This window comes from Mesorhizobium sangaii (assembly GCF_014207355.1).
GTDB classification, from domain to species: Bacteria; Pseudomonadota; Alphaproteobacteria; order Rhizobiales; family Rhizobiaceae; genus Mesorhizobium; species Mesorhizobium sangaii.
Genome location: NZ_JACHEF010000012.1, coordinates 1 through 57,671, shown reverse-complemented (window position 1 = coordinate 57,671; position 57,671 = coordinate 1). Strand labels below are relative to the sequence as shown.

At 59.5% G+C, this 57,671-nt stretch carries 45 protein-coding genes and 12 pseudogenes (1 of these 57 running past the window's edge); 37 read left to right on the top strand and 20 right to left on the bottom strand.

What is annotated here, in order from left to right; genetic code table 11:
* Positions 1-172 (bottom strand): annotated as a pseudogene (gene panB, locus HNQ71_RS32710) (3-methyl-2-oxobutanoate hydroxymethyltransferase); it reaches 666 nt to the left of the window's first position.
* 184 nt (positions 173-356) lie between these two features.
* On the opposite strand from panB, the gene HNQ71_RS32705 reads away from it, so the two are divergent.
* The 10 genes and pseudogenes from HNQ71_RS32705 (at position 357) to panD (ending at position 10,384) form a co-directional block, all read left to right on the top strand.
* On the top strand, positions 357-1,316 hold the full coding sequence (locus HNQ71_RS32705) for an NUDIX hydrolase (RefSeq protein ID WP_184878573.1): 960 nt from the start codon (positions 357-359) through the stop codon (positions 1,314-1,316).
* A gap of 64 nt (positions 1,317-1,380) precedes the next feature.
* Entirely contained in the window at positions 1,381-2,355 is a 975-nt protein-coding gene (gene nadA, locus HNQ71_RS32700) for a quinolinate synthase NadA (protein WP_184878504.1), read from the top strand.
* Complete coding sequence (locus HNQ71_RS32695; protein WP_184878501.1) at positions 2,352-3,893, top strand: L-aspartate oxidase; 1,542 nt, start codon at positions 2,352-2,354, stop codon at positions 3,891-3,893. The genes nadA and HNQ71_RS32695 overlap by 4 nt, the downstream gene beginning before the upstream one ends.
* Positions 3,893-4,747, top strand: a complete 855-nt coding sequence (nadC, locus tag HNQ71_RS32690) for a carboxylating nicotinate-nucleotide diphosphorylase (RefSeq protein WP_184878498.1) — start codon at positions 3,893-3,895, stop codon at positions 4,745-4,747. The genes HNQ71_RS32695 and nadC overlap by 1 nt, the downstream gene beginning before the upstream one ends.
* A gap of 96 nt (positions 4,748-4,843) precedes the next feature.
* Positions 4,844-5,848: a biotin synthase BioB gene (bioB, locus tag HNQ71_RS32685; RefSeq protein WP_210334137.1), complete on the top strand. Its 1,005-nt coding sequence runs from the start codon at positions 4,844-4,846 to the stop codon at positions 5,846-5,848.
* Positions 5,845-6,984, top strand: a complete 1,140-nt coding sequence (locus HNQ71_RS32680) for an 8-amino-7-oxononanoate synthase (RefSeq protein WP_184878495.1) — start codon at positions 5,845-5,847, stop codon at positions 6,982-6,984. The genes bioB and HNQ71_RS32680 overlap by 4 nt, the downstream gene beginning before the upstream one ends.
* Positions 6,981-7,616 carry a dethiobiotin synthase gene (gene bioD, locus HNQ71_RS32675; RefSeq protein WP_184878492.1) on the top strand — a complete coding sequence of 212 codons (636 nt, stop codon included), beginning with the start codon at positions 6,981-6,983 and terminating at the stop codon, positions 7,614-7,616. The genes HNQ71_RS32680 and bioD overlap by 4 nt, the downstream gene beginning before the upstream one ends.
* Complete coding sequence (locus HNQ71_RS32670; protein WP_184878489.1) at positions 7,617-8,882, top strand: adenosylmethionine--8-amino-7-oxononanoate transaminase; 1,266 nt, start codon at positions 7,617-7,619, stop codon at positions 8,880-8,882. It abuts the gene before it with no gap.
* Positions 8,879-9,861 (top strand): annotated as a pseudogene (locus tag HNQ71_RS32665) (beta-ketoacyl-ACP synthase III). Before HNQ71_RS32670 ends, HNQ71_RS32665 begins: the two are co-directional and overlap by 4 nt.
* Before the next feature lie 70 nt (positions 9,862-9,931).
* Entirely contained in the window at positions 9,932-10,384 is a 453-nt protein-coding gene (gene panD, locus HNQ71_RS32660; RefSeq protein ID WP_184878486.1) for an aspartate 1-decarboxylase, read from the top strand.
* A 182-nt stretch (positions 10,385-10,566) separates the two neighbouring features.
* On the opposite strand, the gene HNQ71_RS32655 is transcribed toward panD, so the two are convergent.
* A complete protein-coding gene (locus HNQ71_RS32655; protein ID WP_184878470.1) occupies positions 10,567-10,815 on the bottom strand; it encodes a hypothetical protein in 249 nt (82 codons plus the stop codon).
* Positions 10,816-11,319: 504 nt separating this feature from the next.
* Here HNQ71_RS32655 and HNQ71_RS32650 point away from each other — a divergent pair.
* A pseudogene (locus HNQ71_RS32650) lies at positions 11,320-11,864 on the top strand (response regulator).
* Positions 11,865-12,488: 624 nt separating this feature from the next.
* Here HNQ71_RS32650 and HNQ71_RS32645 read toward each other — a convergent pair.
* The 3 genes and pseudogenes from HNQ71_RS32645 to HNQ71_RS32635 form a co-directional block, all read right to left on the bottom strand.
* Entirely contained in the window at positions 12,489-12,755 is a 267-nt protein-coding gene (locus HNQ71_RS32645; protein ID WP_184878467.1) for a hypothetical protein, read from the bottom strand.
* 139 nt (positions 12,756-12,894) lie between these two features.
* Positions 12,895-14,219: pseudogene (gene hemN, locus HNQ71_RS32640) on the bottom strand (oxygen-independent coproporphyrinogen III oxidase).
* A 768-nt stretch (positions 14,220-14,987) separates the two neighbouring features.
* Positions 14,988-15,206, bottom strand: coding sequence for a hypothetical protein (locus HNQ71_RS32635; protein ID WP_184878464.1), 219 nt, complete (start codon positions 15,204-15,206; stop codon positions 14,988-14,990).
* A gap of 815 nt (positions 15,207-16,021) precedes the next feature.
* Between HNQ71_RS32635 and HNQ71_RS32630 the strand changes: the two genes are divergently transcribed.
* The 3 genes and pseudogenes from HNQ71_RS32630 to HNQ71_RS32620 form a co-directional block, all read left to right on the top strand.
* Positions 16,022-16,669: an FkbM family methyltransferase gene (locus HNQ71_RS32630; RefSeq protein WP_281391488.1), complete on the top strand. Its 648-nt coding sequence runs from the start codon at positions 16,022-16,024 to the stop codon at positions 16,667-16,669.
* A 664-nt stretch (positions 16,670-17,333) separates the two neighbouring features.
* Positions 17,334-18,443: a nodulation factor fucose acetyltransferase NolL gene (gene nolL, locus HNQ71_RS32625; RefSeq protein WP_184878457.1), complete on the top strand. Its 1,110-nt coding sequence runs from the start codon at positions 17,334-17,336 to the stop codon at positions 18,441-18,443.
* A 509-nt stretch (positions 18,444-18,952) separates the two neighbouring features.
* A pseudogene (locus tag HNQ71_RS32620) lies at positions 18,953-19,498 on the top strand (IS110 family RNA-guided transposase); the annotation flags it as partial.
* A gap of 277 nt (positions 19,499-19,775) precedes the next feature.
* Here HNQ71_RS32620 and HNQ71_RS35245 read toward each other — a convergent pair.
* Positions 19,776-20,067, bottom strand: a pseudogene (locus tag HNQ71_RS35245) (coproporphyrinogen III oxidase); the annotation flags it as partial.
* Between the two features lie 14 nt (positions 20,068-20,081).
* On the opposite strand from HNQ71_RS35245, the gene HNQ71_RS35990 reads away from it, so the two are divergent.
* Positions 20,082-20,588, top strand: coding sequence for a DDE-type integrase/transposase/recombinase (locus HNQ71_RS35990; protein ID WP_425492297.1), 507 nt, complete (start codon positions 20,082-20,084; stop codon positions 20,586-20,588).
* Between the two features lie 735 nt (positions 20,589-21,323).
* Positions 21,324-22,487 carry a porin gene (locus HNQ71_RS32610; protein WP_184878567.1) on the top strand — a complete coding sequence of 388 codons (1,164 nt, stop codon included), beginning with the start codon at positions 21,324-21,326 and terminating at the stop codon, positions 22,485-22,487.
* A gap of 741 nt (positions 22,488-23,228) precedes the next feature.
* Here the strand turns inward: HNQ71_RS32610 and HNQ71_RS32605 are convergent.
* Positions 23,229-23,663 carry a hypothetical protein gene (locus tag HNQ71_RS32605; RefSeq protein ID WP_184878452.1) on the bottom strand — a complete coding sequence of 145 codons (435 nt, stop codon included), beginning with the start codon at positions 23,661-23,663 and terminating at the stop codon, positions 23,229-23,231.
* A 98-nt stretch (positions 23,664-23,761) separates the two neighbouring features.
* On the opposite strand from HNQ71_RS32605, the gene HNQ71_RS32600 reads away from it, so the two are divergent.
* From HNQ71_RS32600 to HNQ71_RS32590, 3 genes are all read left to right on the top strand, one after another.
* The gene (locus HNQ71_RS32600) at positions 23,762-25,099 is read left to right on the top strand and encodes a serine hydroxymethyltransferase (RefSeq protein WP_184878449.1); all 1,338 of its coding nucleotides are present in this window, start codon (positions 23,762-23,764) and stop codon (positions 25,097-25,099) included.
* Positions 25,100-25,154: 55 nt separating this feature from the next.
* On the top strand, positions 25,155-26,330 hold the full coding sequence (gene metK, locus HNQ71_RS32595; RefSeq protein WP_184878446.1) for a methionine adenosyltransferase: 1,176 nt from the start codon (positions 25,155-25,157) through the stop codon (positions 26,328-26,330).
* A gap of 109 nt (positions 26,331-26,439) precedes the next feature.
* Positions 26,440-27,453, top strand: a complete 1,014-nt coding sequence (locus HNQ71_RS32590) for an adenosine kinase (RefSeq protein WP_184878443.1) — start codon at positions 26,440-26,442, stop codon at positions 27,451-27,453.
* 4 nt (positions 27,454-27,457) lie between these two features.
* Here the strand turns inward: HNQ71_RS32590 and HNQ71_RS35985 are convergent, their stop codons facing one another.
* Entirely contained in the window at positions 27,458-27,658 is a 201-nt protein-coding gene (locus HNQ71_RS35985; protein WP_184878440.1) for a hypothetical protein, read from the bottom strand.
* Between HNQ71_RS35985 and HNQ71_RS35980 the strand changes: the two are divergent.
* A pseudogene (locus HNQ71_RS35980) lies at positions 27,581-27,754 on the top strand (hypothetical protein); the annotation flags it as partial. The gene HNQ71_RS35985 and the pseudogene HNQ71_RS35980 sit on opposite strands and share 78 nt — an antisense overlap.
* Before the next feature lie 42 nt (positions 27,755-27,796).
* Here the strand turns inward: HNQ71_RS35980 and HNQ71_RS32575 are convergent.
* A pseudogene (locus HNQ71_RS32575) lies at positions 27,797-28,021 on the bottom strand (alcohol dehydrogenase catalytic domain-containing protein); the annotation flags it as partial.
* Here HNQ71_RS32575 and HNQ71_RS35750 point away from each other — a divergent pair.
* A pseudogene (locus tag HNQ71_RS35750) lies at positions 28,019-28,283 on the top strand (zinc-binding dehydrogenase); the annotation flags it as partial. The pseudogenes HNQ71_RS32575 and HNQ71_RS35750 overlap by 3 nt on opposite strands.
* Here the strand turns inward: HNQ71_RS35750 and HNQ71_RS32565 are convergent.
* The 8 genes and pseudogenes from HNQ71_RS32565 to HNQ71_RS32530 form a co-directional block, all read right to left on the bottom strand.
* Positions 28,256-29,091 (bottom strand): annotated as a pseudogene (locus HNQ71_RS32565) (ISNCY family transposase); the annotation flags it as partial. The pseudogenes HNQ71_RS35750 and HNQ71_RS32565 overlap by 28 nt on opposite strands.
* 279 nt (positions 29,092-29,370) lie before the next feature.
* Positions 29,371-30,963 (bottom strand): alpha,alpha-trehalose-phosphate synthase (UDP-forming), encoded by a 1,593-nt coding sequence (locus HNQ71_RS32560; RefSeq protein WP_184878438.1) that lies wholly within the window; start codon positions 30,961-30,963, stop codon positions 29,371-29,373.
* A 201-nt stretch (positions 30,964-31,164) separates the two neighbouring features.
* The gene (locus tag HNQ71_RS32555; RefSeq protein WP_184878418.1) at positions 31,165-32,994 is read right to left on the bottom strand and encodes a secretin N-terminal domain-containing protein; all 1,830 of its coding nucleotides are present in this window, start codon (positions 32,992-32,994) and stop codon (positions 31,165-31,167) included.
* A gap of 340 nt (positions 32,995-33,334) precedes the next feature.
* Complete coding sequence (locus HNQ71_RS32550; protein WP_184878415.1) at positions 33,335-33,865, bottom strand: hypothetical protein; 531 nt, start codon at positions 33,863-33,865, stop codon at positions 33,335-33,337.
* 36 nt (positions 33,866-33,901) lie between these two features.
* Entirely contained in the window at positions 33,902-35,017 is a 1,116-nt protein-coding gene (locus HNQ71_RS32545) for a hypothetical protein (protein WP_184878412.1), read from the bottom strand.
* A 48-nt stretch (positions 35,018-35,065) separates the two neighbouring features.
* Positions 35,066-36,082, bottom strand: a complete 1,017-nt coding sequence (gene sctE / locus HNQ71_RS32540; protein ID WP_184878409.1) for a type III secretion system translocon subunit SseC family protein — start codon at positions 36,080-36,082, stop codon at positions 35,066-35,068.
* Positions 36,075-36,569, bottom strand: coding sequence for a SycD/LcrH family type III secretion system chaperone (locus tag HNQ71_RS32535; protein ID WP_184878393.1), 495 nt, complete (start codon positions 36,567-36,569; stop codon positions 36,075-36,077). The genes sctE and HNQ71_RS32535 overlap by 8 nt, the downstream gene beginning before the upstream one ends.
* Positions 36,570-36,615: 46 nt before the next feature.
* Positions 36,616-37,401 carry a hypothetical protein gene (locus HNQ71_RS32530; protein ID WP_184878375.1) on the bottom strand — a complete coding sequence of 262 codons (786 nt, stop codon included), beginning with the start codon at positions 37,399-37,401 and terminating at the stop codon, positions 36,616-36,618.
* 941 nt (positions 37,402-38,342) lie between these two features.
* On the opposite strand from HNQ71_RS32530, the gene sctI reads away from it, so the two are divergent.
* From sctI to xopAG, 7 genes are all read left to right on the top strand, one after another.
* Positions 38,343-38,750, top strand: a complete 408-nt coding sequence (sctI, locus tag HNQ71_RS32525; RefSeq protein WP_184878372.1) for a type III secretion system inner rod subunit SctI — start codon at positions 38,343-38,345, stop codon at positions 38,748-38,750.
* 19 nt (positions 38,751-38,769) lie between these two features.
* On the top strand, positions 38,770-39,537 hold the full coding sequence (gene sctJ / locus HNQ71_RS32520) for a type III secretion system inner membrane ring lipoprotein SctJ (protein WP_184878368.1): 768 nt from the start codon (positions 38,770-38,772) through the stop codon (positions 39,535-39,537).
* Between the two features lie 12 nt (positions 39,538-39,549).
* Positions 39,550-40,257 (top strand): hypothetical protein, encoded by a 708-nt coding sequence (locus HNQ71_RS32515; RefSeq protein WP_184878353.1) that lies wholly within the window; start codon positions 39,550-39,552, stop codon positions 40,255-40,257.
* Positions 40,236-40,889, top strand: coding sequence for a FliH/SctL family protein (locus tag HNQ71_RS32510; protein ID WP_184878350.1), 654 nt, complete (start codon positions 40,236-40,238; stop codon positions 40,887-40,889). The genes HNQ71_RS32515 and HNQ71_RS32510 overlap by 22 nt, the downstream gene beginning before the upstream one ends.
* A gap of 3 nt (positions 40,890-40,892) precedes the next feature.
* Positions 40,893-42,263, top strand: a complete 1,371-nt coding sequence (sctN, locus tag HNQ71_RS32505; protein WP_184878347.1) for a type III secretion system ATPase SctN — start codon at positions 40,893-40,895, stop codon at positions 42,261-42,263.
* Positions 42,260-42,823: a type III secretion system stalk subunit SctO gene (gene sctO, locus HNQ71_RS32500; RefSeq protein ID WP_184878329.1), complete on the top strand. Its 564-nt coding sequence runs from the start codon at positions 42,260-42,262 to the stop codon at positions 42,821-42,823. The genes sctN and sctO overlap by 4 nt, the downstream gene beginning before the upstream one ends.
* Before the next feature lie 379 nt (positions 42,824-43,202).
* A complete protein-coding gene (xopAG, locus tag HNQ71_RS32495; RefSeq protein WP_210334136.1) occupies positions 43,203-44,747 on the top strand; it encodes a XopAG/AvrGf1 family type III secretion system effector in 1,545 nt (514 codons plus the stop codon).
* Positions 44,748-45,230: 483 nt separating this feature from the next.
* Here the strand turns inward: xopAG and HNQ71_RS35975 are convergent, their stop codons facing one another.
* Positions 45,231-45,422 (bottom strand): F-box protein, encoded by a 192-nt coding sequence (locus HNQ71_RS35975; protein WP_184878326.1) that lies wholly within the window; start codon positions 45,420-45,422, stop codon positions 45,231-45,233.
* Between the two features lie 667 nt (positions 45,423-46,089).
* Here HNQ71_RS35975 and HNQ71_RS35970 point away from each other — a divergent pair.
* Positions 46,090-46,383: pseudogene (locus HNQ71_RS35970) on the top strand (transposase); the annotation flags it as partial.
* A gap of 103 nt (positions 46,384-46,486) precedes the next feature.
* A pseudogene (locus HNQ71_RS35965) lies at positions 46,487-46,729 on the top strand (ATP-binding protein); the annotation flags it as partial.
* Here HNQ71_RS35965 and HNQ71_RS32480 read toward each other — a convergent pair.
* Together HNQ71_RS32480 and HNQ71_RS32475 are read right to left on the bottom strand one after the other, a co-directional pair.
* Positions 46,723-48,594 carry an F-box protein gene (locus HNQ71_RS32480; RefSeq protein ID WP_184878320.1) on the bottom strand — a complete coding sequence of 624 codons (1,872 nt, stop codon included), beginning with the start codon at positions 48,592-48,594 and terminating at the stop codon, positions 46,723-46,725. The pseudogene HNQ71_RS35965 and the gene HNQ71_RS32480 overlap by 7 nt on opposite strands.
* A 461-nt stretch (positions 48,595-49,055) precedes the next feature.
* Positions 49,056-49,879, bottom strand: a protein-coding gene (locus HNQ71_RS32475) for an IS5 family transposase (RefSeq protein ID WP_246462319.1) whose coding sequence is annotated in 2 segments (ribosomal slippage) — positions 49,056-49,280 and positions 49,283-49,879 — 822 coding nt in all. Because the reading frame shifts where the segments join, the coding sequence is not laid out codon by codon here.
* 193 nt (positions 49,880-50,072) lie between these two features.
* Between HNQ71_RS32475 and HNQ71_RS32470 the strand changes: the two genes are divergently transcribed.
* From HNQ71_RS32470 to HNQ71_RS32440, 7 genes are all read left to right on the top strand, one after another.
* The gene (locus HNQ71_RS32470) at positions 50,073-50,279 is read left to right on the top strand and encodes a hypothetical protein (protein WP_184878317.1); all 207 of its coding nucleotides are present in this window, start codon (positions 50,073-50,075) and stop codon (positions 50,277-50,279) included.
* A gap of 335 nt (positions 50,280-50,614) precedes the next feature.
* Positions 50,615-51,772, top strand: a complete 1,158-nt coding sequence (locus HNQ71_RS32465; RefSeq protein ID WP_184878315.1) for a LysR substrate-binding domain-containing protein — start codon at positions 50,615-50,617, stop codon at positions 51,770-51,772.
* 1,906 nt (positions 51,773-53,678) lie between these two features.
* A complete protein-coding gene (sctQ, locus tag HNQ71_RS32460; RefSeq protein WP_184878310.1) occupies positions 53,679-54,668 on the top strand; it encodes a type III secretion system cytoplasmic ring protein SctQ in 990 nt (329 codons plus the stop codon).
* A complete protein-coding gene (sctR, locus tag HNQ71_RS32455; protein WP_184878290.1) occupies positions 54,665-55,327 on the top strand; it encodes a type III secretion system export apparatus subunit SctR in 663 nt (220 codons plus the stop codon). Before sctQ ends, sctR begins: the two co-directional genes overlap by 4 nt.
* Positions 55,327-55,590 (top strand): type III secretion system export apparatus subunit SctS, encoded by a 264-nt coding sequence (sctS, locus tag HNQ71_RS32450; protein WP_184878273.1) that lies wholly within the window; start codon positions 55,327-55,329, stop codon positions 55,588-55,590. Before sctR ends, sctS begins: the two co-directional genes overlap by 1 nt.
* Positions 55,591-55,693: 103 nt before the next feature.
* Positions 55,694-56,491 carry a type III secretion system export apparatus subunit SctT gene (gene sctT, locus HNQ71_RS32445; RefSeq protein ID WP_184878257.1) on the top strand — a complete coding sequence of 266 codons (798 nt, stop codon included), beginning with the start codon at positions 55,694-55,696 and terminating at the stop codon, positions 56,489-56,491.
* Positions 56,488-57,267: an EscU/YscU/HrcU family type III secretion system export apparatus switch protein gene (locus tag HNQ71_RS32440; protein ID WP_184878239.1), complete on the top strand. Its 780-nt coding sequence runs from the start codon at positions 56,488-56,490 to the stop codon at positions 57,265-57,267. Before sctT ends, HNQ71_RS32440 begins: the two co-directional genes overlap by 4 nt.
* The last annotated feature ends 404 nt before the right edge of the window (positions 57,268-57,671 follow it).

Genomic DNA, 57,671 nt, shown 5'->3' with positions numbered 1-57,671 from the left:
GCCGTGGAGAACCATGCCGACGCTGTCGCCGACTAGCACTACATCGCAATGGGGATCGACCAGCCGGGCAATCGGGGTCGTGTAGGCAGTAAGGCAGACGAGCGGCGTTCCACCCTTTCGCGAATGGATATCCGGCGGGGGTGATCGCCTTGGTGTTAGCAACGGCACTCAATGAGGCCTCCTTCCCTTGCGTTACCAACCGCGAGTGTCGCCTTTGGCACATTTTTGTGCAGGTGCGAAGAGCTAAAATCGCGACGGTGCGTGATGTTGACGCGTCGACAGTTATCGTAGAAAACCGAATTAAATCGGTTCAGCTGCTTTTGATGGCAGGGCTCGGCCAAACCAGTTCAGAGATCATGGACCATCAGGCAAAGGGAAGCAGGAAGGGCAGAGCTGGAGGCGCCAACGCGGTCAAGGCGGACCTGATCGCCATTGTCATCGCCGTGACTAACAGTGACCCGTGCGTGCTCACCATCGCGCAGGCAAACGCACTGCCCTCGGGTCCGTTCGAGCAGGCTCACCGTTCGCTGCAATCGGGCCTTAGGGGATGGGTAGAACAACAGACCGGCCAGCCGCTCGGCTATATCGAACAGCTCTACACCTTCGCCGATCGCGATCGGATCGGCGCGGAGGAGCGCGTAATCTCGATTAGCTATCTCGCGCTCACGCGGGACGAAGATGCGGGCGGCTCGGCCAGGCGCTGCTGGGCGAGCTGGTACGACTATTTTCCGTGGGAGGATCATCGCTCCGGCACGCCGACGGTAGTGCTAGAACATCTGCGGCCGCGCCTGAGGGAATGGGCGGATGACGCTGACGACACCGCCACACGGCTCGATCGCCGGCGGCGCGCGGCTGTCGCTTTCGGCTTCGACGACCGATCATGGAACGAAGAGCTCGTACTGCAGCGCTATGAGCTTCTCTACGAGGCAGCACTGGTGGAGGAAGCGACGCGCGGCGGCTTTTCAGCCGAGCCTACTCCGGTGCCGGGCAGATCCATGATCGCCGATCACCGCCGTATCCTGGCAACGGCTATTGCGCGGCTGCGCTCCAAGATCAAATACCGGCCGGTCGTGTTCGAGCTGATGCCGCCGCTCTTCACACTTCTGCAGCTGCAGCGAACCGTGGAAGCACTCTCCGGCAGGCTCATCAACAAGCCGAACTTTCGCAGGCTCATCGAGCAGCAGGAGCTGGTTGAAAAAACCGGAGAGACGACCGCCGAAACCGGCGGCCGGCCGGCGCAGCTTTACCGCTTCCGCCACACCATTCTCGACGAGAGACCTGTGGCAGGGACAAAATTGCCGCTCGCGCGCGCTTGACATCGCTTATAGTCACAACGAATATATAGGTCTTATAATCATATGGACTATAACTGGAGGCTCGATGAGCGCCGTCCTGCCTTTGGGTGCGTCCCTGTACGACCGCGTTCGGCGCGTCATCCCCCCAATCGAATGGCCGACCTTTCTGGACGACATCGAGGCAATTCTGGCGCTGAAGCGGGAGCGCAACGCCGTCATCCTGGCGCACAACTACCAAACGCCGGAGATCTTCCACTGTGTCGCCGACATCGTCGGCGACAGCCTCGCGCTTGCCCGCCAGGCGATGTCGACTGAAGCGGATGTCATTGTGCTCGCCGGCGTGCATTTCATGGCCGAGACGGCGAAGCTGCTCAATCCGCAAAAGACGGTGCTCATCCCCGACCTGCGCGCAGGCTGTTCCCTGGCGGACTCCATTACCGCAGAGGACGTGCGCCTGATGCGTCAGCGCATTCCGAATGTGCCGATCGTCACCTATGTTAACACTTCTGCCGCCGTGAAGGCCGAGTCCGATATCTGCTGCACCTCCGGCAATGCGCGGGCAGTGGTGGAATCGCTCGGCGTGCCGCGTGTCATCATGCTGCCCGACGAATACCTGGCCAAGAACGTCGCCGCCGAGACGGATGTCGAGATACTGGCCTGGAAGGGCCATTGTGAGGTGCATGAGCGCTTCGCTGCCGCAGACGTTCGCGAATTGCGTCAAGCACATCCCGGCCTCGTGGTGCTTGCTCACCCCGAGTGCCCGCCTGAAGTGGTGGCAGAGGCCGACTTTTCCGGTTCGACCGCCGCTATGTCCGACTATGTCGAACGGCAAAAGCCGCCACGCGTCGTGCTGCTGACGGAATGTTCGATGAGCGACAATGTCGCGGTCAAGCACCCCGAAGTCGAGTTCATCCGCCCCTGCAATTTGTGCCCGCACATGAAGCGGATAACGCTCGCCAATATCCGCGCAGCGCTCGAAGAGAACCGCCATGTTGTAACCATCGAGCCCGAGATCGCTCAGCGCGCGCGGCTGGCGGTCGAGCGGATGCTCGCCGTATGAGCGCCGATGTCCGCAGCTTCTTCGGGCGGCCCATTATCATCGGCGGCGGCATTGCCGGGCTGATGACTGCGCTTCATCTGGCGCCCGAGCCGGTGCTTCTTCTGTCCAGGACGCTACTCGGAACTGACACATCGAGCACCTGGGCACAGGGCGGTCTGGCCGCGAGCCTCGGTGATGACGATGATCCGACGCTGCATCTTGCCGACACAATTGCGGTCGGGGCCGGGCTCTGCGACAAGAATATGGCAAGCCGCATCCTCCACGACGCGCCCAGTGCGATCGAGGGGCTTGCGCGCTTCGGGGTCCCCTTCGACCGTGCGCTCAAAGGGTCGCTGCGACTTGGATTGGAGGCCGCGCACAGCCGACGTCGCATCGTTCATGCGCACGGTGACGGCACCGGGCGTGAGATCATGCGGGCTCTGATCGCGGCCGTGCGTTCCGCTCCGTCGATTGTTGTCGTGGAGGGCGTGGAAGCGCGCCGGCTGGCGGTGAAGGACAATGCGATCCGAGGCGTTTGGGCGAGCTGTTCGATAGGACCGGTATTTTTCGGCTCACGACGGGTCGTCCTTGCCACCGGTGGGATCGGTGGATTGTTTCTCGACACCACCAATCCGCTGGGCAGTTGCGGACAGGGCCTGGCACTTGCGGCCCGCGCGGGGGCGGTGCTTACCGATCTAGAATTCATCCAGTTCCACCCGACCGCGCTTGACGGACCAGAACGTCCCATGACGCTGATCAGCGAGGCTGTCCGCGGCGAAGGTGCTGCTCTCGTCGACGAGACCGGCCGGCCCTTTCTCCAGGGCGTGCAAGGGGCGGAACTTGCGCCTCGCGATGTCCTGGCGCGCGCCGTGTGGAACCATCTTGCGAAAGGTCACCGCGTTTTTCTCGACGCGCGGGAGCGGCCTGGCTTAGAATTCGCGCGACAGTTCCCGGCCATCGCATCTGCCTGTCGTGGAGCCGGCATCAATCCCGCGCGCGACCTTATTCCCATTCGTCCGGCCCAACACTACCACATGGGCGGCGTTGCCGTAGACGGCTCCGGTAGGACCTCGGTTAAAGGCCTTTGGGCTTGCGGCGAAGTCGCTTCGACAGGACTGCATGGCGCCAATAGGCTCGCCAGCAACTCCTTGACCGAGGCCGTCGTCTGCGCACGCTGGGTCGCTGAAAGCGTGGCGGGAACCCCCGCTCGCAGAACAAGGTCGGCGATCACAAACGATTACCCCTCCCCCGATCCAAAGACCGTGCGTCCTCTCTTGTCGCGCGCGCTCGGCATCGTGCGGGACGGTGACGGTTTGAAAGCAACAGCAGGTGCCTTATTGCCGCTCGCCGAAGCCAAGGACGCGGCATCGGATCCAGCGGCTGTCGGGTTGATGATCACGGTCGCCGCCTTGTCGCGCGAAGAAAGCCGTGGCGCTCACTACCGCGTCGACTTTCCGCATCGTGCCGCCGTCGCCCGACGTTTCGAACTCACTCTTGCCGATGCCTTGGCGGCAGCGCGGGAACTCGCACGCTCCCCAAGCCTCGAAGGGGCAAAGTGATGAAGCTGTCACCACTTCCCACGATCATGCTGGAGCCGCTTGTACGGGCAGCTCTTCTCGAAGACCTTGGCAGAGCCGGCGACGTGACCACGGACGCCGTCGTACCGAAGGAACACCATGCGAAGACCGTGCTGGCGGCGCGCCAGTCAGGAGTTGTCGCCGGCCTCGATCTGGCGATGCTCGCCTTCCGCCTGATCGATCCTGACGTCGAAATCTCGGTGGAGCGGGCAGACGGCAATAATGTCACGCATGGCGAGGTCATTGCATCCGTGGTTGGCCCGGCCCGGGCCATTCTCACAGCCGAACGGACGGCACTCAATTTTCTTTGCCATCTGAGCGGCATTGCTACGGCAACGGCATCGATCGTCGCTGCGGTTCGCGGACATGGCGCCAAGATCGTCTGCACCCGCAAGACGACGCCCGGTTTGCGGGCAGTCGAAAAGTACGCCGTGCGCGCCGGTGGCGGATCCAATCACCGTTTCGGTCTCGACGACGCCATTCTGATCAAGGACAACCACATCGCCATCGCCGGCGGCGTTCGCCTCGCGCTCGAGCGGGCAAGAAGCGGGGCCGGTCATCTGGTCAAGATCGAAGTCGAGGTCGATACGATGGCCCAGTTGGAGGAGGTCCTTGGCTTCGCTCCCGATGCGGTCCTACTCGACAACATGTCCCTCGACGATCTCCGCTGCGCCGTCGCAATCGTTGGCGGTCGCGCAATCACCGAGGCTTCGGGCAGGATCACATCCGATACGGCGCGAGCGATTGCCGCGACCGGCGTTGATCTGATTTCCATCGGTCGACTGACCCACAGCGCGCCGATCCTGGATATCGGCCTCGACTATCGAGGCTCATGACCGCCTGAGGAACGAACGAGAGCGGGTCAAATGTCCTTTCGGATTGTCGTCAATTAGACAGCAATGACCCCGCAAAGCCAGAACCGGAGGAACAGTATGGACATCCACGCAACGACGTCGACGCAGACAACGCCACAGGCTCAATCCCCTGACGCCGGGACGTGGACCCTGGAGAAGGCACGGGCACTTCACGATGCACCTTTCAACAATCTCATCTTCCTCGCGCAAACCGTTCACCGCCAGAATTTCGATCCCAACAAGGTCCAGCTCAGCCGACTTCTCAGCATCAAGACAGGCGGATGCCCGGAAGATTGCGGCTATTGCAGCCAGTCGGCGCATCACGAAAGCGGGTTGAAGGCGTCGAAGCTGATGGAAGTCAGGCGCGTCATCGCCGAAGCAACCAAGGCGCGCGATGCCGGCGCCACCCGCTATTGCATGGGTGCAGCCTGGCGAAACCCCAAGGCGCGCGACATGGATGCGGTGGTGGCGATGGTCGAAGGCGTCAAGGCGCTGGGCATGGAGACTTGCATGACCCTCGGCATGCTTGATCTTGAGCAGGCCGTTCGCCTGAAACAGGCTGGTCTCGACTATTACAACCACAACATCGATACGTCGGAACGCCACTACAGCGAGGTCATCAGCACGCGCAGCTTCGCGGATCGACTCGAGACGCTCGAGCATGTTCGCCAATCCGGCATCAAGGTCTGCTGCGGCGGCATTGTCGGCATGGGCGAGGAGGCAACCGACCGGATCGACATGCTGGTGACCCTGGCCAACCTGCCGGAGCCTCCCGAAAGCGTTCCGATCAACATGCTGATCCCGATCGCCGGCACCCCGCTTGCCGAAGCCAGGCCGATCGAGCCGATCGAGTTCGTGCGCGTGATCGCGCTGGCACGCATCATGATGCCGAAATCGCATGTGCGCCTTTCCGCCGGCCGCACTGCCATGACCGACGAAATGCAGGCGCTGTGTTTTTTTGCCGGCGCCAATTCCATTTTCGTCGGCGACACGCTGCTGACGGCGGACAATCCTGGCGAGGACAAGGATACTATGCTGTTCCGGCGCCTCGGCATCGAGCCGATGGACCTCGACACGCAATGAACGGGGCACCGCTTGCCCGCTATGACGCGACCTTGCAGGGGCTGGCGCGCAAGGACCGGCTGCGAACGCTGTCGCCGCGCGGCGGGCTCGACTTCTCGTCGAACGACTATCTCGGGCTTGCCGCCTCCAGGAGACTGGGCGATGCGGTTGCAGCTGCCATTGCGCAGGGCACGCCGGTTGGTGCCACCGGGTCGCGGCTCTTGCGAGGCAACGCGCCGGAGCATGAGGCACTTGAGGCGGACGCGGCGGCGTTTTTCGGAGCTGAACGCGCGCTGTTCTTCGGTAGCGGCTACATCGCCAATTTCGCTCTCCTGACCGCGCTGCCGCAGAAGGGCGACCTTTTGGTCCTCGACGAACTCGCCCATGCCAGCATGCATGAGGGGGCCCGCGCTGGCCGCGCTGAGTTCAAGCTCGCCGCGCACAACGACGTCGATGCTGTCGAGGATGCGATCACGCGCTGGCGCGCCGAAGGCGGCAGGGGATGCGTCTGGATCGCGGTCGAAAGCCTCTACAGCATGGATGGCGACTGCGCGCCTTTGGAGAGCCTGGTCGCACTTGCCGATCGGCACGAGGCATTCATCGTCGTCGACGAGGCACATGCCACCGGCGTCTGGGGACCGGAGGGGCGCGGCCTTGCCGCCGCTTACGAGGGCCGCGACAACATCGTCGCGCTCCACACATGCGGCAAGGCGCTCGGCGCGTCCGGTGCACTCGTCACCGGGCCGGGACTCCTGTGCGACTATCTCGTCAACCGCTGCCGGCCATTCATCTACTCCACCGCGCCATCGCCGCTGATGGCAGTGGCAGTGCGCGAGGCGATTGCCATGCTGTCCGATGAGCCCCAACGCCGTGTTCGGTTGCACGAGCGTGTTGCCTTCGCGGGCCACCAATTGGCCGAGCGCTGCGGCGTGGCACCCAGCGGTTCCCAGATCCAGCCCTTCGTCATGGGCGATAACAGGCGCACCATGGCGGTGGCGGCAGCACTGCAGGCGCGTGGCTTCGATATACGCGGCATCCGTCCGCCGACCGTGCCCGAGGGCACGTCGCGGCTGCGCATTTCGCTGACGCTCAACGTCGACGAAGCCGACATTTCGGCCATGGTCGAGACGCTCGTCGAGGTGTTGGCCTCGGCATGACCAAGCGCATCGTCATCACTGGAACAGACACCGGAATTGGCAAGACCGTATTTTCGGCCGGGCTCGCCGGCCTGCTCGACGGCTTCTACTGGAAGCCGGTGCAATCGGGCCTCGACGGCGAGACCGACAGCGAGGTCGTTGAACGACTCTCCGGCCTGCCGCCAGGGCGCGTGCTTCCGGAAGCCCACCGCTTGAACAGCCCGCTGTCGCCGCATCGTTCGGCCGAAATCGATGGCATCCAGATCGAGGCTGTCGATCTTTCATTTCCGGTCCTACCGACACCGCTTGTCATCGAGGGCGCGGGCGGGCTGATGGTGCCGCTCAACCGGCGCACAAGGTTCATCGACATATTCGCTGAATGGCGGCTGCCGGTTATTCTGTGCGCCCGCACCACGCTCGGCACCATCAATCACACGCTGCTGTCGATCGAGGCCCTTCGGGCGCGCTCCATCCCGCTCGCGGGCATCGCCTTCATCGGCGATGAGATGGCCGATACGCAACGGACAATCGTGGAATTCGGCGGTGTGCCGCAGCTCGGCAGGCTGCCGCATATCGATCCGCTGACGGACAAAACGTTGAGAGACGCAATGATTGCCGGCTTCGCCTTCGCCTCGATCGCGGGAGGGCAATGAATGTCGCGGTCACCAGTCTGGCATCCCTTCACGCAGCACGCGCTTGAGACTGCTATCCCTGAAATTGTCCTGACCGAAGGCGCCTATCTCCACAAGGCCGACGGTACGCGCATCCTGGACGCCATTTCCTCCTGGTGGGTCGTCACGCATGGCCACCGCCATCCCCATATTATGAAGGCTATCGAGACGACCGCGTCGAGCCTCGACCAGATCATCTTTGCAGGCTTCACGCATGAGCCAGCCGAACGTCTGGCCAAGGCGCTTGTCGGTCTCGCTCCGTCCGGCCTCGACTGGGTGTTCTATTCCGACAGCGGCTCGACCTCTGTCGAAGTCGCGCTGAAGATGGCGCTCGGCTATTTCCGCAACATCGGCGCGCCGCGTTCGCGCATGGTCGTCATGGAGCACAGCTATCATGGCGACACCATCGGCACGATGAGCGTGGGGGCTCGCGGCGTGTTCAATACCGCCTACAAGCCCTTGCTGTTTGAGGTCGACACCATTCCCTTCCCGGCCGCCGGGCATGAGCAGGAAACGCTGGATCGGTTCGAGGCCGTTGCCCGCGACCGGCGGGCCGCCGCGCTGATCGTCGAGCCGCTCGTACTTGGCGCCGGCGGCATGCTGATGTACCCGGCCTGGGTTCTGGCCGAATTGAAGAAGATTGCCGAGGCCTCCGGCACGCTGCTGATCGCCGACGAAGTGATGACCGGCTGGGGCCGTACCGGAACCATGTTCGCCTGCGAGCAGGCGTCTATCTCTCCCGACATCCTGTGCACCTCGAAAGGCCTGACCGGCGGTGCTATCCCGCTGGCCGCCACGCTCGCCACCGATGCCATCTTCCAGGCCCATTATTCCGAGGACCGGAAGAAGACTTTTTTCCACTCGAGTTCCTACACCGCCAATCCGATGGCCTGCGCGGCAGCGCTCGCCAATGTCGAGATCTGGCGCGACGAGCCGGTGGCCGAGCGGATCGCGGCCTTGAGCGGGATGCAGGCCGCCGGGCTTCAGCGCTTTCGCGATAATTCCGTCTTCAGCGATAGCCGGGCGACCGGTACGATCGCGGCACTCGACCTGCACGCCGGCTCAGCCGGCTATCTCGCCGAGATCGGTCCGAAGCTGCGCGCATTCTTCCTCGAGCGCGGCCTGCTCGTGCGTCCGCTCGGCAACGTCCTCTATCTTCTGCCACCCTATTGCATCACCGGCGACGAGCTCGACGGGCTCTACAACGCCATCGAAGAGGCCGGCGAACGCTTCGGCTCAAAGCCATGAGCCGATCGTCGCGCATTCTCGGGTTTGGCCATCATGTGCCGGCGCGCAAGGTCGAGAACCCAGAGATCGAAACCCGTCTCGGGCTCGAACCCGGCTGGATCGAAAGGCGTACCGGAATCCGTTCGCGCTTCTGGGCAACGGACGATGACACGCTGTCTGGTCTTGCCACGCATGCCGGCGATATGGCGCTGGCAAAAGCCGGCATCGATCGGAGCGACATCGGTCTGCTGTTGCTTGCCACCTCGACGCCTGATCACCTCCTGCCGCCCAGCGCACCCCTCGTCGCGCACAAGCTGGGACTTGGACGAGCAGGTGCGATCGATCTGACCGGGGCCTGCGCCGGCTTCATCTATGCACTGATGTTCGCGGACGGCTTCACCCGCCTGCACGGCAAATCAGCGTTGGTTATCGCCGCCAACATCCTCAGCCGTCGCATCAATCCGGCCGAGCGCGCAAGCTCGGTCCTTTTCGCCGATGCCGCCGGCGCCCTGGTGATCGGTCCGTGCGAGGATCCCGACCGGGGCATTCTCGGTGCCTCGGTGGATTCGGACGGCTCGCGTTACGGGCTGATCCAGATTCCGGCGGGCGGTAGCAACATGCCGTTCCACGGCGGCCTCGACCTCGGGCAAACCCGGATGACGATGACCGACGGACGCGAAGTGTTCGCCAAGGCTGTCGAGATGATGACCAATTGCTCGATAAGCGCGCTTGCCGCTGCCGGAGTGCGATCACAGAATGTCGGCCGGTTCGTGCCGCATCAGGCGAATGCTCGTATCTTCGATGCGGTCGGCAGGAACCTCGGAATAGCGGATCAAGCAATCGTCAAGACGATTGCCGATACGGCAACTCTTCCGCCGCGACGATCCCGCTGTCCCTGTCGGTAACCCATCAGATGGAGCCGTTTCGGCCAGGCGAGAAAATCCTGCTGGCAGCCGCAGGTGCGGGCCTCAGCGGCGGCGCGCTCGTCGTCGGAGTTTAGCGGGGCGACCGACCCGCCAAGAGGACGGCAAGAACCTAACCGTGTATGATCGATAGGGACAAAAGAACCAATGCGAAAAATAGTCGCCGGCAAGCTGCACGGCATTTACGTCACCGAAGCGAACCTCAACTACCACGGTTCGATAACGCTCGACCCGGACCACTGCGAAGCAGCCGGGATCCTGCCGATGGAATTCGTGGAGGTATGGAACAAGAATTCCGGTGCGCGGATTTCGACCTATGTCATTCTGGGCGAGCGCGGCTCACGCTGCTGTATTCTAAACGGAGCGGCTGCCCGCACTTGCCAACCCGACGACCAGATCATTGTCTGCAGCTCCATCTACCTGGACGAAGCGCATATTACCTGTCTGAAGCCGCGGATCGTCACGTTCGACCAGGATAACCACATCCTCGACCGCCTGAGCTACTCCGTCGATCTCGACGCACATGGGCGTTACAGTTTCTCGATCCTTGACGAGGCGGATGAGGCTTTGGCCATTCCTGCCCTGGTCTCCGGGGCATGACTTGCGCCGCATATGTGAGAGCCTCTACGCCCCGTTGCAACTTGCTCAGTGCTGAAGAGAGGACCTAAACGTCACGGAGCTGCTGACACTCCAGCTTTCGTGAGATGGCGCAATGTCCCGCATCTCCATAATGCGCGAACAGCGACGTGACTCTAATGTGATTTTGCGTGTTTGAACCGGTCTCAGGTTACTTGCGGTGGCGGCTTGCAAATTCTTGCTGCTTTTTCCAGCGCTACGGCCGCGTCCTTGACGACCTGGCTTTTCATGATCTTTGCCGCCGTGTCGATCAAGCAGGCCACATAGTCATCTTCCGCATCGGCAGCGGTGCCAACCATCATCATAAATATGGCCAGCCGGACGGCCACAAGCAGCATTGAAATGGCCGTTCGGCGATGTGTTGCTCCTGCGGGCGCCAAAGGCTCACCAGCCATCTGACGTCTCCCCAAATCTGGTGCCGATATCAGTGTTCGTCAAATCGGTGGCTTGCTAGCGAGGCCGAGCCTGGCTCGTTGGCCATCGGCGAAATTCTCGGCGGGAGACTGTGTGCTGAACCGAAGAACTGTTAGCTTGCCGTCCTCAACAACATGAACCACCCATCCCCCATGGGCGCGTTTGACGCGCACGTCATTTGGTTCGCCAACCACCATCACTGCCCCTCATTTTCATCGCCCTGGACCGAGACTGGAAGTCGTTCCCCTGAACAGCGAAAAACACGGGACCTTACGTAACGTCAAGCACAGATTTTCCGGACATGCTGCGCTGCCGAAGGTTCAGGAAGTCGAACAGTCTAAGGACCCGCGCATTCCTGACAGGGGAACTGCTTTCCGGTTCACCTTGCGCATCATCGAAAAGGAAGAGGTGGCCACTGCCCGGGCAGTAATCTGGTGCATGTGGTCGATGACGACTTTGACGTGCGTAAGTCGCTTGGCTTCCTTATGGCTACTGCCGACTTGGCCGTGCGTCTGCAGGAGTCGGCGACGGCTTTTCTGACTGCGGCAGCCGATAGTCTGGAAGGCTGCATCGTATCCGACGCGCGCATGCCCGGTATAGACGGCATCGAGTTCCTTGGCCAGCTCCGGAGCCGTGGACATACGCTGCCGGTCGTCGTCATGATGGGTCATGCCGATGTGGCGCTCGCGGTACAGGCAATGAAGGAAGGCGCGGCCGATTTCATTGAAAAACCCGTTCAATGACCAGGTTCTGATCGACTCAATCAGCTCGGCATTGGACAACAACCAAAACGGGTGCTGCAACGCACCCGCAAGCTGCGGTATCCTTGGTCATCGGGCAAGTCTAACTGAGCGCGAGCGGCAGGTCCTGGACGCACTGGTGTCCGGCCTGTCGAACAAGACCAGCCTATGCCCTGGGAATCAGCCCGCGCACGGTCGAAATTCACCTCGCGAATGTCATGAACGAGACGGGAGCAAGCAGCCTGTCGCATCTGGTACGAATGGCTTTGATCGTGGAGTCCAAATATTAAGGCGAGTCACGGAGAGGGTTGGTCGCGTTTGCCAATGCCCGACCTGGCTCCCAATCGCGCCAATGGGTCGGGTGAATGTCGATCCGGGCGCCAGTCACAGCATTGGTCCAACCGTCCCGCACCTTCCTGCAAGCAAATACAAGCGCGTGTTCGCCATCCGCGTCAAAGACGGCCAGTTCGAGGTTGCGACCAAACGGAGCGCTTAGGATTGGCTTCCACATTTCCCCATGATCTGCAGAAAGCAGCAGCTCCGCCTTGATCTGAATCATGCGCGAATTGCTCATTGTAACGGGGCGTGACCGAAGCTCAGTCTCGCGGGTATGGATGCGCAGCGGCCGTCCTATCGGGATGGACCGGCTCCTCGATCGATGAAGCACTATGGGTGCCCGGTAGACGGCAAGTCGAGCGATGATTCATCGCCGATGGCGCCACGATCAAGACTGGCGAGCGGATTGGTTCACATTGAAGCCGCGCTGCACGAGATCGTGGCGCCATCGAATGGCCGCGCGAGGATCGTGGCACGGTGAACGCTATTCTGGAACCATCTCGATTTTGGCGGTCCTGGACGATACGAGCCGTACCCGGTGACCCGTCTCAATGCGTGAGACTTCGGGCTCGCGCGCCTCAACGCAAACTCGAGGACCTATTCATATGCAAACTCAACATGCCGTCGCGTGGCTGGACCACCGCGAAGCCAAGGTGTTCTTTTTCAATCGTGAAGGAGTCGAAAGCATGAGGCTCACGACCCAGCTGTCCCACCACCAACTCCACAAGGCGGGCACCGTCGATGACAGAGACCGCCGAACAGGACTCGCCTATCATGTGACCAGGGAAGGACGAGTTTTTGCCAGCCATATCGATCGTCCCCATCCGCAGTTGAAAGGTCAGCATTGTCAACGTCGAAACGGCGGACCACCCCACGCAAGCGCGGATCGTGGCGCGTGCGCGGACATTCTTCCGTGCCGCCGACCGCATGTTGCCATAGACGCGTCGAATTTCGCTTCGGCTCTCTCATCCCGATTCGCAGTGCTTACGGGGCCACCCGGGCCAGAAAAGCATCGAATGCGGCAGCAACAGCGCGAATCACAAATTGATGCTCCTGCCGCACGCGAATGAAACCCTTTTCGATGTCCACTATCCCATCCTCCAGCATCGCTAAGCCTTCAGCTGAATCGAGAAAACGGATCTCGATCAAATCCGTGTGCGGCACAGATTGCTGGCACATCGACCTCGAGATCGCACATCAGCCGCTCGATGATTGCGGCTCGCACGCGGTCTTCGTCAGCGAGACGCTAGCCCTTCGACGTCGCCAGACGGCCAACTGCGATGAGCCGGGTGTACGAATCGCGTGTAACCTCGTTTTGGACGTAGCCCTCGCCGACACGGCCGATAGCCGCCGAAACCGATCAGGGTTTTGCAGGTGTCGGCCGAGTAACCCAGCGAGTTGCGCCCCAGGCGACCGGTTTTCTGTGCCAACGCGAGCTCGTCCTCCGGCAAGGCGAAATGGTCGAGCCCGATCTCTCGGTAGTCTGCGGCAACCAGCGTTTCGGCCACGGCCGCAGCCTGTTCGGCGCGGGCAGCGCTGTCCGGCAGTGCTGTCTCCTCGATCTGGCGCTGATTCTTTATCACGGACGGAATGTGCGCGTAGCCGAACACCGCAAGCCGGTTGGGGCGCATGGCGATCGCCGCCGTCGCGGTCTCGACACAGGACTGCACCGTCTGACGCGGGAGACCGAAGATGAGGTCGAAGTTGTTGCGGCTTACTCCATGCCGGCGCAGCATTTCGACGGCAGCCGCCGTTTGCGCCTCACTCTGGACCCGGTTGATCGCTTTTTGAACAACGGGATCGAAGCTCTGCACGCCGAGGCTCGCGCGGTTCACACCCGCTGCTCCTAAGGCTTCGGCCATCTCGGCCGTGAACGTGCGTGGGTCGATCTCGACGGCAACCGTAGCCGTTTTCCTGAAAGCAAAGCGGCGGCGCAGGAACTCCATCAGAGCGAGGAACTCAGCTGGCCCGACGAGGGTCGGCGTTCCGCCAAAATGCACGTCGCTCACGGGCAGCGCCCGCGACGCTTGCTCCGAGACCAGACGGATCTCGTCATGCAGCACCGTTAGATAATCGAGGATCGGCGCATCCCGGCGGGTGATGGTGGTAGGGAAGCCGCAATACCAGCACGTCGATCGGCAGAACGGAACGTGGAGATAGAGTGAAACCGGATCGTCAGCCGGTAGGTCCCTGAGCCATTCCGCATAAGCTTCTGCACCGACCGCCGCGGAGAACTCCGGCACAGTCGGATAGATAGTGTACCAAGGCAGGTGGGCCACGCGATATTTTGTCAGGATCGAGGTCTGCAACAATTACCGTCTCATGCTGATAACTATCATCTTTGCTGCTGCGCTCTCCCGTGTCTTTGCGCTATGTCAGTCCGTTCCGCATTCGGCGCGAAACTTCGATACCACCGATCAATCTTGGCTGGATGGCGATGGTATGAACACCTGGCCGGTCAGCTTCAAGCGCCATCGCGTTCCCGCCGAGGTCACTTGCGCACACCAACGGTTTTCGCGGCAAGCTCGTCGCCTTCCGGCCAACCGACAACGACGGCGTCTTCGATGCCTACTTCCGCCACCAGAAAATCCAACATCGACCTCAACGCGTTCCACCTATGGCATGGGAAACTGTTCGCGATGTCTTCGCAAGGATCGCCAGCTTTCCGCCCCCCTTGCTTGCCGATAAATGGTCCGACGGGGGGCTGGGATTGGTCGACAGGCCGAAGGGCCGGCACCCGCTGCCCTGCCAGACATTTCCCCCGCAAGGGCGAGGCCGCCAGCTTCACTACCGCGTAATCACGATCGTGGGGCGCTGGATTTCCCAGCCCTCGCGCTCCAGCTCTGCCACGCTGGTGTTCCTCGCTGGGGCACCTCCCCGCGGATTCCGACCGAAGCCGCACCTCGCAGCCGGCGGGAAGCATTAAGGCCCGCCAAAGAAGCAAAGACGGACACTAACCAGAGTTTTGCGGCCGAGACCCACTGTAAGCGGAATCGAGCCGGTTCATCTTGCCTTCGACCACGTCGTCCAAGCTGCATAGTTGTGGGAGCCCGGATTCTCGCTGGTTGTTTGACGCATCATGCTTCATCAAAGGACTGAGCGATGCCTTTTCGCGAGACGCGACGATGTTCTTTCGTTGAAAACTCACTCACCAGCGGTGTTAAATGCGCTGAGTGTGGCTTGGGGAGAGTGAGCACGCTTTGCAGATCTTTGACAGGATTGATTCGCTGATAGACGCAGGTGATTGCCGGGCCGCGATCGAAGAGGCGCGCGCCTTGCTGCTTCAGCTTGAACAAAGGTCTGACGCGCTCACACACGCGATCGACGACTTTCTGCTCGATCTGATGACGCTGGCTTTCATAGTTGAATGTTACGGACGGAGCTTTGGACTTTTCGCGCGAACGCTTGCCCGTAGAAGACTGGCAAAGGTCAGGCTTTTGTCGAGAGGGGTCGACTCCGCTATGGGGAAATCACACCCCAGGCCTGATGGCTGAAGCGGCGGTCGCCCCGCGTTCCGCACAGTGGCGAAGGTAAACGGTGCCGCTCTTTGCCAAAGGGCGCGTCATCATGGTAGCGTTGGCCTGCCTTCTGATGCGTTGGTCTCGCTCACGCTATCCGAATGTGCCCGATCCTGGGATGTCCGACTTTCAATTGAGCCCGGGAGAAATCGTGCGCCTTCAGTCTATCCCAAAGCGTAAGCGGGTCGGCGTAAGGCGGGACCCGCCGAACGTAGTCCTCCCCCGGGCAATCACAGGTGCATGGTAATGGATGTATCCATCCCGTGCATGGGTACCATCATAACTATCGATTTTATCAATCAGAGAATAGCGGATATGAAAACAACCTCGGGGTCTACTGATAATGCGAGCTGCCATTCGCGGGATGTCGATCCTATAGCCCGACTGGCGCGGTCGTCGCAGGACCAGAAAACAATAGTGTTGGGCCGCGCTAGCCTGGAGTTCTGCTATACGCTCCTCGGGGGGGGGCGTCGCGCGTGTAATTGAGGCATCGAGGGTGAAGTTCAATGAATATACAGCGGTCCTTTAGAGAAAGCCTGCCAATTTCTATACGGCGCACGGCGCAAGAGCTCCTGGAGCGCGTGCGGGAACCGATGTCTTCGTTAGGAGTACATCGGCAGATTGTTTCACTCCTCCAAAAGCCCAATCCTGTCATTTTGGACATCGGCTGCAATGACGGAACGGATACGCGCCGTTTTCTCAGGCTTTGCCCAAAGGCTCAGCTCTACTGCTTTGAGCCAGACCCTCGAGCGGCTGCTCGCTTTAAGAAATACATGAATCTGTATCTGGACAAAGTGAGGCTGTTTGAGATCGCGATCAGCAACCGAAATGGTACGATTGATTTCCATCCAAGCAATGGAGAAGGAAGTGCCAAGGAATGGGACCAATCTGGTTCGATACGCCGACCCAAGAATCATCTTGTCGAACATGATTGGGTACGATTCGATCGCCCTGTTTCGGTTGAAACTCGAAGACTTGACGACTGGTGCAGCGAAGCGAACCTGAACGAGATCGACTTCATCTGGATGGATGTGCAGGGAGCCGAGTCAGATGTCATCGCTGGCGGCAGACAGACCTTGAGCAACACGCGCTTTATCTACACGGAATACAGCGACCACGAGCTCTATGAAGGGCAGCTATCCCTGCAGGCCATTCTCGGTCTTTTGCCTTCGTTCGAATTGGTGACCTGCTATGCCCGCGGAGCGGAGGGTGATGTATTGCTTAGGAATACGAGCCTCTAGAACAGACCGTTCTGCTTCTGTCCTGCTGCAGCCCCTCCATCCTTTATTAGAGATCCACAAGCCGCTGGATTGGGCTGTGAGGATCGTACCGTGAGCGGTTGCAGCATGCTCGATTGTACCGAGGCCTGGCTGCCCGTGCAGATTCGTCGCAACAGGTTTCCGTAAAGCGAGGCAAGGAATTGGCCCCGTGAAGGCCTCACATTTAAGCTTGAGGCCACCTGAACCACGGGATTGTGCCGGGTTGAATCCAGGAGATGAAATAAACTAAATGTCGCGAGGCTTCGCCGAGCTCAGTGAGTCGAACAGGATCATGGATGAGGAGCCGCAAGGCGTCTTTTCCCTAACGAGGCGCAATCGCGAGACGATGTTGCCACACGTGATCGCGATCGCCACTGCGCTGGAGGTTTGCGACCGGGTACGAGGTTTTCGTCCGCTCGGTTGCAGCCAGTCGGCCTCGATACCATCGCCCCGATCCGTGCAAAGTTCAATAATTTGCACCGAACCTAGCGCGCTGGCCCTGTCCATGCCTAACCATCATTGCCTGCGAAGGTCCCAACGGCTGCTGAACTGTCGCCCCAAAGCGAGCCCGTTAAGAACAGCGATGCCGGGGCGGAAGGGGAAAACCGCGAATAATGCATAGACACAATAGACATCTGGAGGCCTGATGCGTGATCAAGCAACAGCCGGGTATGATAAGCGTGATTTGCGCTTCGCAGGAGCAAACACCCGAGATCTAAGCTTCGACTTCGCCAAGGGCGTACTCATTATTTTGGTGATAATCGGGCACCTATTACAATCTGTAATCTATAGAGACACTGACTCCTTTTGGCTGTCTCCATATTTCATGGCAATCTACATGTTTCATATGCCCCTATTTATGGCGGTAAGTGGATACCTTTCTTCTGGAGCGATTCTACGCAAATCCTTCGGTCAAGCTGTCGGCGATAGAGCAATGCAATTACTGCTTCCAATGGTAGTTTGGTGCGCCTTAATCTGTGCGTTAAAGTCCACATTTGTTTCTCCACCAAGAAGTTTAAGTGATGAACTTTGGGATTTTTCGAGGGAATTCACAGGTACGTACTGGTTCATCTGGGCGGCATTCGCTTCTTTCCTTCTTATTAAATTTCTTATAACTTTCAGTCGCTTATCGATGTGGATTATATCCGCGTCTGCAGTTGTGGTGGCATTTTTGCCCATCACATTGTCGATAGTTCCGTTGGCAAGATACACTTACGCATTCTTCTGTCTTGGGTTCCTGTTTTCCAGTCGACCGCAGCTGACGAGTGTGATCGTGCGCCCCGAACTGCCTTTGGTGGTCTTACTCTCGACGGCAACTTGCCTGTGCTTCCTTGCTTGGGGAAGGGAGACTTACGCCTACAACAATCTTGTTCTAGTTCACAATGCGCAGTCGGCTAGACAGGTATTGCTGATGTTCGCTGGCTCGGCAGCGGCCTCCGCAGTGGCTATGCAGTTTATGTTCCAATGCTGGAGAGCAGGCTGTTCAGCAAAGGTAGTCCGCTTCGTCGCAGTGGGGCTTGGTCAGAGCACGCTGCTGCTTTACCTGGTTCAGGGTGCCGTCTTTCGCCTGATGGATTTAATACAGTTCGGGCAACTCTGGGGTCTCATCACCAGAATCGTGGTTGCAAGTGTGCTTGGAGTGGCGATTGTTGTCATAGCGATGACAATTCGCTGGATGGTGCGCGACCTTGGATATGTCTCGCGGCTTGTCGGAGCGCCACCACGCCCAGGTCTGCTCAAAAAAGCTAATAGCTAAGCCTTCAATTCGGGCTGAGATCGCGCTGAAGTTGGGCTGGCGATCGTGGCGCCAAGCCTTTCCATGAGCTATCTGGCTTTCTCTTCGAGTTCAGCATTGCTCTTCACGAGCTCGGTCTGCGACATGCGGATCGTGTCCTCCATGGTTCTTGATGCGCACCATCCGGGCCTCGCCGGTGTAAGAACATTCGGCGCCGATCATCGCCGTGTGAAATGTCCGATCGCCGAGCCCTCGCCATCATGCCGGGTCAGGGCGCTGATCGTGGTAACCGGTTGGGTCTGTCGCCTCATATTTTCTTCCTTGTTAGGCACGAATTGTCCAGGAAGTCGCTGCTGACAACTATAGCACGTCGGTCGCTTCCTCCGCGCCGAGCTATATGGATGAGACCGCCCGGGAGCAAGCGACGCGTTCTGGGAGACGTATACCCTGAAAACAGACCGGGTGAGCAGGCAGGCTACAATGCCTTGGCGCGTTACGATCCCCAAACTCCGCCAGGTGGCCACGCAGGGCGTTTCGTTCCGGTGAAGAGCCAGGAGCAGCAGAGTGTGCTGATGCTGCATCGGGTCGGTGAGCTGCTGATCCGCCAGCGAACGATGCTGGTGAACGAGAAGATCAGCGAGATGGACAGCCAGATCCATGCTTGGCACCGCTCCAATGAACTGAGCCGACGCCTCGAGACAATTCCCGGAATCGGCCCAATCACTGCAAGCGCGATCGCTGCGACCGTAGCGGACGCGACGCTCTTCAAACCCGGCCGGCAGCTGGCGGCATGGATAGGCTTGGTGCTGCGGCAGAACTCATCGGGTGGCAAGGACCGCCTCGGCAGGATCAGCAAACAAGGTGATCCTTATCTACGCCGCCTTCTCGTGGTCGGTGCCCATGCAGTGCTCCGGTTCAGCGGAAAGGGCAAAGCGGCGTCTACCCGCTGGGCTGCCGAGCTGCTGGCGAAGAAGCCATAAAACGTCGTCGCCGTCGCCTTGGCGAACAAGATGGCGAGGATCGTCTGGGCGCTGATGATGACCGGCCGATGTTTTGAGGATTCCGCCGCCCGTTGAGGCGGTCGCGGAGGATGCAGAGATTGGTGAGAGTGCTGATGGTGTGATGGCGAACGGTCGAGCCGAGATCGGACAAACCCGCTCAGTGGGTGCCGCTTGAAAGCGCGTTGACCTGTCTGGGACCCGATCAGCGGACTACATCAGGGCCAGCGGCATGAACGTCGCTATCAAAGGCCGTATACATGCCTGCACCCGACCAACCGCCAGAAGCGCCGAAAAAGCCCTTGCCACGCGGAGGCCGTCCATACATGCCACTGAACTTTCATCCAGCGGCGATTAGAGCCTTGGCCGTTTTGCTCCGACACGAGCGGATCTCGTCATGCAGCACCGTTAGATAGTCGAGGATCGGCGCATCCCGGCGGGTGATCGTGGTAGGGAAGCCGCAATACCAGTACGTCGGCAGAACGGAACGTGGAGATAGAGTGAAACCGGATCGTCAGCCGGTAGGTGCCTGAGCCATTCCGCAAGCTTCTGCACCCGACCGCCGCGGAGAACTCCGGCACAGTCGGATAGATGGTGTGCCAAGGCAGGTGGGCCCCGCGATATTTTGTCAGGATTGAGGTCTGCAACAGGTTCCCTTCCTATGCTGAAACCATCATCCTTACCGCTGCGCTCTCCTGTGTCTCTGCGCTATGTCAATTCGTTGCTTCGGCGCGACCTTGTATTTCACCAATGTGAATGCCCACGCGGGCGATGTCGCCGATCAGTCTTGGCTGGATGGCGACGGGATGAATGGACACCTGGCCGGTCAGCTCACCGCCATCGCATTCCCGCCGAGACCATCTCGCACGCTTTTGGTTCCACCATCGCTTCCCTTCAGTCTGCGCCTGTCGCGGAGATGCTGCTGGAGCGCGGCATTGCCATATCCCTACGAGACGACGCGGCGTCGGGACCAGGCTTTGCTTGGCGGCTTCATCGTAAGACGCCGTCGCGCAGCGATATCTGGCATCTCGATGAGCGCGTGGAATCGACTGCCGGCAAGAGGCATTGGCAGTGGACCGCCGTCGATCAGGACGGGAATGTGCTGGACGAGATCGTCCACGTCCGCCGCAATGCTAAGGCTCCCAAGCGCCTACTGCCTCGCTGCTGAAAGCAGGGCTGCGCCCTCAAGGGGCATGATCATCGACAAACCGCGCTCCTATGGCCGCAAAGGGCCAGGTGGTGCGGCAAGTCGAGCATCGCTCGGACAATGGACTTAACAATCGCGCCGAGAAACGCGCATGTGCTGCTGCAAAAACAGAACGGGCCATGCACGGCTTGCGATCCAGAGGCGGTTTTACAACGGTTCGTGTCGATCTCTCAGCCTTGCGAAATTACTTGTCCGGTCTGATTGGCAAGCTGGCGCCCGGGATCATGACCAGCTTGGCCAGGACCAAGGCGAGGCCCTCCGCCCTAACGATGATGACGCCTACTGGGGAGCATCTCGCCTGACGTACCGAGACGGTGCCGTCGCATGATGTCTCAATCTCGAGGTTTCATAGCAAACAAAAGCCGTCGCCATTGTACGAAATTGTTGCGTATCGAACAGACGAACACATCCGAAACGTTTGCTTTTCGTGCTCAGCTTGACCCTCAAAGCAAAAAAGAAGGAAGCGCGGCCAAGGTACGCCGGCCAACTTGAGTGTCAGCGCGCAGCTACCTCTTCCAGGATGGCACGTCACTTGCCCAGTCAACTTTGGAAGCCGTTGTGACGGTGTACCCACAACTAGCGGAGATGACCATGGCGATTGACTCAGAAGTGCTGAATCCCCCGGGCCAACCGAAGACTTTGGCTGAAGAGCTGCGTCGAGGCACAGCACGCCGTGGCATAGGAGCTGCAGTCATAATGAACATCACGAGCCGTCTTCTCGGCTCAGCCGCAACCCTGATCGCAGTTTCGGGTGCTCGGGCCGCCGACGCGGTGACGGTCGCCGAGCCGGAACCGACCGAATACGTCAAGATCTGCGACGTCTACGGCGCCGGCTACTTCTATATCCCTGGCACTGAAACCTGCCTGCGCATCGGCGGCTATGTCCGTTACGACATTGGCCTCGGTGATGTCGGGTCGTATGACCCCGCAAGAACCTTTGTGAGGACTGGCAAGGATCAGGGCACATGGCGAAACAACACGCGCTTCACGTTCAAAACTTGGACCGGCCAGGAGACCGAACTCGGCGCTTTGAAGACCTATTCCGAAACCCTCATGAACTTCGGTAACCGCAACGCTTATTTGGGTCCGGACAGTCCTCAGAACAATGCTTTCAACACAGGCCTCACGTTGACTTCCGCCTGGATTCAGCTTGGTGGCCTCCGAGTTGGTAAGGACGAGTCGGCCTTCGATACATTTATTGGCTACGCTGGGAATGTCCTCAATCAGTTTCCTGTTCCGTACGGCGACTTCGATACAAGCGTGGTTCAGTACTACTTTGATGCCAGTAACGGCTTTTCGGCTGTGGGTTCACTCGAAGGAGGCTCTGGCGTAGTTGGGACTATCGACAGCTATGTTCCGCACGTCGTCGGCGGCGTGAAATACACGCAAGGCTGGGGCGCGATCACCGGCGTTGGCGCTTATGACAGCAACTACGAATCGGTGGCCGGCAAGGTCCGCGTCGACGTCAATGTCACCAGCGGACTGTCGCTATTCGGAATGTTCGGCTACGGTGCCAATGGCAAGCTCAACGATGACTCCACTAAGGCAATCGACGCTCATCGTCGCGGCTTCTACAAAATTTGGGGCGGCAACTGGGCATTCTGGGCCGGCGCCAGTTACAAGTTCAACGAGACAACTTCGTTCAACCTTCAGGTCTCCGGTGATCAGCTCAAGAACTATGGTTTGGCTGCGAACGTCGCCTATACGGTCGTTCCAGGTTTCACGGTCACAGCCGAACTCGACTATGACCATTACAGCGATTTCGGCGTCGGCATGGTCGGCCCTTCCAACGTGAACTGGACTGCCACTGACAAAAAGGACAGCGTCGGCGGCATCCTCCGTTTCCAAAGCTCATTCTAGCTGACGAATGAAAACTGAATCTCGGTGGTCCGATTGAGCGGACCTATCGCCGGATCCGTTTGAGCAAAAGCGGTGTTATGAGATATCATGAAAAACTCGAATTTTTCAGATCTCGGCATAGAGCGGGACAGCTCAATCTCCATGAATTCTATACCGCCTGTGTTGGTCTAACTTGGCCTTGCAGCACGACCTTGAAGACTACAGCAGCGGTGGACGGTCTGACGAAAGTCCCATTGCAGAGAAGAACTCGTTCCACGCCTCATCATCGCCCAGTTGATCAGGAACATGGTTTTCCTGATGGACACTGCAGCGCTCAAGCACGCAGCATCACATTGAGCTAGGCGGCCATGAGCGGCATCGCGCGGCTCTGAACCTGTTTTCCGCTATAAGCTATTTACGGAGGGTTCGTTCCTCGCCGACATCGTTCGGCCGAGGAAGGCAGCAGAAGGCGAACGCGAACGCGATCGTGATCGGCAGCTCGCTGGTCGGGCGGGCGTGATGACTTCAGTGAAGAAGAGCCTGCGTTGCAACCGATCCTTCAAAGAAATTCATAGACTCTTAACAGCTCCAAGCCGCATCGAATGGTACGCTTATAGCAACATCCGAGGGCAGTAGTGGGCCAAACCATGGTGTCGTTTACTATGCGACCGCCGAAAAGCATGCATTTCGGTTTTAAAGGCAATGGCTATAGGCTCATCTTGCTTCGAATATCGCCACTGTCAGCTCGAAACAAGTACGTGCTTACAAATGAGCACGTATCCTCGCGAGCACCTCGAGTGTTCGGTCACTGGGATAAGCAACACCATAATTGGTCGAAACCTGTAGCAGCTGTGGAGAACGCCAAATGACAAAGTCAGTAGGGCGGGCGCCCAATTTTTCCATATGGCTTGATGCTGACCAATGATGACGCTGGTCAGTCGCTTGCGGACGGCAGCGCATCTTGATCGTCTTCGAATCCTGGGCCTTTGCGCGCATGCGGACCTGACGGTCTGCGAGCTGGCGGAGATTCTGGGGCGGCGTCGCGAGCACGTTGTGCGACACGTCCGGCTGCTCGCCAGAGCCGACTTTCTTTGCTGCAACGAACGACGGCCCTCGTACCATCTCAAAGCGGGGAGCAAGGACGGTGGGCTGGTTCAATTGTTGATCGATCTCCTGCCCCACGACGATGGCTTTCATAAGCTAGACCTGCAACGCCTCAAAGCAATACACGACGCGGTCGAAGGCCCCGCCTGCTTGATCGTGAAATAGATCAATCCAATGGGAGCGAAACTGTCATGGACAACTTCGCCGACGGCGCCATCGCGCAGCCCGATACCTACGGACGGTCTCCCTTGGCCGCGGTCGATTGGCGCGTTCACGAACTGCTTCTAAGACAGGAGCGGCAGGAGCGCACGACGCTCAAACTGATCGCTTCCGAGAACTTCGCCTCTTCGGCCGTGCTGGAAGCGACGGGCTCGATTTTCACGAACAAGTACGCCGAGGGATACCCCGGTGCGCGCTACTACACGGGAAACGAGATCGTCGATGAGCTTGAGAACCTCGCCATTGAGCGCCTGAAGGCGCTATTTGGCAGCGAACACGCCAACGTCCAGCCTTATTCCGGCTCGCCGGCCAATCAGGCTGTCTATCGCGCGCTTCTGAGCTCGGGAGACAAGGTGATGGGCTTGTCCCTCCCCGGTGGGGGTCATCTGACACATGGATGGGCCGTCAACTTCTCAGGCACTGATTACAAACGCATCCCCTATGGGCTGCACGAAAAGACGCAGCAGATTGACTATCACCGCTTGCGCGAGACGGCCAAGCGGGAACGGCCGAAACTCATCTGGGTCGGCGGAACTGCCTATCCGCGTGTCTTTGACTATGCGGCAATGGCCGAAATCGCTTCGGAGGTGGACTCCTATCTGGTGGCCGACATCGCACACATCAGTGGCCTGATTGTCGCAGGAGCGCACCCGAACCCCGTCGGCCATTGCGACGTCGTCAGCAGCACGTCTCACAAGTCAATCCGCGGTCCCCGCGGGGGCTTCATTTTGTCAAGAAATGAAGATCGTTATCAGGCGCTCTATCATCCGAAAAGCAAACACAATCTCGCCAAACGTATAGACCGTGCGGTGTTCCCTCTCCTGCAGGGCGGACCGCATATGCATATCATCGCCGCTCTAGCTGTCACTTTGCAGGAAGCCGCGAACCCGTCCTTCCGTGTTTACGGTCAGCAGATCGTCAAGAATGCCAAGGCGCTGGCCCGGGCGCTTCTGGAGCGAGGGTATGACCTGGTCACCGCGGGGACTGACAATCACATGCTGATCCTTGATCTGCGCAATCGGCCACTGTCAGGCAAAGCCTATGCCGAGCGACTGGCAAAGGCAGGCATCATTACGAATTTTAACATGGTGCCGGGCGACCCGCGCCATCCGGCGGTCACAAGCGGAATTCGCCTGGGGTCGCCAGCAGTGACGTCCATGGGCATGCGCGAGGCGGAAATGGTGCAGATTGCCGCCTTCATCGACCTGGTCTGCCGCCAGCCCGATGATCCGGATGTCCATGCCTGCGTGCGGAGAGAGGTCGCCGACTTCTGCGCTGCGTTCGAGGTCCCTGGCATCACCGACAGGTAAGGCGGGCAAATCGAAGGTCGCCACCTAACTCCAACATCTGAAGCGAGGACATTCAATGACTAGGCAGTTCGTATTCTCTTCCGAATCCGTCGGCGCGGGACACCCGGATAAGATGGCCGACAACATCTCGGATGCCATCCTCGATGCGATCCTCCGCACCGATCCGAAGGCGCGCGTCGCGTGCGAAGCGTTGGTGAAGACAGGGATAGTCGTTCTGGCTGGCGAGATCACCAGCGATGCGCAGGTCGATTACAGCCAAGTTGCCCGCGAGACGATTCTCGATATTGGATACGATGACGATGCCATCGGCTTTGATGGTCGGCGTTGCGCCGTCGTTCTGGCTCTCACCGAGCAGTCACCCGACATTAGCCAGGGCGTTGACGAGGGACGAGGGCAGGATCTCGACCAGGGAGCGGGGGACCAGGGCCTCATGTTTGGCTTCGCATGCAGCGAGACCGAAACATTGATGCCTTTACCAATCCAACTCGCCCACAGTCTGACGAAAAGGCAGGCGGAGGTGCGGAAGGCGGGACAGCTTGGCTGGCTGCGCCCGGATGTGAAATCTCAAGTGTCCGTCCGCTATGAAGGTTTGCGCCCGGTGGCGCTTGATACCATAGTCCTGTCGACGCAGCATGACGAGGAGGTCTCACAAGAAACGGTCCGCGAAGGCGTCATTGAGGAGATCATAAAGCCGGTCTTGCCTCCCTACTTAGACGCGACGGGGATCAGGTTCCTGGTCAATCCAACCGGCCGGTTCGTGGTCGGTGGGCCGCGCGGCGACTGCGGGCTCACCGGACGCAAGATCATCGTCGATTCCTATGGTGGGATGGGGCGTCACGGCGGCGGCGCCTTTTCGGGCAAGGACCCATCCAAGGTCGACCGCTCGGCCGCCTATGCCGCGCGGTACGTCGCAAAGAATGTCGTTGCCAGCGGCCTTGCGGAGGTCTGCGAGGTTCAGCTGGCCTACGCAATCGGCGTGGCTGCCCCGGTGTCTATCCTCGTCAACACTTTCGGGACCGCAAAGATCGAGGAAAAAAAGATCGAGCGCCTTATTCTCGACCTTTTCGATCTCCGACCGAAAGGCATTATCAAGATGCTTGATCTGTTGCGCCCGATTTACCGCAAGACCGCGACATACGGACACTTCGGCCGTGAAGAGCCGGAGTTCACCTGGGAGAAGACGGACAGAGCTGACGACTTGCTGCGTGAGGCAGGACCGGCAGCTGCGTGAGGCGCCGATGTTGGATCCAGCTACATGCGGCAACCCATTCCAACTCCCCAGACCCCGCTCGCGCCCGGGCATGGCAAGAAGCCGGCTCGGGTTTTTGGCGGAGACATTGATGCCGGATTATGACGTGCTTTGCATCGGCAATGCCATTGTCGACATCATCGCCCAGTGCGACGAGGACTTCCTCGAGACCAACGGCATCATCAAGGGCGCGATGAACCTCATCGACACCCAGCGCGCCGAATTGCTCTACAGCCGCATGGGCCCGGCGATCGAAGCGTCCGGCGGCAGCGCCGGCAACACGGCGGCCGGCGTCGCCAGCTTCGGCGGCCGTGCCGCTTTCTTCGGCAAGGTTTCCAACGATGCGCTCGGCGAAATCTACGCCCACGACATCCATGCGCAGGGCGTCGCCTTCGACACCAGGCCGCTCAAGGGCCTGCCGCCGACGGCGCGCTCGATGATCTTCGTCACCCCCGACGGCGAGCGCTCGATGAACACCTATCTCGGCGCCTGCGTCGAGCTCGGGCCGGAAGATGTCGAGGCCGACAAGGCTTCGGGCGCCAAGGTCACCTATTTCGAGGGCTATCTGTGGGATCCGCCACGCGCCAAGGAGGCGATCCGGCAGACAGCGAAGCTGGCGCACGCAGCGGGCCGCGAGGTGTCGATGACGCTTTCGGATTCGTTCTGCGTCGACCGCTACCGCGACGAGTTTCTCGACCTGATGCGCTCGGGCACCGTCGATATCGTCTTTGCCAACAGCCACGAGATCAAATCGCTCTACCAGACATCGTCGTTCGACGAGGCGCTGGCGCAGATCCGCAAGGATTGCCGAATCGCCGCCGTCACCCGCTCGGAAAAGGGCTCGGTCATCGTGCGCGGCGACGAGACCGTCACCATCGAGGCGACCAAGATCCGGGAGCTTGTCGACACCACCGGCGCCGGCGACCTGTACGCCGCCGGGTTCCTGCACGGTTACACGCAAGGTCGCGACCTCAAGACCTGCGGCGATCTTGGCTCACTGGCGGCCGGGCTGGTCATCCAGCAAATCGGCCCAAGGCCGAGGCAGAATTTGCGCGAAGAGGCTGAGCAGGCGGGGCTGATCCATTCCGGACATTCAAAGGACTAGTAGCCTACTTCCCGTTGTGCAGGCTATTCGAGGGAGCGCGAGGAGCGCAATCCCGCAGGGTGTAGGAGATCCTGATCTCGAACATGATGAAGGCGCTGGTGAAAGCCAAGGCCGAACCGGCATCTGGATGGAAGAGGTGCCGGTGCCGGAAATCGGCCCCAACGATGTGGCTGATCAAGGTCAGGAAGACCGCGATCTGCGGCACCGACGTCCACATTTACAATTGGGATCAGTGGGCGCAAAAGACGGTGCCGGTGCACTGTCCGGTCATGAATTTGTCGGCACGGTCGCCGATTTCGGTGCGGCGGTCACCAAATATAAGGTTGGCCAGCGCGTTTCAGGCCAGGTCAAAGGACAGGGCTGTGTGAACCGCATTGCCCAGGGGATCGAAGATCGCGGCGATCTCGTCCGGCACGTCGTCGGGGATCGGCACGACATTGTGCTGCGGGATCGCCAGATACTCGCCGAACGCGCCGGGGCGGTTGACGCCGACGCCGAGCGTGTTTCGGCACAGATGCCCCCTGCCCGCGCGGCAGCTGCGGCAGTGGCCGCAGACGATGTGGCCTTGGTCGGCGAAGACGTGCTGGTCACCTGCGCCGGGCCGATCGGCATCATGGGCGCGTTGGTGGCGCAGTGTGTCGGTGCGCGAAAGGTGGTCATCACCGACATCAATCCGGTGCGGCTGGCCTTGGCGAAAAAGCTCGGCGTCCAGCATGTCGTCGACACCTCGAAGGAAAAGCTACGCGATGTCATGCCGGCGCTCGGCATGGGTTTTGACGTCGGCCTTGAAATGTCGGGCGGGCTTGTGGCCGTATTCGGTATCGCGGCTGCCTTTGACGATGATATCGGCATGGGGCTCGAACAGGCTGACCAGCTTGTCGCTGGCCGGCACCAACTCGCCGGCCAACACCCGCCGCTCACTCTGTGTGATGATGCGTTCGACCAGCGGCCGACAATGACAGACCTGGGCCTGCCAGAGTTCGACGAGCGGATTGCTCGCCATGGCCAATTGCGCCGCTGCCTGCCGCAGATATGCCAAGGTGGCGTGGGTGATCCCGATCAGTTCGTGGTAGAGCGGAACACGATTGGGTGGACCACGTGTGAACTGGATCTTGCGGGCGCGCTTCTTGGCCGCGCGGCAGTGATCGTGCCATTCCAAGCCGGCGCCGCCGGCCAAGGCATCAGCCTGCTTCTGAGGTCACTGTGTTGTCCAGCCGCACGACACCGCCATCTTCCAGTTTTGCCTGCCGGGCATTCGACAGCAGCACCCGATTGATCTGCTCCCAGGTCTCGGGTCGGATCGCGCTGATCGTCTTTTGCAGCACCGACTTCTGCGGGCTCCAGGACCACGGCAGCCGCGCAAAGGCTCGAAATGACGCTGAATCCTCAAGATGGAAGGCTAACTCCTGGTAGGTCAACTGCCGGTTTTGCTTGAGAAGCGCGCAACGTAGACCGCTTCAGCAGGTAGGCCTTGCCGCCCCGATGGCCCTGACGCTGCACCGACCAAGTCTCGCGCCACCAAGCCGAGCAGATCGCGGTGCTCGTCCAGCCACCGCGACATCGCCTTCAGTTCGTGGCCGATCTCGTGCGTGGCGAAAGATCGAATATGCTGGCTTGGACGGTGCGTTCTTGGCGCATTGTCCGCTCCGGCGGTGGCAGAAACGCTTTGGAATCAGTGGCTTGATCTCGAGTGTATCTGAAACCGCCGGGCCTTGCCTGCCGAAAAGCAGGATTCATTCAATAATATCAGAAGCTTGCCGTTTATGGACGCGCACTAGCTAGGGCCGGATCGGTTGTTCAGGGAGGCTTACGGCGCGGTCTGCACCACTCGTGGTCGGCAGAACCCAATGTCTATCCATAGCGCGTTTCAGCGCGGCGTCCAACTCAGCGGCGTTCAGGTGCGAGGGCATTTGCGCCTCATTGATCCAACCAAGGCGGAGATATCGGAACTGTTCCGCGCGCACCGACCCGGCTTTTGTCCAGCTCCCGAACGAAGTGCGCCGACCAATCGTGGATAGTATATGCCTCAAGTTTATTTATCATCGACCGCCAGCGTTGGATGCGCTCTTCGCGCGGCATATTGGCCGCTTTTGAAATTGCGGCCGCGATCTCGTCAGGGTGGGTAGGATCCACCAGCAGCGCTTCATTTTGATCGAAGTCTTCGGCCGCACCTGCAAACTTCGATAGGACCAAAACGCCGGGATCGTTCGGATCTTGCGCCGCGACATATTCTTTCGCCACCAGATTCATGCCGTCACGCAAGGGCGTCACCACGCCGACACGCGCAGCGCGGTAGAGACATGCCAGTTGAGCCCGGGTGAAAGGATCATTCTCATAGAGGATCGGCCGCCACTCGTCCGTGCCATGCTCGTCATTGACACGGCTGACCAGGCTCTCAACGTTACGTTTGTAGTCTTTATACGCTTCGATTTCGGTGCGCGAGGGATTGGCGATCTGCAGGAGCACTATGCTGCGCGGCTCGGCTGCCAACACTTGACCGAACGCTTCGATCCGGACGTCAATACCCTTGGTGTAGTCGAGCCGGTCGACCCCGATTGCAAGCTTCGCGCCGTTGAGTTTCTTCTGCAAAGACGAGATATAGAGGTCCTGTTTCGCAAGCGACTCCGAAGCATGCTGTGCGAACTGGTTGGGATCGATACCGATCGGAAATTTCTGGCAACGCGTCTGCCCACGCGCCGAGATCACTATACCGTGCTCGACTTCCAGCCCGAGATGGGTATGGAGGCAGGCGCGGAAGTTGTCTAGGTCCCAGTTCGTCTGAAAGCCGAGCAGATCGTAGGCGAGCATCGATTGCATGAGCTCACGATGATTGGGCACTCGCTCCATGATGTCGGGTGCTGGCCATGGCGTATGGAGGAAAAGGCCGATCGGCTTGTCGACGCCGAGACATTGCAGACCAGCTCCAAGTGGAAGAAAGTGATAGTCATGCACCCAGATTGCATCCCGATCCCTGAAGTGGAATGCGGCTCCCGCCACAAACTTGTTGATCTCCCGATAGCTTTCATAGTCTTTTGCGGAGGCGGCCATTCGGTCAGGCAGCGAGTGCAACGCCGGCCACAATATCGAATTCGCGAAACCTTCGTAGTACCCCGAATAGTGCTCGCGCGGCAGATCGAGTTTCGCCACTTTGCCCTCGCCGTGCGGCCCGATATCCAAGGGCTCGTTGCCGTCGCCTAACTTGCCCGAGGAGCCCATCCAGACGGCGCCAGAGCGTTCCACCAGAGGCTCGAGGGCCGCGGCAAGCCCGCCCGTCTTCGGTTGAAGCGGGTCGAATGTCGCAATTCGGTTTGAGATGACGAGAAGTTCGATATTTGGTTGCAGGGCGGCCTCAATGAGATGGTCCTCTTGCTGGGCAGCGCTAACACGAGTGCAAGGGCCTGCACTGCATTCCGGCGCTGGGTGCTGTGCCGCGTCTCGCAGGTGCTGGTCAAAGGCTGCGTGCAGGATGGGAGAGGCTGCCGCGTGAACATTGTTATTAATTCTATCCATCTATACCTCCGTCTAGATCTCCAGTTTATACGTACCCATACGGTCTGTGGCGACGAATTCGTCCCTGCTGCTGGTCCCACGCCATTAGAGCACTTCCGTTCTGCAGCAGAGTGTCGAGCGACCTATTGAGAGTCCTCCGCGGCCCAGTCCAGCAGCCGAGCGAGTGAGAAAAACCACCTCCGGTTGGTCAGCTGTTCCCATTCACTTTCGCCTTGGGACCGGCGGTTGCGACTGAGCTGACGGCGTTAGCCGGCGGCCCAGGTCGGGGGCCAGCGACTCGAATTTTTCACGCAGTTCCTGGGTCAGTGCTCTTGCGTCGGCGTCACTGTCAACCACCCGCGGGTTAAGCAATATTAAGAGCTCAGTCCGTTCCTTGGCGTTTTCCGAGCTGCGGAACAGTCCTCCTAAAAGCGGAATATCCTTCAGCACAGGAACCCCAGAATTGGCTTGGTTGGTGCTATCTTGCATTAATCCGCCGATAGCGATGGTGTCGCCGTTTCGTACCGATACGGTACTCTGGAGGCGGCGCATCGAAATCACTGGGGATTGAACATTGGTGAGCGTATTCCTGTTGCCGGTGCTGACCTCCTCGAACGTATCGAGTGTTATGCTACCACCGGCACCGATTCTGGGGGTAACAGCCAAGATCACCCCTGTGTCGCGCATCTCGACGTCGCTCACGATCGGTGAGTGCTCGCTTGCGATAGATTGCGATGATCGGACGAGGATCGGGACCTGATCGCCCACCTGGATCGTGGCGGTTTGATTGTCGACCGCAAGAATGCGCGGCGCGGATACAACCTTGACCTCCCCAAGCGCGCTTAGCCCATGTAACACAATGTTGACGTCCGTGCCGGGAAACACATACGACAAACCATTTGGAACTGCGCCCAAGCCCTTGGTCGAGAGAAGATAGTCCACACCGTAGCGCAGACCATCATTCAGCCGCACCTCGGCGACGATGGCTTGGATGAGAACCTGTCGAGGCTTGACATCGAGTTGACGGATCGCGGCCTCCACGATCTTATAGTCGTGCGGTGATGCGAGTACTACGAGCGCGTTCTGCCCGGTGTCCGCCTGGATCCGCACCGGCGCCGAGAGGCCAAGACGGTTCGGTGACATCACCGTTTCGTCCACCGGATGCGTTCTCGAGACGGTCGCATCTGGCATTTCGGCCGGCAAACCTGGCACGTTGACCGGCAGGCTGGCTCGATTGGATGCGCCACTTCCCACCGATAGGTTGCCGAACATTCCCGCGGGCTGTGCATGGGGGACAGCACTGGGCGCCTCAGCGCCGAACGTTTGCGCCAGCACATGCGCCGCTTCCGAAGCCCGCCGGTAGAGCAGTGGACGCACGTGAATGTTAGCCGTCGCCTCCGACGCACTATCCAATTTGACGATCGCCTGGCGGACTTGCTTGAGAGCTGCAGCATCTTCTGCCACAACAAGGATACCATTCAGTCGCTCTAGCGCCGCAAATTGGACAAGGCCTCTCTTTTGGCCATTTTGCGTAAACAACAAACTGAGGTCTCGCTCAATGTCGGCCGGGCTCGCTTGAGACAGCGTGTATAGCGCGAATGACTTGTTAAGCATGGCGTCGGTGTCAAAAAGGCCGACCAGTTCCCGCACAGAACTGACGGATCCGGGCGGCCCCCTGACGACAATCCCCCTCCCTCCGGGCGCTGGCGTGAGATGCACACCCTCCTCCAAGTTCGGTCGGATTACCCCGATGGCCTCAGCCGGATCGACATACCGCACAGGAATAACTTGAACGTTGCTCTGCACGCCGCCGGCGAGGTCGGCCAAGCGCCCCACCCGAACTCCTTGATCACCTGAAGCCAATCCATAGCCGTGCGGCGCCAGCGCTTTGTCGAGCAGCCGTGGCACCTCATTCGCGGGCACCTGGCGGGCCGTATGAAGGGTCATTTTCCCTCCAACGCCAGGATCGATGGTAACGGGCATGCCCATAACGTCGCGTACGATATCCTGCACGACCTGACGGATGTCAGCATTGGCATAGTCGAGGCTCACGCGCCTTGTATCCGATACCACCGGCAGCTTCCGTTCCACTGTGGCTGCGACTGGCTGCGCCTGCCTCTGCCCCGGCACTTCAAAGCCTCGACTCTGCGGCCCGCGAGTTTCTCGCACAGGGGCGGAGTCGGACGCGACGAAGAAGGGCGAATTCAGCAAAACCCCGCGCTCGGGAATCGTACCACCGCCGTAGCACCCCCCTAGAGGTAACAGTAAACAGGGGAGACAGAGTAATGCAGTATCCCTGCTAGTAATAGCCATCCGTACACACCCTGCTCGCTCACCTTAGATTCGCGGGCCATGGGATTTTTATCCTGTCCGCTCGGCACCAATCCGCTCTTTACCTGATATTGCCGAGGATATTCTCCTTGGCTTTGCCATCCTTGGCCACCAAGTTGGTCGTGAGTTCAAGACACTGATTTACTTTGTCCATCAGGGACTGCAGGCGAATGAGCGCCATCTGCGTTTCGCTATTTGCGGTATCGATGCTCGCCTTTAAGTTGGAGATGGCGGCATCGAAGTCCGACTGAACCCCGGAGGTATCGCCCGCGTTCTGCTCGATAGCGATGCCGTTCGCGAGCATCCACTGATGGGTATTCTGGGTCTTTCCGTGCGCGTCCACAAACTCGCCATACGACCGTATTCCCTTGTCAGCCGGCCGGTTGGCGCGCAGCGCGGCCAGAGCGGAGTTCGCTGTTTTCAGCCAGTCGTTCCGCTTCTGCATGTCTTTGAATTCGTCTCTAACTTGATCCTCAAGACGATTATATCGCTCTATCTGGACTAGCAGTGCCAGCGCACACAAGTCGCCCCCACCACCAGGAATATTGGATGCATTTGGAAAAAATTGAGTTAGGAGGCTGACGTTTGGCATTCCATGACCTTTCCTATGCAGATTTAGCTTGTGCTCTCATCCCATGTTGGCAATCCTGCTCCTCGTCTCAGCTTCCGCGCGTCTCGTCTCGGAAAGCTTTTCCAGAACATCCTGGATCATCTTTTCATAGGCCGATTTGAACTCACTCTCGTCGTCGGCGCGAGAGCGCATCTTGGTACCCTCCGCTTCCAACTTTGCCTTTTTCTCCTGCTCACCGGTCGCCCCCATTTTGAAGGCGGCACCTGCGATCTTACCGACCTCGGTTATGCCTGAGGCGAGGCCGCTCCAGATCATGGTCGTCTCGTGGGCGACTTGCTGGGCTCTGTAGATCCTAGTCAGGTCAACGGGCGGCGGCCGGCTAGCCTCCGGGGATGGCCCTGGGACCAGCTTCCGTTCAGGCTGCTGCAGGTCAGCCCGGAAACTCGTTTCCTCCAAACCGCTGAACTTCGCATCGAGGCGAGTGTGTGCTTTGGTCGCGCCCTTGGTGCTGAGGCGCGCAGCGGCTGTCGTGAAGGCGCAGGTTAGGAGCGTGCCGACCAGCTTACGTATCCCAGAAGCGCGAAGCGCTCTGTAGATCCTATTCTGGTCAATGGGGGCCGGATGGCTAGCCTTCGGCGATGGCTCTGCGGCGAGCTTCGTATGAGCCCGAAAACCCGTTTCGTTCAAACCGCCGAGCTTCGCATCGAAGCGAGTCTGTGCTTTGCTCGCGCCCATAATACTGACGCCCGCACCGGCTATGCCGAAGGCGGAGGTTAGGAGCGTGCCGACCAACTCACATATCCCAGAAGCGCGAAGCGCCTTGGCAGCAGCTTCCTGTGCCGCAACATCGCAGTCACGCGCGGCCTGCCGGTCCAGTCTCGCAGATTCCCGGAACTTCAGACTGAGGCTGTGCAGCAACGCGCCAACTGCATATATATCGACTGAGGCGAGCCGTGCTCCCAGATCGGTTTCGGCACCATTGTTTTGGACGACGATGTCTCCCAGCGAACCGGCCGATGCCAACTTGAAGAGATCGGCCGGTGTTGTTATCAGTTCGCCGTCCCTCACGCCTATGCCATCAGACGTCGCGGACATAGGCAAAAAGGGCCAATGTTCATCCAAATCGCGGCCCGGCAGACGAGGGCCGCGAATGTCGTTTGCAGTGTGTAGCATGCATACTCTCCTAGCGTTCTGGTAGGCCTGGACAGCTATGATCGCTCGTCAGCCGAAATGCCGTATGACGGTTGACGCGGATCGACTCTGCTCCTCGATGGCATCGACAACACTTTGCGTCATGGTCTTGATGCCGAGGACCAATTCCTGGATGCGCGCCATTTCGTCCTCTTGAAGCTGGGCCAGCTTGGCAAGGAATTTCCTGATATCCAGCGTTTCCGCCCGGACGTCCGTCGCCTGCTTCTTGATGATTCCGCTAGCGGTCCCTGCGCAGAACTCAGCTATCGAAGCAGTACCTTCGCCCGCCCGAGCCACCATCGCAAGGCGCTGACTTGCCGCAGCAATCTTCGCCACCTTATCGCCCTGGCTTGTGATCTTCGTGGCAATGCTCGTCACCGCATTCCACCCACCAGACACGGCACCGGCACCCAAGCTTGCCAGCGAAGAAGCAAGGATGATGAAACCCGTAATGACAGTGGCCCAAATCTCGGCCTGACCCTGCGCCATTCCAAGGTCTTCGATCAGGCTCTTCGCAATGGCCTGCGTCATCTTTTCCATGACCCCCGTCTCGGTCAGGGTCCCCACGGCCACTGCCACTGCTGCAGCCGACAAGGCGAAGATCCCGCCGGTGACCACTGCCACTACCACCGACAGCGCGACCGCAATCCATCCAAATATCCTCATGGCGCTCGAACTCTTCTTCGCTTCCCTCAACTTCTCCGCCGCGTCGATAATCTTTCGGGCGATTTTCTCGTTCTGCTGCCGCTGCAGTTCACCTCGGTGCCGCACATCCTCCATACCAGCGGAAGTCTGGGCGTCGGCCATCTTCACCTTGAGGGCTAGAAACTTCGCGGCCAGTTCCATCGCATCAAAGGCCCGTGGTGGCGGCAGCATTGGCGCCGCATTCGACGCCGGAGCACCGACAAACACTGGCGGCAGCGCAAGTTCAGCGCCCGATTTGCTGAAACCAACCGAAAAATTGCTGGTGGGTGCCTCGATCTGAGTTAGCACCCTGGCTTTAAGTCGCATTCCAACGATCGGTTCCGTTATGCTCACATTATGCATCGCAGGCTCCTTTACACGCTGCTTCGGACCTGAGCTGGCGCAGCATCAGCGACGCGCGCTGAGCGAAAGCCTTATGCTCGGGCTTTCCACCGCTAAGCTCCAATACGCTTTCAAGCGCGCTCACAGCAGCTGCCCGCTGATCGAGCTTGATGAGGCATTTCGCAGCGTGAAGCGGGATCTGCGGATCCTCCCCGTTCAGCAGCGCAGCCAGTCCATATGCACGCACGGCATTTGCTGAATCGCCCGACATTTGACTGGCAGCACCGAAGCCGACCCAAAATCTTGGGTCCATGTACCGGTGCATGCATAGAAAACGAAAGAAGATCAGCGCCTCGCCATATCTACCAGAAGAATAGAATCGATGGCCGAGCGCGTAGACTGCCTCGAGTTCGTCATCCGTCATCCCAATGACAGCGGCCAAATCCGTGCGCCCTGCGATGATCTCTTCGGTAAGCCGCGCCAGCCGTCCGGCCTCAGCAATGTCCACTGCGCCACCGCCCCCTACTAGCTCCTCTACCTTCTGCATCACCGCCTTAGACCCTTTGCCGCATCGGTTTGACGCGCGGCGCACGTACTGGCTGCTGATTGGACGTGAGAGTCATGCTATCCCTCAGAACCGCCTGCCGCTGACATGTGTAAGCTTGCCGAAAACTCTCGTCTTGAGCCTCAACAAATGCGGAAATGACATCGCCGGTCGTGGCATATTCGCCCAAGAGCTCAGCTTGCCGATCAAGCTGTTCCCGACCTTTTCTCAAGAAGCTCTCCACCTGCGCGATCGTTTGCCGCGCACTCACCATCGCTCCATCGAGATCTTTGCCACCCATACGTCCACCCGTGGAATCGCAAGCGTTGCTCCAATGTACATCGCGCTCGCGCGCGAAGTTTTGATCCTTGGAGAGCAGCGACTGGTTGATGCTACGATCGCGCCGGCAGATTCCATTCCAATAGATCGCCGCATCGCAGAATGACACCATTTGTTCCCTTACAACCGCCCGATCGCCATCGATGTGATCAATGTCAGCCCACAGCAGCAGAGCACCGCCTTGATCGGCGCAGAGCGCCACCTGGACAGAAACACAGTAGAGCAGGTTCTCTCCGAGCAATTCACGGATCTCCAGTTCATTGTCCGGCACTGTCTTTGCAATCCTGCTGGTTAATCGCACGGATCGTACGCCCGTCACCTCAAGGACGATCCCAACATCGTCGACGGTCAGCTCAACGCGCACCACGCCCACGGACGAGGCGAAAAAACGATCTGAACTCTTCAACAAGTGCCCCAAGGCCACTGACATGACATGCTCTGTCGATGTTGGCGTCACGCCCGCGTTCCTTTTCTTCCTCAAGGCGAGAACAATCCCACAGCGACTTGATGGCGTTTGCGCCCCGGGTCTCAGACCGATAAGTCGCCATGGATGCGCCAGTATATTCATTATCTGAAGGTGCACGGAACGAGAAATATTATAGCAATATGTATACATAAGAATGTGCGATGGTATCGAAAACGACCAGCCAAGATGAATACGAACCACCTCTCCCGTTCAGTGCCATATGAAGAAACTATGGATGCATATTCACTTTGTATTTGTGCCGAGAGTTCTACAGAACAACATTGGCAGGAGAGAAATATGACGTCTTCCTGCGTGCCATCCAGTCGGCAAAAATCCTTCCCGAAGTGGCTGCCGGCGTGAGGATTAGCCGTCCCGGGTGCAAGTTAAGGATGAAACGAATGCCGTCGTCGCGGGAGCGATTTGAAGAGGCTGCAGGCGGGTTGGAATCGGTCCGTATGGTCACCGGAGGATGACGCGCGACTTGGCCAGAGAAGGGAAATTCGATATACGATGTCTCGTTCGTGTACATCTGTGCCACCGGAGAGTCGCACTGAAAAGGGGCTTGGCTTACGGCGCAATCTTGCCGAAACGGCATTCTTGGCTTGCATTTCGAACGACGTGGTGCGGGCCAGGCGGATTGCGAAAGGACTTAACGCTCTTGCGCCGGGCAGTAGGGAGTCCGTTATCGCTTACGCCGTTGCGGATCTGACGGCAGGAGATATCGAGGCAGCCCTGGAGCAACTCCGTCCGCTTTCGGAAACCAACGACGCATATGGGTTGGCGTTCAGCGCGCTGGCTCTCCATCTTGCCGGACGGCTCAGCGAGCGCGATGCCGTACTCAGGCGGGTTCCGGGCGGAGATTCCGATGTCGATGGACTCGTCGCCGCTTTTAGCAAGAACTCGATCGGACGTGCTGTAAAGAGGGACATCTAATGAGCGTGAACAGCATCAACCCACCGGCGCTGACGTCCGTTTTGCCATCGGACACTGCATTCGTATCGGAAATATCGACCGATTTGCGCGCCGAATTCAATCGGCCCGAATTTTCACCACAGCACGACAGGTCAGCGACCGTCGACCAGTCGACCGAGGTGGCGCGCGGATCTGGCGTCGCCCGCACACCGGGAGACGCCATCCTCAGCAGCATGGAGAAGCTAAGCGCCAACTTTACCCACGCCATCGAAGCCGCTCGTAGCACAGCGGGTATGGAAGAAATCGACTCAGGCGATTGGCTGAGCGCACAGCTCGCGATGTCGGCTTTGTCCCTACAGTGCGACATACTGGCCAAGGTGGTCGGCAAAGCGACGCAAAGCCTGGATACTTTCCTGAAAAACCAATGATCTACGCTGGTGGACGGGTGTGACGTTCGTGTTGAAGTGGCTGGCGACACTTCTCTTGTTGTTGACGCTGGGGAGCTGCGAATCGAAGCTCGAGCTGTACCGCAATCTTCCGGCGCACGAAGCAAACGAAATGCTCGCACTGCTCATGAGTCAAAGCATCTATGCCGAAAAAACGACGGACAACAGCGGCGCTGCCTCGTTGTCAGTAGATATTAAGGATGTTCCCACTGCCATGGAAGTGTTGAACGGCGCTGGACTGCCTCACGACCTCTACGCCGATATGGGCAGTCTTTTCAAGAAAGAAGGCATGATCTCATCGCCAACAGAAGAGCGTGTGCGCTACATCTATGGCATCACACAGGAGCTATCGCGGACATTGTCTATCTTTGATGGCGTGCTCAATGCCCGGGTCCATGTGGTGTTGTCACCCGAAGAGACGAGTGATGGTCGACACCCGTCCTTCCCGTCGAGCGCTGCCGTGCTCGTCCGTTACGCGCCCGGCACTACCGTCGATCAGATGATACCAAAAATAAAGGAGCTCGTCGCAAACAGCTTGGAAGCCCTATCCTATGAAAGGGTCTCCGTCGTGCTCGTAGAGGCAAGCCCGAATAAGCCTTTATTGCGTTCCGTCGATAGAACAGCCGTCGTCACGACAGAAGACAGCGGCGCAGCCCATCTAGTGATCGGCCTTGTATGCGGCATAGCGGTATTGCTAATCGGCAATGGCGTCCTCGGGTTCCTGCTATGGCGTCGCCTCCGTCAGACATCCGCCCTAGCGGCTCAATGAGATTAACCGAAATTGAGCAATTCAGCAGTGATCGCCGGGAGAACAGCAGTGTCGGATGAATGGGTTGAAGCACCGTGGGCGAGAGCCGTGATGTGCTGCATTGCCGATCCTGCCGCTGATCTCGATTTCACAATGGCGCATGGTTGGCCCGAATGGATGCCGCTCGATACCGCTCACACGGACCCGTTCATTCGTGTTAAGCTTGGGCACTGGCTCCTTCGTGGACAAGTTGATGAACCGTCCGCCATCATTTCCGCGGGCGCCGCGCGACGAAGCCGGCTCGCGTTCCTCCCCGCGCCGGACGCCGTGCGCCTCATGCGCCTGGCCGGCGCCTGGGTGGGTGCATTCGGCCTTACCGGACTTCTTCGGACGACCGATATCGCAGCGGTTCGCGCGGCCCTCGGTGAAGAAGCCGTCGCATTCGCCTCGCAAGCTGCACTAATGCCGCGACCGACTGCCGAACTGATGTCAGCGCTCGGTGCTTCTGACATTCCGTCCGCGCCCAGCGCATTGCTTCAATGCGGCGCGGCGATGTTCGGTCTGGCGATTGGCGGCATTCCGCAAATGCTGCGGGCTCGGCTGGGCTTGCGCCGTCCCGCGCCGATCTGGGCGGCAGTGGTGGACGCCTGTCGTGACGACAATGCTAACGAGGACGCATTTCATGCGATGCGGCGCCTGGTCCGTAAGAGGATGCCAACATGGTCGCATTGGTTCAGCTGACACCTGCATCGGCCGGTATCCTCGGCCCTGGGCGAATCTTGCCGGCCGGGAGCGCACAGGCACTGGTGGACGCCGAGCAAGTGCTTATGCAGGCGCGGCGCGAAGCCTGCGCGCTCATCGATGCCGCGCGCGCATCCGCTCGAGCGATCGAGGCGCAGGCCAAAGAGGCTGGCTTGGCTGCGGCAAAAGCGGCGATCGAAGCCCGTTTGACGGCGATCGCCACGGAGTCTGTGCGCATTATGGCGCAAAATGAGGAGCAGATCATCGATATGGGCCTGCAGATCGCGCGCCGGATCATCGACACCGTCGAGCCTGTCGAAGCGGCGGTCCAGATCGCTTTGCGCGGTCTGAAATTCGGGGGCCACAGCTCCCTCGTCCGGCTACGCGTGGCACCGTCTCTCCTTGAGGCAGTCCGCAACCGGTTAGACGATATCCTCCCGACGGCGACATCGCGCGCCGTAGTCGACCTGATTGGCGACGCGCGCGTAAATGATGCCGGATGCATTCTCGAGACCGATGCCGGACTGGTCGACGCCACGATCGAGAGCCAGCTTGCCGCGATCGAAAGTGGCATGCGTAACGGCCTATCAGGCTCTGCAAAGCCAGACAATTGTAATGTTCCAAAAGCATAAGAGATGTCCGAGCCAGCCGAGCCGACGAACGTAGTTATTCCCCCTGAGCACGAGGAAATCGATCGTTTCTTCCAGCTTGCGAAAAGAGCAGTTGCGCAGGCGCCGACAATGCACGTCCGCGGCCGTGTCCTCCAGATCATCGGGACGGTGATCCGTGCCATGGCGCCGGGCGCCCGCATTGGTGACCTTTGCACTCTCCGCAATCCCGAGAACGACTTCGAACTGTCGGCGGAAGTCGTCGGCGTCCAGGGCGATGTCGCCATTCTGACACCGCTCGGGGAAATGCAGGGCCTCTCCACGCTCACTGAAGTGATCCCAATTGGAAAGCCCCTCATGGTACCGACCGGTTGGAACCTGCTCGGGCGCGTCCTCGACGGTTTCGGCCGACCTTTGGACGCATCCACCAAGGGGCCCTTGCTTCCGGAAGCCCGGCTGCCTGTATACAGGGACGCACCGGATCCCTTAACCCGTCGTATCATCGACAAGGTTCTTCCTGTCGGCATACGGGCGATCGATGGTCTTCTAACGTGCGGCGAGGGACAGCGCATGGGCATTTTTGCCGCTTCAGGCGGGGGCAAGAGCACCCTGATGGCGATGCTGGTGCGTGGCGCAGCGGTCGACGTGACCGTGATAGCGCTGATCGGCGAGCGTGGCCGGGAGGTGCAGGAGTTGATCGAACACAATCTCGGCGCAAAAGCGCGATCGAGAGCGGTTCTTGTCGTTGCCTGTTCCGACCGCTCTGCAACGGAGCGGGCCAAGGCGGCCTATGTCGCTACCGCGATCGCCGAATGGTATCGCGACCAAGGACAGCGTGTGCTGCTTCTCATGGATTCGGTGACCCGTTTCGCGCGTGCGCTGAGGGAGATTGGTCTTGCGGCCGGTGAGCCGCCGACACGGCGTGGTTTCCCGCCATCAGTTTTTGCTTCACTGCCGCGGCTTATGGAACGCGCTGGGAACAACCACCGGGGATCCATAACGGCCTTTTACACCGTGCTCGTGGAGGGCGATGATATGGCCGAACCGGTGACCGATGAAACCCGATCCGTCCTTGATGGTCATATCGTGCTCTCACGCGCCCTGGCGATTTCGAATCAGTATCCCGCTATCGACATTCTGGCGAGTGTCAGCCGCGTCATGAGCGCTATCGTGTCGTCGGACCACGAGCGGTTGGCGGGCAGGCTGCGGCAGCTAATGGCCAAATACCAGGAGGTGGAGCTGTTGGTACGCGTTGGCGAGTACAGGAAAGGAGCCGATCCGCTCGCCGATGCAGCGATCACCAAAATAGAGCGCATACGAACCTTCTTGCGGCAGTCCACAAAGGAGCAGATCGGCTTCGCTGCAACGCTCGATGCGCTTGCCGCGTGTCTGGCATGATTCCCAGAGCCGTACATCGCCTTCTCGAATTGAAGAAAATGCGGCGCGGCCGCGCCGAAGATGCGCTGCGCCTGAGCCATGCGACCCTCGACAATGCTGTCGCGGCTGTCGGAACCGCCTTGGCGGACCTTCGTAGATGGCGCGAAGACCTTCCCGGTCGCGAAGCCGCGCTGTACGACCCTTTGATCGGGGAAGCCGCCGCTCTCATTGATCTTGACGAGGTGAACGCGAAGATGATCTCGCTGCGTCAACACGAACAGCTGCTCCAAAAGCGCCTCGAACAGGCTAGGGCACAAACCGACTTAGCTCGGCAGGCACGTGAGGAGGCGTACGGCATGGCGCGTGAGGCATGGCGCGAGGTTAGCAAATTCGAGGGTCTCGTTCGAGCCTTGCGCACCAACGCCACCCTCGAGGAAGAGCGCTCAGCGGATTTGGAATTAGAGGATTTCGTCCAGAGGCGGAATAATTTGGGCAAGGAGCAAGGCGATATTCTGGTAACCTGTTTCCCCAAGATTCTGCTCCGATACCGCCATGCGGTGAAAGATCGGATGAGGTCGTGATTGCCGCATCCACAACGCCCGCCATTTCCGGGATGGCGGCGGGCCGGAGTATTGGTCAGATCCGGCAGTCTCGCTCTAAGGCCGCAGCACGATGGATAACGGCCCTATCGTTGGGGGTGGCTGGCTCCACGGCAGGCAACAGGCCGGACGTCCTCATCGGTGCAATAGCCAGCCAGGGGCAACCACCTGCCCAGCCGTACCGCCCCGAGGTAAGCTGTCCATGCAATCCGGAAGGCGCTGATGCCCGGAATGGCTCCTGAAGCTGCATCATGGGCATTGATAGAGGAGCGGTGAGATGCGAATTGGGAATAACCACCTTAACGGCCTTTCGGCGTTAGACCGGCGGGTCGTTGAGGGACTGGTAGAGGCCCCGAGTGCAATGACTGCGTTCCACGAAGCGGTTCATTCACTTGCTGTGTTTCGTTCCCGGAATACGGAAACCTCACCTGCGAGGAATCAGGCACCGTCGAAGGGTGGGGATGGAAAGCACGATGGGGCGGCGGCGGAAGGCGGAACGAGCGACGGATCAATCCTTTTCGCGCGCGCGGTGAAGTACGGCTTGTGCCTCGCAGGCGCGGGCTGGGCCTACGATAGAATCGCCAACGACTTTCCCCTTTCCACCACCTCTCTGCATGATGGGAGAAAGGGCTTCACCAGCAACGAACGGCTTAGGACCGCCCAGGCGAAGGCGAGGGAGTACTACACACGCTATCACGCCGCCAGCCCCGAAGCTCAGCGTTTGAATGGGCATCCTCTCATTCCAATCCGCGCTTTCGGGGACAACCAGTTCGTAACTATGATCGACTACCGGGCGGCGACCCGCGTGCACGTCGCGCGCTTGGCGGATTCTACCCAGGCGCGCCGGGCACTCATTCTGAACCTAGCCTGCATGAAGGGCCATCTTGTGAAGGACGAGTGCGTGGCCAAGTACAGGCCGCCTCAGGTGCCGAAAGATTCGGACCTGACGAAGAGCCCGCTATACGATAAAAAGAACAAGTACGCGCTGACGGGTGTGCTCAATGAGGATACCAACGCCTATGGCTACACCTCGAGATCGGCCACTCAGCCTTTCGTGAACAAGGGCGCGCAGCACCTCCAGGATGCCTTTCAAAGCGAAAAGGGCCTAACTTTCAAGCAATGCACCGAGACGCTCGAGGGGCTGCTCGACAAGAATTGCACGCTTAGCGAAGAGGCCCAGTTCGCGGCCGGCCAGACCATCCTAAACTTCAGGCAGGTCTACGCTGCGCAAGCGCACTGGGGAAATGCCGAGAAGGTCGTGATGAAGACCCTCGCCGAGCACGGTTTTCTGTCACTGGCGGAAACTGAGAAGTTGGACGCGTCTCTGATGTTCGAGGATCCGTATAAAAGCCAGCTGAAGCGCAACACCAGCCTGATGGGGCCGTGGCTGCACAAACTCGACACCGGGCTTCAGGAGATGCATTCAGCTTACGATCCCGCGGTGGTCGAGGACCTGAACCACCGGGACATCGCAGAGATGAAAAATTTGCCCATTGCTCACTTCAAATTGAATGAGAAGGGCAACGGATTCGAGGATTGCTCAGGCCTTGGCGATTCATTCACGTGCGCCAACGCCATCGCCTGCATCAACCATGCGCGCTTGATGAGCGGACAGCAACGGCTCTCAAAGGAAGAGGTCATTGTAGTCATATCGTGCCTCAACGCGGTGTACGACGACACGAGTTCGATCCGGCATACGCTCCATGAGGTAGCGCGTGGCTGCTTCGCGGGCGCTGGGTACGCGATCGAGGATGCAGATGCGTTCTACTCGGATGTCTGTCTGAAGGCGGCGGAAGAGTATTATGGTGGCAGGAATCTAAGTATGATCTCATTCCTCAGGCCTAATCAGCCCAGGCGGATCCGGGCGCACGAGTCGGCAGGAAGCTTAGCCAAAAAAAGGCCGTGATGTAGGTCGCGTTGCCTCAACTGCGGCGCGACAATGAAGCTGGGAGCGCGCCCTCACGTTGATTGCCGCGCCGCAAGTACACGTCGGTCAGTGAGATACGGCGCGATCCTTTGGCGAGGCACTCCGAACAACAACCAGAAGGCCTTGAAGATTGGCAGGCAGCAGCGCACTTTCATCGTAAGCGGGACCTTTCGGGCTTGGTCGCTATCTGTGAGGTTGCCGGTTCTGCATTGGGATCGGAGATCGGCTTGTGTCTGGACTTCACCTTACGCTTATCTTGGGCTACCAGCGATGGCTCGCCGTTCATCGAGGCCTGTCCGATCGGTCGATCTCGCGACAGGGCCGTATGATCAAGCGCTTGCTGTTCGCCCTTGGCGAAGACCCACAGGCGTACAGCGCCACCACCATCCGTGCGGCAGTCCGCGCCGAGGCGGCGCGGTGCTCTCCCAGCCACGTCAGGACAATGACGAGCGATCTCCGAGGTTATCTCGCTTCCTCGCCGCGTCCGGCCTGTGCCGCCCTTTCACGCCTTGCTTGAAGCGTCGCGATTTCCGTAATGGCGTTGCTCATCTGTTGATGTGTCTGCGACATCCTCAGCAGATCGGTCGGGCTGAGCCGCTCGGCAATCTGACCTAGTAGCTCCGGGGGCAGATCAGGGACACTGATGTGCTGCATGCTGAGAGAGGAGGAAGAGCTTGACGCTTCAGGCTCAGAGCGCGTCTGCTCCACCACAGAACGGGATGATTGTCCGGGTCCTTCAACCCCAACAGCCCCTCGGGCGGGAGAATCGTCCGTAATATCACCTTCGATAAGCGCTAAATGTCGACATGGGCGCCTTGCCGCGCTAGTCAATGCCCCTCATAGTTCACCCCCTATGTGGAGTCCCCTCGGGCCGGACAGGATGGTTTTCAGTAATTGACCGGATAGCCGGGCTTTCAGGGGATGAAGGCCCATGGCAAAGCACCGAACCCACAGCGTCGAGTTCAAGCGGCAGGTTTCGCAGGAGTATTTCGGCGGCGAGACCCTGATGCCCTCTCGAAGCGCCACGACATCTCATGCAATCTGATCCGGATATGGATCGAGAAGTTTCAGGCGGGCGCTCTCGATGATGATGCGGCAGCGGCCGATCTTCTCCAGGCTTATGAGCCGATATCACATACGTCACCGTCGTCGGCGGTTTTGCCTATGTTGCCGTTGTCCTGGATGCCTGGTCGCGGCGGGTTGTCGGATACGCCATCAGCCGCTCGATCGACGCGCGGCTGGAAAACACCTGCCGAAGTCCTCGACCAGTTCCTTGGGGGACAGTATGATGCCGGTGTTGCGACGACCGGTTGAATCCGCCCAATATGCCGCCACAGCCTATCGCGATCACCTTGCCGCCCACGGCCTGGTCGGTTCCATGGGCCGGCGCGGCAATACCTACGACAACGCAAAGGCGGAAAGCTTCATGAAGACGCTCAAAGTCGAGGCCGTCTATCCAATGGCCTTCGAGACGTGCGAAAATGTCATCGAACACCTTCCGCATTTCTTTGACGAGGTCAACAACCGCCGACGGCTTCACTCAGCACTCGGCTATCTCAGTCCAATGCAATTCGAGGATCAACACACCCGGCAGACGGTCAAATCAGCGGCCTGACTCTGTCCGGCCCGAGGGGCCCACTCCAATGGGACCGACAAACTGAATGAGATCATCGTGATTGTCGCGCAGCCGCTATCGGTGATCATCAAGGATCTGGCCGCCGAAACTGTTGATCATCGACGAACTCGGCTATCTCCCGTTCGAAGCCAATGCGGCTCATCTGTCTTCCAGCTGGTGTAGCGCATGAGCGGGGATAGTGGTGGCAACCGCGATTCCTTGATCGTCTGCTTCATCATTCGACAGTGATTAACAGGTGACAGCTGCCACGTCGCAAAAGCGTCGTTCCGGCCTATTGCAGAATGCCGGAACGACGCTCGAGACCAACGAAACCGCAGATCAATGAGAGGGGGGGTCAAATCTCCCGTTTCCCGAGGGGTCAAATTCCCAGCTCGCCCTCGCCCGGGGCGGCCTAGGCAATAGGGCTGCCAAGGCGCGAGCCCGATACTCCGGTTGGGCAAGTCCGCCGGCAAGAGCAGTGATGCGCCGTTGTAGCTCGGGCTCCAGCCCTGCCATGCCTACTCCGAAGCCCTGCAGGGCGAAGATGCGAGGCCACGGCTGATCGAGCCCTTCTGCCAGGACGACGAGACGCTGCTGAAGCTCGGGCGCAAGCCCTCCCAGACCCGCTCCAAGGCCCCTCAGTGCCGAGCCGCGATGCACGGCGTCTTCAAGTCCCTCGGCGAGGACGACGAGACGTTCCTGGAGCTCTGGCGGAAGCCCCGCCACACCCGCTCCGAGGCCCCTTAGGGCCGACGCGCGGTCCGAGGGCCTACCGGGTGCCTCGGCAAGGACGACGAGACGCTCCTGCAGGGCGGGCGCAACCCCTGCCACACCCGCTGCGAGCCCCTCCACCACTGAGGCGCGCTCACCGGGGTCAAGTCCCTCGGCAAGGACGACGAGACGCTCCTGGAGCCCCGGCGCAATCCCTGCCAGCCCCGCTCGAAAGCCCTTTAGGGCCAAGAGGCAATTAGCGGGGTCGTCAAGTCCCTCGGCGAGGGCGACGAGACGCGGTTGGAGTGCAGGGTCAAGTTCTGCTACGCGTGCTCCGAACCCCAATAGGACCGAGACGCTATACTGGGGACCAAGTCCCTCGGCGAGGACGACGAGACGCTGCTGGAGGGCGGGGACAAGCCCTCCCAGACCCGCTCCGAAGCCCCATAGGGCTGGGACGAGATGTTCGGGCCCGAGCCTCTCGGCCAGGACCACGAGACGCTGCTGAAGCTCGGGCGCAAGCCCTCCCATGCCTCCTCCGAAGCCCCATAGGGCCGCGGCGCACTGCTTGGGCTCAAGTCCCTCAGCAATGAGGAGGAGACGCTGCTGCAGGGCGTGGTCAAGCTTTGCCACACCCGCTCCGAGGCCCTGTAGGGCCCTGGCGCGCCCAGAGGACTCAAGTCCCTCAGCAAGGACGACGAGACGCTGCTGGAGCTCGGGCACAAGCCCTCCCACGCACATTCCGAGGCCCCAAAGGGCCCAGGGACTATAGGGCTGGTCGAGGCCCTCCACCAGCGCGACGAGACGCTGCTGGAGGGTGGCCGCAAGCCCTGACGCACCCGGTCCGAGGCCCCATAGGGCCGAAGCGCGATCCCAGGGCTGGTCAAGCCCCTCGGCTAGCGCGACGAGACGCTGCTGGAGCTCGGGCGCAAGCTCTCCCACGCCTATCGCGAAGGCTCGGAGGGCAAAGGAGCGATCCCAGGGGTCGCCAAGGCCCTCGGCTAGCGCGACGAGGCCCTCCTGCTGGTCCCAGGTGAGGTAATTGAAGTTGGGCGCGAGTGATTGGATCACGCCACCATATAGAAGCGGGGCAAGGCGATTCTCGACGCCAACGCGCCCTTCCGTCAACCTTCTCCAGATGGCCTGAACCCGGATAGCCCTTTCACGCCTTGCTTGAAGCGTCGCGATTTCCGTAATGGCGTTGCTCATCTGTTGATGTGTCTGCGACATCCTCAGCAGATCGGTCGGGCTGAGCCGCTCGGCAATCTGACCGAGTAGCTCCGGGGGCAGATCAGGGACACTGATGTGCTGCATGCTGAGAGAGGAGGAAGAGCTTGACGCTTCAGGCTCAGAGCGCGTCTGCTCCACCACAGAACGGGATGATTGTCCGGGTCCTTCAACTCCAACAGCCGCTCGGGCGGGAGAATCGTCCGTAATATCACCTTCGATAGCGCTAAATGTCGACATGGGCGCCTTGCCGCGCTCGTCAATGCCCCTCATAATTCACCCCCTATGGACCGACAAACGCAGCCGCTATCGGCAATCGAAGGGCCGGATCAAAAAAGCCGCCAGTTCCAGCCGGCCCCGAACAATTCAACATTCTGTCGGTTGTGCACTGTGGTGGCGAATTTCAAACCGCTAGAAGCAACCTGCATTTTGCATCAGCCTTATGTGTAGGATCGTTTTCATCAATCAGATGGTTCCGAGCAAAAGACGTGCCGAGCATCCGGACTTATCTGCTATGCTGATTTCGGCACTGGCCACGGCTGCGATCCTGCGGCGTTGCGCCCTGCGCCGTTTGGGAGCTTGGTTCAAGTTGGATTCCGGATCTGAATTCTGGATGTGGCATCCATTTTCGACGTCATTATCGTCCGTTGCTCCATCTCCGCTCGATCCGGCATGCGCGGCAAGCGTGACGGGACCAGATAGTGGCCTTTGCCTCTTAGAGACCGTTTTGAAATTCACGGATGAGCGTTTCGCCGGATGAGATTGCCGCCCATTGCGACAAGGATCATGGCGTGAGAGACGTCGATGCGCTGCTCGTAGTCGCGCACGAGGCGGCGCCATCTTGTCATCCAGCCGAAGGTCCGCTCGACGACCCAGCGGCGGGGCAGGATCTGGAATCCCTTCTGGTCGTCGGATCGACGGATGATCTCGACCACGAAGTCGAGATAGGTGGCTTTGTCCATGAGCTTAGCCGGTCATAGGCGCCGTCGGCGAACAGATGCTTCACCCAGGGCCAGCGCTTGCGGATACCATCCAGGATCGCCTGAGCGCCGGCACTGTCGGAGATATCGGCGGTGGTGAGGTTGACCATCAACAGCCGCCCATCCGTATCAACGACGATGTGTCGCTTGCGGCCGACAATCTTCTTGCCGGCGTCGTAACCCCTTGTTTCAGCTTGCGGAGCCTTGACCGACTGGCTGTCGATCACGCCAGCCGTGGGACTGGCCTCGCGCCCGGCTCGCTCGCGATCCAGCATCAGCGCTACGTCGTGGATGGTCTGGAACAGAAAGCGCCGCGCCAACTCGCGGAACCAGCCGTAGACCGTCTGCCAGGGTCCAAAATGGATCGGCAGCATCCGCCAATCGCAACCGGAGCGGACCAGGTAGCGCACGGCGTTGACCACCTCCCGGAAATCAACCTCACGAGGACGGCCGCGATGCCCAGGCTTGGGCATCAGCGGTGCGAACCGCTCCCAGTCCTCGTCCGTCAAATCAGACGGGTAGCGCTTGATCTTCTTGGCAATTAGGGCCATCCGGCCACGGCTCTGCTCTGTCCACATCCACAGCTTGAATCATAACCCAGCCTCAGACGGAACCCATAGCCAGCCGATTTTCAAAACGGTCTCTTAGGCGATCGAGGCTGCCGCGGAGATCGGGCTGCGAACAGCGTCAGAGCCTCTTTCGCGGGGAAACGTTCTTAGGCCTGCCGCGCCGCTTCACATCTGGCATCTATTCCTTCGCTCGAAAGCAGACATGCCGAATGTCAACAATCCGCCAATCTGTTGGGAAGGCAACCAGCGCCCGCCGAAAGAAGGCGTATGTACCGCTGCGCAAAGTGGCCTGGTTATTGCGCTGTGCTTTATCGCAGCACGAAAAAGCTGGTTGCAGGGTTCCAGTTCACAATGCGGCATCGTGAGTGAATACTTCGCCTACGACGTTCCGCCTGGCTTCCTGCGGTAGGTGCTGTCCGTAAACTTCGAAGAGAGGCGTGATTATGAAATCAGCATTGAGTCAGAACTCAACCAAGATCCTTATCCTGAGTTCCTCTAGAGGCCCTAATGGGCCAGCGCTCCTCTGTAGCCAGACTGGCGGAATTAGAACCCTCTGATCGTGATCGGACGCGCTCTGCCGGGGTATCGGTGCAAGTCGAGGAAGTACGAGTTCGGTGTCCCCAATAGAAGACGAAGAGCGGCGGCCGCTCTGTCGCTGCGGGATTCGAATGCGCGTCTTTCCGACGGTTTTGACCAGTAGGGGCCCAGCGGCGAGACGAGTCGGCGGCGCAAAAAGCGCATGCAATGAGGATTTCACTCTTCATGCGCGCGCTTGAGCGCGGCGATATTCTTATTGCGAAGTACGTTGCCCCGCGGGATCGCAACCCGCGGCTCGCTCGCGATTCAGAACCCATCAATATCAGGGCAGAATGGGGTCACCTCGGCCCAATTGAAACCATGGTTGGTGCTGCCGCTGCCACAGCGGCTACAGAAGTAATCTTATTCTCTTCAACCTTGTCAAGGGCTATCCTCATGCAACTACGCCACCTCCGATATTTCGTAAGTATCGTCGATGCAGGGAGCTTCTGCCGGGCAGCGGCCACCATTCATGTGGCCCAGCCAGCCCTCAGCCAACAGATCGCTGGCCTTGAAGCCACGCTCGGCGCAACTCTGTTGCATCGGAGCGCACGCGGCGTTTGCCCGACCCAAGTGGGCAAGATCTTCTATCGGGAGGCCGTCTCCATCTTGCAGCGGATAGAGCAACTGCGAGGCATCGTTCGCTCCACGGAGGGAGAGCCAGAAGGTTCGGTGGGGCTCGGCCTTTCTTCGTCGCTCGCTGTCTCCCTCGCTGGCCCTTTAGCGGGCGCCTGCAGGACAGCACTCCCCAAAGTGACCCTGCGCTTGGTGACCGGTGACTTTCTACGCATTAGGTCGCTCATCGAATCGCACGCGCTTGACGTTTGCCTGGTCTTCGAGGACACACCCACCCATGGTGTTTCCCGCAAGCCGCTGTTCCGCCAGCGCCTCTATCTAATCCGGCCTGCCAACGCGGAAAATGTGGCGCCCTCAGTGTCCCTCGAGGAGCTGGCGGGAGTTCCTCTCGTGCTGCCAGCGCAGCCGCATACGATACGTGTCGCACTGGATCGGGCATTTGGAGCGGCCGGAGTGATACCGAACTGCGTCGCAGAGGCCGACACGTTCTGCAGCGTGCTCTCATTAGTCACAGCCGGCGTAGCAAGCGCGATCGTTCCCAAGGGGGATTTCTCGGACGTTCCAGGCTACGAAGCTCTGAGGCCTGTCGTCATCGATCCACCGATTCATCTGACGGCATGCCTCATCTCATCCGCCCACATGCCGCTCACCTCCGCCGCCGATGCGGCAAGTGCCTTGCTCGGCGCGCAACTAGAAAAGCACCTTAGCGAAGCGCGCCCCCTCGAATGGGAGCGCGTCGAAACTCAGTAATTGTCCACAGGCGAATACTACAGGCGGTATGTCTTTGGACGACTATCTTTATGGATCGAGCGATTGCGCCACAAACTAACCGCCCTTGTGAGAGCAATGCGCTGTGAGCGCTGCCCTATTTGGCCTTCCGTGGTAGCCGCCCGTAATGCAAAAGGCTTCTGACCCTCATCGTGTGATCGAGTGCGGTCTTCTGTCAGGCGCTTATGCCGCACACACTTAAAAATGATCTATTTGGCGATTAGCTTTGGGTCGAAGTGCCGGTGCGATTGCGCGGACCGAAACCGTCATCTTCGGCGTGCCTGTCAGAACCGGCCCTTCGAAGCCCCGCGGCGATTGATGGCGCCGCCAGATTTCATCCTCGATGCTCGCCAAGCTTGGCGTGCAGAATGCGCTGCGAAGCGCGTTCTTCAGGTCGTCGCGTGGCGCGTCCTTGACGAACGTCTCATTGGGATCGCAGGCGGGAAGCAGTTGGTCCGGAAGTTCCTTGTCCGTAGGCGTTGGATAGCTCTCTCCTTCATGACCTCAGGCACAGAATTCCTGACAGTCCTCGACAGGCGATCCCGAAGGTCTGCAGGTGCATCGGGCCGCAGCAATCGCGTCGGGGAAACAGCCATCGCGCGCCTTGGTCAACGGCCGGTAGACGCGCAAAATCTGCAGCAGTGCAGCGACAGCTCACATAGCGGTGCTTGCCGCCCTTGCCCGGTCGATGCGAATGAAATCCGGCTGCCATTAATGTCCATCACCCGCGGAGGCGCAGGCCCGGGGCGTAAGCCCACCGCATAAGTGGTCATTAGAGCGACCCGGTTGCTCGTCCCATTCACGGCCTGCAGAAGCCGACCACCTCATCGGCGCTCGGTATGACGGCAACCTGCGCGGAGTCCGGGCGTGGCGATCCGCTCAGGCAGATCAGATCCACGCCTTAGAAGAAACGCAAGGCGCAAACGGTCTGGTTCAACGCGCCCCACGAGCCCCGCGCCCTCCAAGTGGACCTGATAGGCGCGCACCGGGAAGGGACTCTGAGGCGACTCGTTTGCGAAGAAACATCGCCCAGGCAGGCCAGACGCTTCTGCCGTGCTTTGAATACCTGGAGACGATTTCTGGGGTACCACTTCCTGTTAAGAGCACCCAGGAATGGATGTATATCAGATCTCATTCATAAGAAGGGCAGATGATCCAATATCGACATGGTATTTGCTTCTGGCCCGCGTTGAGTGGATGGAATGTAAACGACCGTTCGACGATCGAGCGGATGCCCCCTTCCCGGCGAGTGACTGATTTCGGGATATCCGTCGCCGTGACGCGGAATGATCATTGGACCCCGAATGACTTGCATCGACAGCCTGTCCGAACCGATCGAGTCCATTGCGACGGTCGTCCGCATCGTTAGTCATCGAGCTGATGCGAGGCTGCTCGCTAGTAGGTATGCTGCGTTGGCGGCCGTCACGAAGAGTGACTGTTCCCCCCACCTGCGGCTAGGGGATGCACACATCTCGAAAACCACTGTCGAAACAAGTACTTGGCGGATTCGTCCAGATGTTGCAGTGCCAAGATGCGGCGAGCCCGGAAATATCCAGCATTTCCAAGGGCATGGTTTGCGGATCGCGACTCGGCAGCCGGTCGAGCGAAGATGAGATGTGTGAATGGCCTAGCCACCTGCGGGGCGGGCTACCGCGCCGGTGCCCGCACCTGGGACGTCGAGCGGTGCTCGCAAACGCTCCAGGAGCGGAATTTGCAAAGGTGTGGGTCATTGGACGACGCCCCGGCAAGGGTCTCGGCAGCCACGAGCTTGAGCGCAAGAACGCAGGGACGAGGTGCCGACTCGTCAAAAAAAGTTCCATTCCTTCGCGGCCCAACCGACGGTCTCGTGGGCTCCAGCCAGTTTTTCACTAGGTAGCCGAGAGGGCACGTGATCGATCTGCCTTGCTATAGTTCACGAGAGGCCGCCGCCATTTCGCGTCTTGCAACCCGGTTGCCGGCCGCTTTCAGCCTCGCTGGCATCGACGTGGCAGCCGTCATGACCGATTCGACACCTCTGCGTGTCCCGGCGGATTGCCGCCGGTTTTTGGCACGCCTACACGGCCACAATATCCGCATCGCGATCGACTCGACTCTCCTTCCGCCCATGGCGGTTACACATTGGCCAGACATCACGACGCTGCCACTGGATTCCGGCTTGCGGGAAATCCTGTTCGACATCGTTCTACGCGATGTAGCGATCCAGGTGGAACGATGGTGCGGTCAGCGGCCCATCTGGTCTTCGTCCGAGATCGCCGAAGTGCTCCCCTACGCAATTGGGCTTGTTCGCTTGGACGGTCCGGACAAACTCCTCGGACTAGTAGAATTCGATGCCGACGGACTCGACTGGATCACCGGCTGCTGCTGCGATGGGCTGCCGGTCGTGTGCGCACTCCTCGACGATCTAGCGTTGTCTCTGGATCTAAGAGTCGCTCGTGTGAGCCTTAGCTTGGCGGAACTACAGGCACTTGCGCCGGGCGACGTCATCCTGCTCGACGCCTCACCGGTCGCTCGTGACGGCGCGATGACCGTTCTACTGTGCCTCTCTGGCAATCCAGGATTTCGCGCCTCGATCATGGATGGCCGCCTTACAGTCCTCTCAGCGGTGGACCACATGATGGGTATATCAGACTCTCTCCCTTCGGAAACCTTCGACAGCATCGACCTACTGGTCGATGTCGAGGTCGGACGCCTGACCATGTCGCTCAAGCAGCTTCGTGAACTCGCTGTGGGCCAGATATTGGATCTCGGCTTCGACGCCACGACCAATATCACTTTGCGAGTCAATGGCCAGGTAATCGCTGCGGGCGAGTTGGTGCGCATCGCCGATCGGACAGGTGTGCGTGTCGCAGACCTGCGCCTACAACGCGCCGAGTCATGAACACCGGGTTGCCTGATCCCGCTGCGATGATCGCCTTGATCGGCGCGATCGCAGTGGTCCCGTTCCTTGCGATCACCGTTACGTCGTACGTCAAGCTCGTGGTCGTGTTCGGTCTGATCCGAAATGCTCTCGGCGTCCAGAACATCCCGCCGAACATGGCGATGAATGCGGTCGCGATCCTGCTGTCTGTATATATCATGCAGCCAGCGGCCAAGAACGCATATGAAGCAGTACGGCACAAGGAGATCGTGTTCGAAGATCTCCGTGGACTCGGCGAAACGATACCGCTTGCTGTGGAGCCCTTTCGCAATTTTCTCATGAAGAACACGTCCCAACAGGAGCGACATTTCTTCGCCAATGCAACCCGTGAATTATGGAGCGAAGGGGACGCCGCTGCGGTGACCGATAGCGATATAATGATTTTGATCCCTGCATTCATCACATCCGAGCTGGCGGACGCGTTCAGGATAGGTTTCCTGCTGTTCCTGCCTTTCATCGTCATCGATCTCCTGATTTCGAATATCCTTCTGGCGATGGGTATGATGATGGTTTCGCCGATGACGATCTCGCTGCCCTTCAAGCTGTTCTTGTTCGTCGCTGTGAACGGATGGCAGCGCCTGATTCACGGTCTGGTCTTGTCTTATGCGGGACCATCGTGATGAGTCCCGCCACTTTGGCCAACATCGCCGTCGACGCGCTGAAACTGACTCTCATTCTGTCGATGCCAACGATCGTCGTCGCGACGGCGGTTGGGCTGGTCGTCAGCTTGGTGCAGGCCCTAACCCAAGTTAATGAGCAGACACTTCCATTCGCGGTGAAATTGATATGCGTGAGCCTAGTTTTACTGACAACCGGCGGCTGGATGGGTGGGGAGCTCTACCAGTATACTCTGAACGTCTTCGACAATATCGGAGTGATGTAAGTGCAATGGCGCGAGAATATGCCCCGCCGGCCTGTCATCTCTCGCAGCAACTATGCGAGCGATCCCAGCGAGGCACTCTCGACCATCTTATCTGGTCCGTCTCATGTCGCCACTTGATCCGTCTCTCTTGCATACTGCCCTTGTCGTCTTTGCGCTCGCGACGACGCGTACCACGGGCATGATGCTGATTATACCTATTCTGGGGCGCGGCATTGTGACCGGACTGGCGCGCAACGGCGCGGTCGCGGCATTGAGCTTCCCGGTGATTGCCCATGCTTGGGCAACTAGGCCTGCCAACCTCGATACCTGGGATCTGAAGCTGATCATGGGCCTAGGGCTGAAGGAACTCTTGCTTGGGCTGGTACTCGGCATGCCAATTGCGGTGACCATCTGGGGTGTTGAGGCGGCGGGCACCTTCATTGACAACCAGAGGGGCGCCGCGATGGCGAGCCTCTTGAATCCGGCGAGCGGCAATCAGGTCTCGCCGCTTGGAACGCTGTTCGCCCAGTTCTTCGTCACATGGCTGTTTGCCACTGGCGGCTTCTCCGCATTGATCGAAGCGCTCTACCGCTCCCATGACGTCTGGCCCCTTTGGAGCTTGCAGCCTGCATTCGGTCCGGCATTCCCCACGGGGGTTCTGCATCTCGCAGATGTCGTAATGCAACTGACTTTACTTCTCGCCGGTCCAGCCATCGTTGCCATGCTCCTCAGCGAACTGGCTGTGGCACTGATCGGCCGCTTCGCACCGCAATTGCAGGTCTTCTTTATCGCCATGTCGGTCAAGAGTGCGGTGGCCCTCTTGGTCTTGGTCCTTTCGCTCATGATCGTTCTGGCCGAGGCCGATCAACGCGTGCCAACACAAGCCGCGATATTCAACCTCATCGGCAAGTGGTTGTCATGAGCGGCGAAAAGACCGAAAAGCCTACTCCCAAAAGGCTGCGCGACCTGCGCAGGAAGGGGCAGGTGGGGCGCAGCAATGAAGTCGTGTCCGCAGCACTGACAATCGCATTCTTCGCTCTGTTCTTCGCCTCCTTGTCCGGCATGATAGACCGGCTTGAGGCGATGATCCTGTTGCCTATACCGCTCCTCGAAGGCGACCTCCTGAGCGTCACTCAAAAGCTGCTGCAGTCCTATTTTGCCGAACTACAACGTATGCTCGCGCCCTTTATCGGCATCGTTCTGGTGATCGGCGTGGGCGCCAACGTCTTGCAGAATGGCCCGATGTTCACGCTCAAGGCGGCCGCCCCGGCGCTGACGAAGCTCAGCCCCAGGGAGAACGTCAAAAGGATCGTTTCGCTGGGGAATCTCATTGAATTGGGCAAATCGATCGGAAAGATCTTGGTACTCGGCTCGGTTCTGCTGCTCGTGCTGCGCGACGGTATGCATGCGCTCGTCTGGACGCCGAGTTGCGGGATATCCTGCCTAAGCGCAGTGACAGGCAACCTGTTGCTCAGTATCGCCATCTATACGGCATTGAGTTTTCTCACGGTGGCAATTGCGGACTTTGCGTTCCAGCGTCGGCAATTCACGAAGAAAAACATGATGTCGAAGGACGAGGCGAAGCGAGATTACAAGGAGAGCAACGGTGACCCCCTGGTCATAGCAAAACGCAAACATCTCCATAGGGAGTTGCTCACAAAAGCCATTATCCACCGGTCGCGCAGGGGACCGTCTTGACCACCAATCCCACGTATGTTGCGTGGCGATTCATTACCATCGGAAACGTACGCCCGTCCCCGTGACTGGTGCCATCGGTACCGATCTAGCGCAGCAGATGATCGAGGCTGTTGGCTACCATTATGCCGGTGATGCAAAACAATCCGCTGGCGCACGTGCTGCTGATTGACGGTCCAGTAGACGAACATAGTGCGTCACCGCTACCCGCTCCTGTTGCACAAGTTCTTTCGGACGCTCGGTAAGGGACACCATGTCCCTGCGATCGGTCGTGTTATTCAATGTTCCAACTGACCTAAGATGCAATATTTCGTATCCATCCGGCGTGTCGCGCCTTGTTCGGGTGATGAACGAGTGGTCTTAAGCGTGCTCTTATGAGCGCACTTAGGAGCAGTTGATGGGTCAGA

Coding starts and splice junctions, on each gene's coding strand:
- HNQ71_RS32705 (WP_184878573.1), top strand. CDS start 357: ATGGACCATCAGGCAAAGGGAAGCAGGAAGGGCAGAGCTGGAGGCGCC.
- nadA (WP_184878504.1), top strand. CDS start 1,381: ATGAGCGCCGTCCTGCCTTTGGGTGCGTCCCTGTACGACCGCGTTCGG.
- HNQ71_RS32695 (WP_184878501.1), top strand. CDS start 2,352: ATGAGCGCCGATGTCCGCAGCTTCTTCGGGCGGCCCATTATCATCGGC.
- nadC (WP_184878498.1), top strand. CDS start 3,893: ATGAAGCTGTCACCACTTCCCACGATCATGCTGGAGCCGCTTGTACGG.
- bioB (WP_210334137.1), top strand. CDS start 4,844: ATGGACATCCACGCAACGACGTCGACGCAGACAACGCCACAGGCTCAA.
- HNQ71_RS32680 (WP_184878495.1), top strand. CDS start 5,845: ATGAACGGGGCACCGCTTGCCCGCTATGACGCGACCTTGCAGGGGCTG.
- bioD (WP_184878492.1), top strand. CDS start 6,981: ATGACCAAGCGCATCGTCATCACTGGAACAGACACCGGAATTGGCAAG.
- HNQ71_RS32670 (WP_184878489.1), top strand. CDS start 7,617: ATGTCGCGGTCACCAGTCTGGCATCCCTTCACGCAGCACGCGCTTGAG.
- panD (WP_184878486.1), top strand. CDS start 9,932: ATGCGAAAAATAGTCGCCGGCAAGCTGCACGGCATTTACGTCACCGAA.
- HNQ71_RS32655 (WP_184878470.1), bottom strand. CDS start 10,815: ATGGCTGGTGAGCCTTTGGCGCCCGCAGGAGCAACACATCGCCGAACG.
- HNQ71_RS32645 (WP_184878467.1), bottom strand. CDS start 12,755: ATGCTGACCTTTCAACTGCGGATGGGGACGATCGATATGGCTGGCAAA.
- HNQ71_RS32630 (WP_281391488.1), top strand. CDS start 16,022: ATGTCTTCGTTAGGAGTACATCGGCAGATTGTTTCACTCCTCCAAAAG.
- nolL (WP_184878457.1), top strand. CDS start 17,334: ATGCGTGATCAAGCAACAGCCGGGTATGATAAGCGTGATTTGCGCTTC.
- HNQ71_RS35990 (WP_425492297.1), top strand. CDS start 20,082: ATGCTGAAACCATCATCCTTACCGCTGCGCTCTCCTGTGTCTCTGCGC.
- HNQ71_RS32610 (WP_184878567.1), top strand. CDS start 21,324: ATGAACATCACGAGCCGTCTTCTCGGCTCAGCCGCAACCCTGATCGCA.
- HNQ71_RS32605 (WP_184878452.1), bottom strand. CDS start 23,663: ATGAAAGCCATCGTCGTGGGGCAGGAGATCGATCAACAATTGAACCAG.
- HNQ71_RS32600 (WP_184878449.1), top strand. CDS start 23,762: ATGGACAACTTCGCCGACGGCGCCATCGCGCAGCCCGATACCTACGGA.
- metK (WP_184878446.1), top strand. CDS start 25,155: ATGACTAGGCAGTTCGTATTCTCTTCCGAATCCGTCGGCGCGGGACAC.
- HNQ71_RS32590 (WP_184878443.1), top strand. CDS start 26,440: ATGCCGGATTATGACGTGCTTTGCATCGGCAATGCCATTGTCGACATC.
- HNQ71_RS32560 (WP_184878438.1), bottom strand. CDS start 30,963: ATGGATAGAATTAATAACAATGTTCACGCGGCAGCCTCTCCCATCCTG.
- HNQ71_RS32550 (WP_184878415.1), bottom strand. CDS start 33,865: ATGCCAAACGTCAGCCTCCTAACTCAATTTTTTCCAAATGCATCCAAT.
- HNQ71_RS32545 (WP_184878412.1), bottom strand. CDS start 35,017: ATGCTACACACTGCAAACGACATTCGCGGCCCTCGTCTGCCGGGCCGC.
- sctE (WP_184878409.1), bottom strand. CDS start 36,082: ATGCATAATGTGAGCATAACGGAACCGATCGTTGGAATGCGACTTAAA.
- sctI (WP_184878372.1), top strand. CDS start 38,343: ATGAGCGTGAACAGCATCAACCCACCGGCGCTGACGTCCGTTTTGCCA.
- HNQ71_RS32510 (WP_184878350.1), top strand. CDS start 40,236: ATGGTCGCATTGGTTCAGCTGACACCTGCATCGGCCGGTATCCTCGGC.
- sctN (WP_184878347.1), top strand. CDS start 40,893: ATGTCCGAGCCAGCCGAGCCGACGAACGTAGTTATTCCCCCTGAGCAC.
- sctO (WP_184878329.1), top strand. CDS start 42,260: ATGATTCCCAGAGCCGTACATCGCCTTCTCGAATTGAAGAAAATGCGG.
- xopAG (WP_210334136.1), top strand. CDS start 43,203: ATGACTGCGTTCCACGAAGCGGTTCATTCACTTGCTGTGTTTCGTTCC.
- HNQ71_RS35975 (WP_184878326.1), bottom strand. CDS start 45,422: ATGCAGCACATCAGTGTCCCTGATCTGCCCCCGGAGCTACTAGGTCAG.
- HNQ71_RS32480 (WP_184878320.1), bottom strand. CDS start 48,594: ATGAGGGGCATTGACGAGCGCGGCAAGGCGCCCATGTCGACATTTAGC.
- HNQ71_RS32470 (WP_184878317.1), top strand. CDS start 50,073: ATGCCGAATGTCAACAATCCGCCAATCTGTTGGGAAGGCAACCAGCGC.
- HNQ71_RS32465 (WP_184878315.1), top strand. CDS start 50,615: ATGAGGATTTCACTCTTCATGCGCGCGCTTGAGCGCGGCGATATTCTT.
- sctR (WP_184878290.1), top strand. CDS start 54,665: ATGAACACCGGGTTGCCTGATCCCGCTGCGATGATCGCCTTGATCGGC.
- sctS (WP_184878273.1), top strand. CDS start 55,327: ATGAGTCCCGCCACTTTGGCCAACATCGCCGTCGACGCGCTGAAACTG.
- sctT (WP_184878257.1), top strand. CDS start 55,694: ATGTCGCCACTTGATCCGTCTCTCTTGCATACTGCCCTTGTCGTCTTT.
- HNQ71_RS32440 (WP_184878239.1), top strand. CDS start 56,488: ATGAGCGGCGAAAAGACCGAAAAGCCTACTCCCAAAAGGCTGCGCGAC.